The sequence below is a fragment of the Pseudomonas sp. NPDC077649 genome, assembly GCF_044542855.1.
Lineage (GTDB): Bacteria > Pseudomonadota > Gammaproteobacteria > Pseudomonadales > Pseudomonadaceae > Aquipseudomonas.
This window is the reverse complement of sequence record NZ_JBITVF010000001.1, coordinates 1292602-1350272: the sequence shown is the minus strand read 5'-3', so window position 1 is coordinate 1350272 and position 57671 is coordinate 1292602. Positions and strand designations below refer to the sequence as shown.

Below are 57671 nucleotides of genomic sequence, written 5' to 3'. Positions count from 1 at the left end.
CCACAAGTCGCGGCTAAAGCGAAATGCCGCCCAGCCGCTCCCACAGGTCATGTTCCTCAACGGTGCGCACAGCCTAGGCGGCCCCGCGACACCCTACTGGATAATCTTATGCACGCCCTCGCCCGGCTCACCCCCGAAGTCCGCCAGTACCTGCTGGTCACCGGCAACTACTGGGCCTTCACCCTCACCGACGGCGCGCTGCGCATGCTGGTGGTGCTGCATTTCCACAGCCTGGGCTACACGCCGCTGCAGATCGCCGCGCTGTTTCTGTTCTACGAGATCTTCGGCGTGGTCACCAACCTGCTGGGCGGCTGGCTGGGTGCGCGCATCGGCCTGAACCGCACCATGAACCTGGGCCTGGCGCTGCAGGTGCTGGCCCTGCTGATGCTCAGCGTGCCGGCGGCCATGCTCACGGTACCCTGGGTGATGGGCGCGCAGGCGCTGTCGGGCATCGCCAAGGATCTCAACAAGATGAGCGCCAAGAGCTCGATCAAGCTCTTGGTGCCCGGCGACCGGCAGGCCACCCTGTACGCCTGGGTCGCGCGCCTGACCGGCTCGAAGAACGCGCTCAAGGGCGTCGGCTTCTTTCTCGGCGGCGCCCTGCTCAGCCTGCTCGGCTTCGCCGGCGCGGTGCTGGCCATGGCCCTGGCGCTCGGCGCCATCTGGCTGGCCAGCCTGGCGCTGCTGAAGAAGGACCTGGGCAAGGCCAAGGCCAAACCCAAGTTCCGCGACCTGCTGTCCAAGAGCCGGGCGATCAATATCCTCTCGGCCGCCCGCCTGTTTCTGTTCGGCGCGCGCGACGTGTGGTTCGTGGTGGCCCTGCCGGTGTACCTGGCCACTGTGTTCGGCTGGGACTTCTGGTGGGTCGGCGGCTTCCTCGCCGTCTGGATCATCGGCTATGGCATCGTCCAGAGCCTGGCCCCGGCGATCACCGGCAAGCGCAGCGGCCAGGTGCCGGACGGCCGCGCCGCTTTCGTCTGGGCCGCGCTGCTGGCCGGCCTGCCGGCGGCCATCGCCCTCGGCCTGGGCAGCGCGCTACCGGCGCAGGCGGTGCTGATCGGCGGCCTGCTGGCGTTCGGCGTGCTGTTCGCGGTCAACTCCTCGCTGCACAGCTACCTGATCGTCAGCTACGCCCAGGAAGACGGCGTGTCGCTGGACGTCGGCTTCTACTACATGTCCAACGCCCTCGGCCGATTGCTCGGCACCCTGCTCTCCGGCTGGGTGTTCCAGAGCTGGGGCCTGGCGGCCTGCCTGTGGGTGTCGAGCGCCTTCGTGCTGGCCGCAGCGCTGATCTCGCTGGGGCTGCCGCGACACCGACCGGTCTGATCAGCTGCAGCCCTCGGCGGCCCCCGGGTAGACCGGCGCGAAGCCGCCGCCGGGGGTGCGGAAGTTGGTGGTCTGGCCCTGGTACAGGCGCGCCGCCAGCCACTGCACCTGGCCCTGGTAGACGTAGGCGCGCAGGTCGTACTTGAGCGCCGGCGCCGCCTCCGACAGTGCGCGCTGCCCCGGCAGCACCAGGGCCTGGGCCACGTAGTCGCCGGCCAGGATCTCCTGCCAGACCCGCTGGGTCAGCTTGTCTCCGCGGTAGGCAGCGCGGCTGCCATAGCCCGCGCAGGGCTTGAAGAACAGCTGCTTGCGCTGGCGCCACAGGCGCTCGGCGTTGCCCGGGCCCACCGCCTCGGTGGCCGGGATCGCCGCCTGCAGCAGGGCGCAGGTGGCCGGTGGCACGCCGAGCCGTTGCAGCTCGCGGGCGTCGCCGAGCAGTGCCAGGTTGTGCTTGTCGGCGTACAGCGCATGGGCGCGCGGATGCGGGGTGAGCAGCACCGCGCCGTCCAGGTAGGCCTGGCGCAAGGTGCCAAGCTCCGGCGCCTGCAGGGCGAAGTCGGTCAGCCGGTTGTAGACCAGGTCGATGGCCAGCTCGCCGTGCCACAGCCGGCCGTCGCGCAGCTGCAGGTCGCCCGGGTCACTGATCACCGCCTGCAGACCATGGCGTTGAAACAGTTGCTGGAACAGCAGGAACTCCGGATAGAGGTACTGCTGCTCGGGCGCCTGGTCGACTATCGCGATGCTGCGCAGCGGGCGCGACTGCCCGGCCAGGGTCCATTCCTCGCGGAACATGGCGATGATCGCCTGCTCCAGCGCCTCTGCCTGGCGCGCCGGCGGCAGCAGGCGTTCCAGGGCCGGGCAGCAGGCGCGCTGCGCACGCGCCAGCAACGCGTTGAGCATGGCGCCGCCGGCGTTGCTGTTGATCTCGATCAGACCGAAGCCGGTCTCGGTGACATGGAAGTCGTAGCCGAAGAACACGCCCCGCGCGCCGGGATCGTGCCGGGCGATGGCCGGCGCCCGCGCCAGCACCCGCTCGCGGTAGGCCGGCAGCGCCACCACCGCCTCGATGGCGGCGATCACCGCGGCCATGCGCTGCAGCTGAGCCGGGGCGACGAACACCGGCTGGGCGGCGAACAGGTAGGGGCAGCGCTCGCGCAGCAGGCGGTACAGCTCCGGCCGGCCCAGATTGCTTTCCAGCGCGGTGCGCAGCGCCTCGTCATCGAGACTGATGCAGAAGCAGCGGCTGTTCAGCGTCTCGACGCTCAGCCCGGCCAGCGAAGCCAGCTGCGCCAGCGGCGCCTCGGATAGACTCTCGTGCATTGCTCGGCTCCCGCCCGCTCAGCCGAGCAGCGTCTGGATCTCGTCGCTGCTCGGCACCTTGCCCTCGACCAGGATCTCGTCGTCCACCGCCAGCGCCGGGGTACGCATGACCCCGGCGTCGATGATGGCGTTCAGCTCGGTGACCTTCTCCACCTCGAACGCGAGGCCCAGCCGGCGCGCGGCCGCCTCGGCGTTGGCGGTCAGTTGCTGGCACTTGGCGCAGCCGGAACCATAGATCGTCAGTTTCATCGCCTGCCTCACATCAGTTGGCCGTAGAGATAGCCGCTGAGGGTGGCCATCACCACCACCAGCGCGCAGTACACCAGGGTCTTCTCGGTCCCCAGCACGGTGCGGATCACCAGCATGTTGGGCAGCGACAGCGCCGGCCCCGCGAGCAGGATGGCCAGCGCCGGGCCCTTGCCCATCCCCGCCCCGAGCAGGCCTTCGACTATCGGCACCTCGGTCAGGGTGGAGAAGTACATGAAGGCGCCCAGCAGCGCCGCCAGCAGGGTCGAGGCCAGGCTGTTGTCGCCCACCGCCGCCACCACCCAGCTTGCGGGGATCAGGCCTTCATGGCCGGGGCGGCCGAGCAGCAGGCCGGCGATCAGTACGCCGCCGAGCAGCAGCGGCATGATCTGCTTGGTGAAGTCCCAGCTCTGCCCGACCCACTCGCGGCCCGCGTCATTCTCGCGGCTGGCCTGCAGCATCAGCCCGGCGATGCCGATGACCATGGCCAGTTCCGGCCACGCGGGCGCGGCCACCGCCACCAGCGCGATCAGCGCCGCAATCAGCAATAGCGGGCGTGGCGACCAATGCCAGCGCACCACCAGCAGCCAGCCGAGCAGCGCCGCCAGCAGCGCGGTGACCGGCCATTTCCAGGCATGGATCAGCATCCATGCGCCACTGTCGGCAGGCGCCCAGTTGGCGAACACCAGGATGCCCACCATCAGGCCGAACAGGGCCACCACGTCGCCCAGCGGATGGCCGTCATCCTCCTCGCCGAAGCCCCGCGCGTCCCTGGTCGCCCGCGCCGCCTCCTCGCGGCGGTAGAGCAGGTGCATCGCCGCGCCGATCACCAGGGCGAAGCCGATCGCCCCCAACGCCCGGGCGATGCCCATCTCGGCGCCCAGCACCTTGGCGGTGACCACTATGGCCATGACGTTGATCGCCGGCCCCGCATAGAGAAAGGCGATGGCCGCGCCCAGGCCGGCGCCGCGGCGGTAGATGCCGCCGAACAGCGGCAGCACGGTGCAGGAACAGACCGCCAGCAGGGTGCCGGCCACCGAGGCGACGGTGAAGGCTAGCGGCTTGGGTGCCTGCGGCCCGAGATGCTTCATCACCGCGCCCTGGCTGATATAGACCGCCATGGCACCAGCGATGACGAAGGCCGGCAGCAGGCACAGGATCACGTGCTCGCGGGCGTACCAGCGCACCAGGCTCAGCCCCTCGAGCACCGCATTGTCGAAACGCGGCTGGCCCACCGGCAGGAAGAAGATCAGCAGAAACAGCCCGCACATGCCCAGCAGCAGGCGTGCCTCGCCGGGCTGCGCGCGCCAGAAGGCCAGCAGGTGCTGGCCCAGGCCGGATGGTGCGGGAGGGTTGGGCGTCATGGCGCAGCCTCGCGGACGGAGTGTTTTCAGCTTAGTCCGCTACGAGCCAGGTCCGGATGACCGGGATCAACGCTCCGCTTCGGGCGCCAGGCAGGCGAGGATCTCCTCTACCGTGCTGCGCGCGGTACGGGCGACGCCGATCAGCGTCGCCGAGGCCGCGCCGGTCCATTCGCCATAGCCCACCAGCCACAGCGCCGGCTCCTGCCGCGCACGGGTACCGACGACATCCACCTTGCCCTCCTGGTTGAGCACGCCGAGCGGGGCGAGGTGGCCGAGCGCCGGGCGAAAACCGGTGCACCAGATCACCGCATCCACCGCCGACTCGCTGCCGTCGGCCCAGACCACGCCGTGCTCGGTGAACCGCACGAAGGGCCGCACCGCGTGCAGCACGCCGCGCTCGCGCGCCTCGCGCACCGGCGGCACCATCACCACGTCGCCCAGGCCGCCTACCGGCTGCTCGACCACCCGCCCCTGCTGCTGCGCCTTCCAGCGCTCGGTGGCACGCTCGAACAGCACCCGGCCGTCGACCTCGTCGGGCAAGAACAGCGGCTCGTTAGGCGTCACCCAGGTAGTCTCGGCCACCTTCGACAGCTCGGCGAGGATCTGCGCCCCGGAGTTGCCGCCGCCCACCACCAGCACCCGCTGGCCGGCGAAGGCCTGTGGCTCGACATAATCCGCCGAATGCAGCTGGCGCCCGGCGAACAGCTCGGCGCCGGGGTATTCGGGCACATAGGGGGCACGCCAGGTGCCGGTGGCACTGACCACCGCCCGCGCCCGCCACTGCCGGCCATCGGCGGCGCGTGCCAGCAACCGGTCGCCGTCGCGCGCGAGCGCCTCGACCCACACCGGGCGTTGCACCGGCAGCCGGTAGCGCCGCTCGTACTCGGCCAGGTAGTTCAGCACGTGGTCGCGGCCGGGGTAGGTATCGGCCACCGGCGGCATCATCCAGCCGGCGATGGAGCTCCAGGTGGCCGGCGAGAACAGCCGCAGCGAGTCCCAGCCGTGGCGCCAGGCGCCGCCAGGCCCCTGCTCGGCGTCGAGGATCAGGAACGACAGCGGCGTGCGCCGCAGGAAATAGGCGACCGACAGGGCGGCCTGGCCGCCACCGACGATCAGCACATCGACTGTGGGGATGGAGGACATGCCTGGCTTCCCGAACTGAAGGAGCCGACAGCATAGGCGACTCGCGGCGGCCGGGGCATGATCTGCGGCAACTGCGGATATGTCTGGCGTCAGGGCGCCCTGACGCCGCGCGCCGCCTCGGCCAGATGGAACCAGGTCGGCGCGTCCAGTTGCAGCTCGGCGCCGGCCAGGGCCTCCTCGATGCGCGCCTCGCGCAGGCTGCCCAAGATCGGCAGCGGCCGCCCCGGCAGGCGGCGCAGCCAGGCCAGGGCGACTTGCATCGGCGTCGCCTGCAGCGCCGCGGCAACCGCCTCCAGCGCCTGCTGCAGCGCCGGGGCGAAGCGGCCGCCGGCCAGCGGCGACCAGGCCAGCACCTGCAACCCATCGGTCTGCAACGCCAGCAGGCGGCCATCCCAGGCCGCCTGCTGGGCGGCCAGCGACAGCTCGATCTGGTTGCAGCGCAGCGGCAACTCGCGCCCCAGTACCTGCCAGTGCAGCGGCTCGGCGTTGGACAGGCCGATCCAGCCGACCTTGCCGGCCGCGACCAGCGCCTGCAGCGCCCGGGCCACCTCCTCGACCTGCAGCAGCGGATCGGGGCGATGCAGCAAAAAGCCGTGCAGCTGCTCGACGCCCAGGCGCTGCAGCGAGGCCTCCACCGCGTGGGTCAGGTAGCGGGCGCTGGTGTCGTAGTGCTTGACCCGCCAGCGCGAAACGTCCTGCGCCGCCGGCACGATGTCGGCCTTGCCGATCAATTGCAGGTGCGCGCGCAACTGCGGACGCAGGCGCAGCGCCGCACCGAAGCGCGCCTCGCATTCGCCCAGGCCGTAGATATCGGCGTGGTCGAAGCCGTTGAGGCCGCGCTCAACGCAGCGCTCGATAAAGCCGAGCAGCGCCTGCGGCGTGTCCAGCTCGGCGCATTCGAGCAGGCGCATCATGCCCAGCAGCAGCGGTTGCCGGAGCGGAAATGCGGTCATACGAGGGATTCCAGGTAATCGGTGGTGCGCACGACCTGGGCGGCCCCGCGACACCCTACGCAATGGTGACGAATCGTAGGGTGCGCTGCGCGCACCACTAGGCCGATCAGAGATTTCAGCCCAACAACTGCAACGCCTCGGCGCTGCACTGCTGGATACGCGCCCAATCGCCCTGCTCGACCCATTCGCGCTGGAACATCCAGGTGCCGCCGACGCACATCACGTTGGGCTGGGCCATATAGCGCTGCAGGTTGTCCGGCGTGATACCGCCGGTGGGGCAGAAACGCACGCCACCGAACGGCCCGGCCAGCGCCTTGAGCGCGGCGACGCCGCCGCAGACCTCGGCCGGGAACAGCTTGAAGCGGCGATAGCCGAGGGCGTAGCCGACCATCAGCTCGGAGGCGCTGCTCACCCCCGGCAGCAACGGCACCGGGCTGTCCAGGGCGGCCAGCAGCAGCTCGCGGGTGCTGCCCGGGGTGACGATGAACTGCGCCCCCGCATCGACGGCGGCGGCCAGCATCTGCTCGTCGAGCACGGTGCCGGCGCCGACGCACAGCTCGGGGCGCTCGGCGCGCAGGCGACGGATCGCCTCCAGGCCGTGCTCGGACCGCAGGGTCACCTCCAGCACGCGCAGGCCGCCGGCGGCCAGGGCGTCGGCCAGCGGCAGGATGTCCGCCTCGCGGGCGATGGTGATCACCGGCATGATCCGCGCCTGGGCGCAGATGCGGTCGATCTCGGCGATGTGGTCGGCCATGCGCGCACGCTGGCGTTCGTTGGGGCTGCTCATGTCAGGGGCACCAATAGATTTCGAGAGGGGAATGCAGGAAGGCGCGGATCGGCAGGCGGGCCACTTCGCCCGGCGCCAGCGCCTCGGCCAGGGTGGCCAGCTTGGCCTGGCCCTGGATCGCCAGCAGCGGCAGGCGCGCGCCGGCCAGCAGCGGCAAAGTCAGGGTCAGGCGCTGCGCCGGCTGGCTCGGCGCCTGCATCGGCAGCACCCGGCGCGGGCAGTCGGGGCGCAGCGCCAGGTCGAGATTGGGGCTGTCCGGGAACAGCGAGGCGGTGTGGCCGTCATCGCCCATGCCGAGCACCAGCACGTCGATCGACGGCAGTTCGGCGAAGGCCGCGTCGGCCAGTTCGGCGGCCTGCTCCAGGCTGCCGGCGACCCGGTACAGGCCGAGGAACTGCGCCTCGGCGGCGGCCCCGCGCAGCAGGTGACGGCGCACCAGCGCCTCGTTGCTGCTGGCGTGGTTGACCGGCACCCAGCGCTCGTCGGCCAGGCTCACCAGCACCTGGCGCCAGTCCAGCGGCTGCTGCGCCAGGGCTTCGAAGAAGGCCACCGGGCTGCGTCCGCCGGACACCACCAGGGTGGCGCTGCCGCGGCTGTCGATAGCCTGGCGCAGCGCGTCGGCCACGCGCAGGGCCAGTGCGTCGGCCAGGCTCTCGGCGCTGGCGTGGCTGCGGGCGGTGATGCCCGTGGGCAGTTCGAGATTAGAGATCGCCATACCAGCTCCTCCCGTCGCGAGTGATCAGCGCAACCGAGGCCATCGGGCCCCAGCTGCCGGCGGTATAGGGTTTCGGCGCCTCGCCGAGTTGCTTCCAGCCGGCGATCAGCTGGTCGCACCACTGCCAGGCGTATTCGATTTCGTCCTTGCGCACGAACAGGTTTTGGCTGCCGCGCATCACCTCCAACAGCAGACGTTCGTAGGCATCGGGGATACGCGCGCTGCGGTAGGTGTCGGAGAAGCTCAGCTGCAGCGGGCCGCTGCGCAGCTGCATGCCCTTGTCCAGCCCCTGGTCCTTGGTCAGCACCTGCAGGGCGATGCCCTCGTCCGGCTGCAGGCGGATGATCAGCTTGTTGCCGATCAGCTGGCGCTGCTCCGGGGCGAAGATGTAGTGCGGCGGCGCCTTGAAGTGGATGACGATCTGCGACAGCTTCTGCGGCATGCGCTTGCCGGTGCGCAGGTAGAAGGGCACGCCGGCCCAGCGCCAGTTGCGGATGTCGGCGCGCAGGGCGACGAAGGTCTCGGTATCGCTGCGGGTATTGGAGTTCTCCTCCTCCAGGTAGCCCGGCACCGGCCGACCGTCGCTGCTGCCGGCCACGTACTGGCCGCGCACCACGCGCTGGCCGAGGTGCTCGGCGCTGATCGGCTCCAGGGCCTTGAGCACCTTGACCTTCTCGTCGCGGATGCTGTCGGCGGAGAGGTCGCTGGGCGGGTCCATGGCGATCAGGCAGAGCAGCTGCAGCAGGTGGTTCTGGATCATGTCGCGCAGCTGCCCGGCCTGGTCGAAGTAGCCCCAGCGCCCCTCGATGCCGACCTTCTCGGCCACGGTGATTTCCACGTGGGAGATGTGGTTCTGGTTCCACTGGGTCTCGAACAGGCTGTTGGCGAAGCGCAGGGCGATCAGGTTCTGCACCGTCTCCTTGCCCAGGTAGTGGTCGATGCGATAGACGCGGTTCTCCGGGAACACCTGCGCCACCGCGTCGTTGACCGCGCGCGAGGAGGCCAGGTCGTGGCCGATGGGTTTCTCCAGCACCACCCGGCTGTGTTCGGCCAGGCCCACCGCCGCCAGGTTGGCGCAGATGCCGCCGTATACCGAGGCCGGGGTGGCGAAGTAGGCGATCAGCTGGTCCTGGCTGCCGGCCAGCTCGGCCAGCGCCAGGTAGTCCTCGGCCTGGAGGAAATCCATGGTCAGGTAGTGCAGGCGCGCCTGGAAGCGCGCCAGCACGCCCTCCTCCAGCTCCTTGGCCGGCACGTGCAGGCGCAGGGCCTGTTCGATGGCGGCCAGGTGGCGCTGCGGCTCGCCGGCTTCGCGGGCCAGGGCGAGGATGCGGCTGTCGTCATGGAGCAATCCGGCGCGATCGAGCTGGTACAGCGCAGGGAACAGCTTGCGCAGAGCCAGGTCGCCGAGGGCGCCGAACAGGGCAAAGGTGCAGGATTCGAGTTTTATCGCGGCCATGATGTTTGTTCTTCTATCAAGATGCACTAGAAATACCGGGTAGCAGCGGTTAAAGCAAGAACAAATGTTGTAATAACAACAACATTTTTCCATTATGCGGATAAGCAGTGGTGGCCACCGGGCCTCATCAGTAGGATAGGCCAGCCATTTTTCCGCCCGTCGCCAGCGCCTGCCGCGACGGCGCCAAGCCTGTTAGGAGCCCCTATGGACCGCGTGCGCAACCTGCTGGAACAGATCCAGAGCCGCCTCGACGACCTGAACAAGGCCGAACGCAAGGTGGCCGAGGTGATCCTGCACGACCCGCAGCAGGCCACCCGCCTGAGCATCGCCGCCCTGGCCCAGGCCGCCCAGGTCAGCGAGCCGACGGTCAATCGCTTCTGCCGCTCGTTCGGCGTCAACGGCTACCCCGAGCTGAAGATGCAGCTGGCGCAGAGCCTGGCCAGCGGCGCCGCCTACGTCAGCCAGGCGGTATCGGCCGACGATGGCCCCGAGGCCTATACCCGCAAGATCTTCGGTAGCGCCATCACCTCGCTGGACAGCGCCTGCCAGTCGCTCGACCCGCAGTTGATCAGCCGCGCCGTCGACCTGCTGATCCAGGCACGGCAGATCCACTTCTTCGGCCTCGGCGCCTCGGCCTCGGTGGCGCTGGACGCGCAGCACAAGTTCTTCCGCTTCAATCTGGCGGTGTCGGCGCACTCCGACGTGCTGATGCAACGCATGATCGCCTCGGTGGCGCACACCGGCGACCTGTTCGTGATCATCTCCTACACCGGGCGCACCCGCGAGCTGGTGGAGGTGGCGCGCCTGGCGCGGGAGAACGGCGCGTCGGTGCTCGGCCTGACCGCCGCCGGCTCGCCGCTGGCGCAGATCAGCACCCTGAGCCTGGACATCCCGCTGCCGGAGGACACCGACATCTACATGCCGATGACCTCGCGCATCATTCAGCTCACCGTACTCGACGTGCTCGCCACCGGCGTTACCCTGCGCCGCGGCGTGGACTTCCAGCCGCACCTGCGCAAGATCAAGGAGAGCCTCACGGCCAGCCGTTATCCGGCGGGCGAGGAACCGCTCTAGCGATCCAGCGGCGGCGGGGCGGTGCGCATGACGCCCCTCCCGCCACCGGCCGACAGGCTCTTAACCGCTCATCAGCAACGACTGCCCACCCATCTCCGTCGGCACCGGCAGGTCCATCAGCTCCAGCAGGGTCGGCGCGATGTCGCACAACCGGCCATCGCTGAGGGCGAACTGCCCGGCCCGCCCGCTGACCAGGATCAGCGGCACCGGATTGAGGGTGTGCGCGGTGTGCGCCTGGCCCGACTCGGCGTCGCTCATCTGCTCGACGTTGCCGTGGTCGGCGCTGATCAGGCACTCCCCGCCGACCGCCAGGGTCGCCTCGACCACCTCGGCCAGACAGGCGTCCAGCGCCTCCACGGCGCGCACCGCTGCTTCGAAGGAGCCGGTGTGGCCAACCATGTCGCCATTGGCGTAGTTGCAGACGATCAGGTCGAAGCGCTGACCCCGGATCGCCTCGACCAGACGCGCGGTCAACTCGGGCGCGCTCATCTGCGGCTGCAGGTCATAGGAGGCGACGTCCGGCGAGGGAATCAGGATGCGCTCCTCACCAGCGAACGGTTGCTCGCGCCCGCCATTGAAGAAGAAGGTGACGTGCGCGTACTTCTCCGTCTCGGCGATGCGCAGCTGGGTCTTGCCCAGCCCGGCCAGGTATTCGCCCAGGCTGTTACGCAGGCTTTGCGGCGGGAAGGCGCAGGGCCCGTCCAGCTGCTGCGAGTAACGGGTCAGGGTCAGCAGCCGGCGCTTGTCGACCAGGCGCGAGCGGGCGAAACCGACGAAGGCCGGATCGACCAGCGCCTGACACAACTGACGCGCGCGGTCGGGACGGAAGTTCATGAAGATCAGCGCATCCTCCGCCGCCAGCGCGACCGGCTCGCCGATGCCGGTAGCCTTGATGAACTCGTCCGACTCGCCGCGGCCATAGGCCTGCTGCAGGCCGGCCTCGGCCGTGGCCGCCCGGAACTCGGCGCCCCCCTCGACGATCAGCCGGTGGGCCGCCTCGATCCGCTCCCAGCGGTTGTCGCGATCCATCGCATAGTAGCGGCCGATCAGCGAGGCGATGCGCCCCTTGCCCAGCGCATCCAGCTCGGCCTGCAGCTGCGCGATGAAGGGCCCGGCGCTCTGCGGCGGGGTGTCGCGGCCATCGAGGAAGGCATGCACGTAGAAGCGCTCGATGCCGCGCTCGGCCAGCACCCGGCAAGCGGCGATGATCTGCTCGGCGTGGCTGTGCACCCCGCCCGGCGACAGCAGGCCGAGCAGGTGCACCGCACCACCGCGGCGCCGCGCGCCGTCGAGCAGCTCGACCAGCGCCGGATTGGCGGCGAACTCGCCATCGGCGATGGCCCGGTTGATCCGCGTGAGGCTCTGGTACACCACCCGCCCGGCGCCGAGGTTCATATGGCCGACCTCGGAATTGCCCATCTGCCCCTCGGGCAGACCGACCGCCAGGCCCGAGGTGGCGATGCGGCCGTGCGGATAGTGAGCGAACAGTGCGTCCAGGGTCGGCGTACGCGCCGCGGCCAGGGCATTGCCCTCGACCTCCCGGCGCAGGCCGATGCCGTCGAGAATGATCAGGGTTCGGGTGGTCATCGGCGCCTCTCAGAAGATGTAATCGGTGGTCAGGAAGCTCGATTCGCGGTTGCGGATGATCTCGCTGACCAGCGCCTTGTTGCCGTCCTGGAACTTGGTCGCCACCAGGGTACGGATGGAGAACACGCGCAGCGCGTCGTGCACCGACAGGGTGCCTTCGGCCGAGTTCTTGCGACCGTTGAACGGGAAGCTGTCCGGGCCGCGCTGGCACTGGGCATTGATATTGATCCGGCCGACCTGGTTGGCGAAGGCATCGACCAGCCGGCCGACCTGGGCCGAGTCGCTGCCGAAGATGCTCAGCTGCTGGCCGTAGTCGGAGTCGAGCACGTAGTCGATCACCGTCTGCAGGTCGCGGTAGGGCACCACCGGCACCAGCGGGCCGAACTGCTCCTCCTGATAGATGCGCATGGCCGGACTCACCGGGTAGAGCACGGCCGGGTAGAAGAACGACTGGCGCGACTCGCCGCCGTCGGCATTGACCACCCGCGCACCCTTGGCCACGGCATCGGCCAGCAGGGTCTGCAGATAATCGCATTTGCCCGGCTCGGGCAGCGGCGTCAGGGCGACCCCGGGTTCCCAGGGCATGCCCGGCTTGAGCGCGGCCAGCCCGGCGCTGAACTTGTCGAGAAAGCTGTCGACCACATCCTCATGCACGAAGAGGATCTTCAACGCCGTGCAGCGCTGCCCATTGAACGACAGCGCCCCGGTCAGCGCCTCGCTCACGGCGTTATCCAGGTCGACCTCGGGCAGCACGATGCCCGGATTCTTCGCGTCCAGGCCCAGCGCCGCGCGCAGGCGGTGCGGGCGCGGGTGCAGCTTCTTCAGGTCGCTGGCGCCCTTGTGCGTACCGATGAAGGCGAACACGTCGACCTTGCCGCTGGCCATCAGCGCGCTGACGGTCTCGCGGCCGCTGCCGTAGATGACGTTGATCACCCCGGCCGGGAAGCTGTCGCGGAACGCCTCGAGCAGCGGGCGGATCAGCAGCACGCCGAACTTGGCCGGCTTGAACACCACGGTGTTGCCCATGATCAGTGCCGGGATCAGGGTGGTGAAGGTCTCGTTCAGCGGGTAGTTGTAGGGCCCCATGCACAGGGTCACGCCCAGCGGCACCCGGCGGATCTGGCCGAGCGTGTCCTGCTCCAGCTCGAAGCGGCTGGAGCGACGGTCCAGCGCCTTGAGCGCCTCGATGGTGTCGACGATGTAGTCGCAGGTGCGGTCGAACTCCTTCTGCGAGTCCTTGAGGTTCTTGCCGATTTCCCACATCAGCAGCTTGACCACCGCCTCGCGCTGCTCGCGCATGCGCGCCAGGAACGCCTCGACGTGCTGGATGCGCTCGGCCACGCGCAGGTTGGGCCAGGCACCCTGACCGTTGGCGTAGGCACGCACCGCGGCGTCCAGGGCGGCCAGCGCCGCCTCGGCGTCGAGCCGCGGCGTGCTGCCGAGGATCACCTGCTCGTCGCCCTGTGCGGTGGCCAGGAACACCGGGCTGCGCACCGGTGCCAGCGACCCCTCCCAGGTGCGCAGCTGGCCATCGACCAGGTAGTCGCGCTGCTCGATGGGCGCGCCGGGGCGGTATTGCTCGGGAATCTCGGCCAGGGCCGGAAACAGGCGATCGAGACGGTTGGCAGCGCTCATGGCGTCAGCTCCTCTGGGGGGAAGATCGAAGCGCCGCAATAGGCGGCACGGCCTTGCAGCGCCTGCTCGATGCGCAGCAGCTGGTTGTATTTGCCGACCCGGTCGGTACGACACAGCGAACCGGTCTTGATCTGCCCGGCGCAGGTGGCCACCGCCAGGTCGGCGATGGTGGTGTCCTCGGTCTCGCCGGAGCGGTGCGAGATCACCGCGGTGTACCCGGCATCCTGGGCCATGCGGATGGCATCGAGGGTCTCGCTGAGACTGCCGATCTGGTTGAACTTGATCAGGATCGAGTTGCCGATGCCGCGATCGATGCCCTCCTTGAGAATCCGGCTGTTGGTGACGAACAGGTCGTCGCCGACCAGTTGCACGCGTTTGCCCAGCTTCTCGGTCAGGTAGGCCCAGCCATCCCAATCGCTCTCGTCCATGCCGTCCTCGATCGAGGCGATCGGGTAGCGCTGGCACAGCCCGGCCAGGTAGTCGGCGAAGCCGGCGGAGTCGAAGCTCTTGCCCTCGCCGGCCAGCACGTAGCGACCGTCGCGGTAGAACTCCGAGGCGGCGCAGTCCAGCGCCAGACTGATGTCCTTGCCCAGTTCATAGCCGGCGCGGCGCACCGCCTCGGCGATCACCACCAGCGCCTCCTCGTTGGACGCCAGCGAGGGCGCGAAGCCGCCTTCGTCACCCACCGCGGTGCTCAGGCCGCGCTCGCCGAGCACCTGCTTGAGCGCATGGAAGACCTCCGCGCCCATGCGCAGCGCCTCGGCGAAGGAGCCGGCGCCAATCGGCTGGATCATGAACTCCTGGATGTCGACGTTGTTGTCGGCATGTTCGCCGCCATTGATGATGTTCATCATCGGTACCGGCAGGCTGAACCGCTCCGGCTGGCCGTACAGCGCCGCCAGGTGCTCGTACAGCGGCATGTCCTGCGCCGCGGCGGCGGCCTTGGCACTGGCCAGCGACACCGCGAGGATGGCATTGGCGCCCAGCACGCTTTTGCTCTCGCTGCCGTCCAGGGCGATCATCGCCGCGTCCAGCTCGCGCTGGTTCAGCGCATCCAGGCCGAGCACGCGCTCGCGGATCGCCCCCTTGACGTTGGCCACCGCGCGCTGCACGCCCTTGCCCAGGTAGCGCTCGCCACCGTCGCGCAGCTCCAGCGCCTCGCGGCTGCCGGTGGAAGCGCCGGACGGCACGCTGGCGACGCCGACCGCGCCACCGGCCAAGGTCACCACGGCTTCGACGGTCGGGTTGCCGCGCGAGTCGAGGATCTCGCGGGCGGTCACTTGCTGGATACGGGTATCAGTCATTGCCTTCGCTCTCGGTGGAAACAGCTGCAGTGGTTGGATCGACGGGCGCAGCGGCGAGCAGTTCGCGCTGCTCGGCATAGGCTTCGCGAAAATCGAAGTCGCGCGGCCACTCGGATTCGCCGGCCGGTACGCGGCCAGCGGACTGGATCGGGGTATTCATGGGGCCTCCTAACAAACGTTGTCGCCGACGCGGATCACCCGCAGGCAATTGGTGCCGCCCTGGGCATTGGCATGGTCGCCGCGCGAGATCAGCACGTGATCGCCGGCGGCCACCACGCCGCGGCGCAGCAGCTCGTCGACCGCGCGGGCGTTGACCTCGGCCAAGGGAAAACCGTCGCTGTCGAATGGGATGGTCTGCACCCCGCGGAACAAGGCGACCCGGTTCTGGGTGCGCGGGTTGCGCGAGAAGGCGTAGATCGGCAGGTGCGAGCGGATCCGCGACATCAGCCGCGGCGTGTCGCCGCTCTCGGTCATGCAGATGATCGCCTTGACCCCGTGCAGGTGGTTGGCCGCGTACATCGCCGCCATGGCGATCGACTCGTCGATCTTGTGGAACACCTCGTCCATGCGATGGCGCGAGCGATGCGCCAGCGGGTGCTTCTCCGCCCCGACCACGACCCGGCACATGGCCTCGACCGTCTCGATCGGGTAGGCGCCGGCCGCGGTCTCGGCCGAGAGCATCACCGCATCGGTGCCATCGAGCACGGCGTTAGCCACGTCGAACACCTCGGCACGGGTCGGCAGCGGCTGGCTGATCATCGACTCCATCATCTGCGTCGCGGTGATCACCACCCGGTTGAGGCTGCGGGCGCGCTCGATGATCAGCTTCTGCACCGCCACCAGCTCGGCATCGCCGATCTCCACGCCAAGGTCGCCGCGCGCCACCATCACCCCGTCGGAGGCCTCGATGATCGCCTCCAGCACCTGCAGGTCGTTGACCGTCTCGGCCCGCTCGATCTTGGCGATCAGTCCGGCCTCGCCGCCCGCCTCGCGCAACAGGCGGCGGGCGCAGTGGATGTCGGCGGCATCGCGCGGGAAGGACACCGCCAGGTAGTCGACCTGCATCTCGGCGGCGGTGAGGATGTCCTCGCGGTCCTTGTCGGTCAGCGCCGCCGCCGACAGACCGCCGCCCTTGCGGTTGATGCCCTTGTTGTTCGACAGCGCCCCGCCGACCAGCACCTCGCAGAGCAGCCGAGTCGCCTCGACACGCTTGACCTCGAGCTCGATGCGCCCGTCGTCGAGCAGCAGGATGTCGCCGGGGCGGCTGTCGCCGATCAGCTCCTCGTAGTCGATACCCACCGCCTGCTCGTCACCGGCCTGCTTGTCCAGCGCGGCATCGAGGGCGAAGGCCTGGCCCTTGCGCAACTGCACCCGGCCCTGGGCGAAACGCGCAATGCGGATCTTCGGCCCCTGCAGATCGCCCAGCACGGCGACGAAACGCCCGTGCTTGCGCGCCATCTCGCGCACCAGGCGGGCCCGGGCGATGTGTTCGGCGGCGCTGCCGTGGGAGAAGTTCAGGCGCACCACGTCGACACCGGCCAGCACCAGCCCCTCGATCGCCTCGGGGCTCTCGGTGGCCGGGCCCAGGGTGGCCACTATTTTTGTTCTTCGTTGCACAGTTCAAACCCTCGTAAAGACCTGTTTTCCGCACAGGACAGGGACCGCCATCGGCCTACCCACGCCCCGCCCGCGCGACAGCCGGCACAACCGCCCGACAGTCCCTGCATGGCGAACACCTCTCGACCTCGCACGCCGGATCGAAACCCGGAAATTGCCGTGCGCAAAGAAGAAAAGTTGTTTTAGTAAAAATATCAGCTATTGATACTCCTAAAAATTCGAGCGATCAAGGGATTATGTAGTAATAAAACAACATTTGTTCGGACATGCTCCAAGGTCGCCCCCGGCGGGTCACCGCGCCAGCAATGACCGCACACGAGCTCGAGGCGCTTGCGGGCCGGCACCGGCACAGCGTGAAATGGCGGCGACCCCGTCATGGCCGAGACTGCGCGGGTGCGGGAAGCCCACGAGCGGCGGACCGCAGGCTCCATCGGCCAGGAGCGCTATCGATCCGATCTTTCAAGGAAGAGGGGGAGCGGCGCGAGCGCCTGTTGCGGTTCCGTCGCGAGACGCCTTTCTGCGAACCTGTGTCGCGCCACGCATAATCTGCCGCTATCGGTGGGACCGGCCGGGTGGCGCTGCGCTGGGCGGCACTCTGCCTGCGCAAGATCAAGGAGAGCCTGACCGCCAGCCGTTGTCCGGCGGATGAGGAGCCGATTCAGGGCACGCTGGTGGGTTGGTGCGCGCAGCGCACCCTAGGGTTTCGGCGCTCCGCCGGTAAACGGATGTCTGGTGCGCATTTGGTCGGCGCAGCCTAGGGTGCGCCGTGCGCACCGCCGATACCCGGTCCCACGGTGGTTAACGGGCCAACCCCGCGCGCAGGCTCAACTCGCCCTCCTCCCCTGGCCGCAGGCATAAACTATCGGGCCCGCAGCTGGCGGCCTCGACGCAGAGAAAACCCAGGCTCTCGTTCCAGCCGACCTCGGTCAGCGGCCGGCTGCCGGGGTGCCAGACCACGCTGTTGGCGCCGCCGCGGGTGTCGATGGCCAGGCGCCGCTGCCAGGGCAGGTCCTGCAGTTGCAGCACGCCGGTGTGGCGGAAGATGCGGTGGCAACCGTCCTCGATGCGCAGCTCGCCTTCCTGGCGGCAGTCGGCCCGGGCCAGCAGGTCATGGCCGGCGGCGCCGTCGAGGCCTAGCAGCGCCACCCGCGATACGTCGCTGATCCGCCAGTAGGCATGCAGCGCGTGGCTGAGCCGGCACGGCTCGCTGTCCTGATGACGGGTCACCAGGCGCAGCGCCAGGGTCTCGCCCAGCTCGGCCTCGAGGCGCAGCGTCCAGTCGCACAGCTCGAGCTGCCAGGCCAGCTGCACGCTCTGCTCGCCCCAGTCGCAGGCCAGCAGCTGCCAGTCCTCGCTCAACCGCGCCCAGCCATGGGACGGCCAGCCGCTCTCGCTGGGATGGCGACCAAACCAGGGCCAGCAGATCGGCACCCCGCCGCGAATCGCCGCGCCCTGCGGCCAGTGCCCGGCGCACCACAGCCAGGGCCGCTGGCCGCGCGGCTGAAAGTGCAGCAACTGCGCGCCCTGGCGGCTGAACGCCGCCTGGAACAGGCGGTGTTCGAGCAGCAGCAGCTCGCGCCCCTGGCGCACCGTCCAGCGCTGGCGCGCCAGACCGGGCTCGGCAAAGAGCCCGGCCAGCGGGTGCAGCTCGGCGCCGCCGCTGGCGGCGCCGAAGGGGCGCGAAGCGCTTACCACCAGTGCTCCACCTGCACGCCGAAGTTGTAGCCGTGGCGCGCATTGTCGAAGGCGCCGCTGTCGGACAGCGCCGAGCCGGCCGCCAACTGGCTGGCCGCCTGCTGCGCCGCGCGGTTCCAGCTGGCGTAGGTGTAGTACAGGCGAAACTCCGGGCGCGCCCAGAAACCGGGGCCGGCCGGCGACCAGGTGGGGGCGATGGTGAACTTGGTCAGCTTGCGCGTGCCATCTGTGGCATCGACCTGATCGTGGCCCAGCTCACCGACCAGCTTGAACTGCTCGGTGAAGGCGTAGCTGGTGCGCCCGCCCACCGACAGCCAGTCCTGGTCGTCGCCGTCGGGCCGGGTGTCCTTCTGGTAGACGAACTGCACCTGGCCGCCGAGACGCGGCGTGGACTGCCAGTCGAAGAACTCCACCAGGCGCCAGCTCTTGTTGTCGCGATCCAGGGTGACGTCGCCGGTATAGCCCAGGCCGGTGCCGGGGCCGCGGCCGTACTGCAGGGCGAAGGTGTTGGTGCCGCCGAGGAAATCGCTCTGCTTGTGCTGCGCGGTGACCGCCCAGCCGCTGTTGGCGCCGGTGCTGTCGGGCTTGTCGATATAGCTGACGCCGAACTCCAGTTCGCCGCCCGGGTTGACCTTGAAGCCGCCGACGTTGAAGTCGTGGCGGTTGATGTAGGGCTCCTGAAAATAGCTGTCCTTGCGCGAGAAGGCGTAGCTGTACTTCAGCCCGCCGTACTCGAAGTCCTCGATGCCGGCGCCGGTGGCGCTCTGGTTCCAGTAGTAGAAGTCGCTGATATGGATGTCGTTACGCTTGTAGAAGCGGCGTCCGGCCCACAGCGAACCGCCGTTCAGCGCCGGCACCTTGCTCCATTCGGCGTACATCTGGTTCATCCGCGCGAAGCCATGCTCGCCGGTGAACTCCGGGGTGTGGCCGTACTGGTTGTACAGCTGGGCCATGCCCTCGACGCTCAGCACCGAGCCGTCGTCGAGGGTCAGCAGGTCCTGGCGCAGGTCCAGCTCGATGTACTGCTCGCACTCGTTGCCGAGGCGGTACTTGGACTGCGCGCCGGGCAGCTGGAAGCAGGACTGGGTGCCGCCGTTCTCCGAGCCGCCGGCGCCGCTGCGCATATAGCCGCTGAACTCCAGGGCCTGCACCTGTGGCGCGGCCAATGCCAAGGCCAGTAGAAAGGGTGTCGCGGGGCCGCCCAGGCCGAGCGAGTGGAAGGCAGCTTGCTGTGTGGTCTTCATCGTTGCTCCTGATTGTTTTTATTTTTTACGGATGCTGCGGAATAGCCGCCGCAGCGTCGGCTTTTTCCATTGCCTGGGTGCGCACCCTACGGGATAAGGCGCGCCGATACCGCGGCGTGGCTCAACCTCTCTTCAACTGCGCCACCTTGCCCTCAGCGGCCTGACGCTTTCCCGGACGCAGGCGCTCGCCGCTGCCGGCGTCGAACAGCAGCACGCGGGCCGGATCGAACTGCAGATCGAGGCTGGCGCCGGCCTGCGGCGCGGCGTCCGGCGCCAGGCGGCAACACACCTTGGTCTGGTTGAGGCTGACGAATACCAGGGTGTCCGGGCCGGTCGGCTCGACCACCTCGACCTCGGCGCGCAGGCTCGGCAGCGTCGAGCCGGCGCCGGCCAGCTGGATCTGCTCGGGGCGCACGCCGAGGATCAGCTCGCGCCCTTCCAGCTCCGCCGCCGCGCCCAGGGCCAGCTCGCAGCGCGCCTGCCCGGATTCAAGCACGGCGAAACACTGGCCGTCGCGCAGCTGCAGGCGCAGCGGGATGAAGTTCATCGGCGGCGAACCGATGAAACTGGCGACGAACTGGTTAGCCGGGTCGTTGTAGATCTCCTGCGGGGTGCCGAACTGCTGGATGATGCCGTCCTTCATCACCGCCACCTTGTCGCCCAGGGTCATGGCTTCGATCTGGTCGTGGGTGACGTACACCGTGGTGGTCTTCAGGCGCTGGTGCATCAGCTTGATCTCGGTGCGCATCTCCACGCGCAGCTTGGCGTCGAGGTTCGACAGCGGTTCGTCGAACAGGTAGATCTTCGGCCGCCGCGCCAGCGCCCGGCCCATGGCCACGCGCTGCTGCTGGCCGCCGGACAGCTGGCCGGGCTTGCGCCCCAGCAGGTGCTCGATCTGCAGCAGCTTGGCCACGCGCGCCACCTCGGCCTCGATCTCGGCCGGCGGCAGCTTGCGGATCTTCAGGCCGAAAGCGATGTTGTCCTTCACCGTCATGGTCGGGTACAGCGCGTAGGACTGGAACACCATGGCGATGTCGCGATCCTTCGGGCTCATGCCGCTGATGTCGGCGCCGTCCACCAGGATCGCCCCGCCGCTGATGTCCTCCAGGCCGGCGATGCAGTTCATCAGGGTGGATTTGCCGCAGCCGGAGGGGCCGACCAGGATCAGGAACTCGCCGGAGTCGATGGCCAGTTCGATGTTCTTCAGGGTGTCCGCCAGGCCGCTGCCGTAGGACTTGTTGACGTTGCGCAGTTCGAGGGTAGCCATGGTTATTACCTCAACCTTTGACGGCGCCGGCCGTCAGGCCGCGCAGGAAGTACTTACCGGCCAGGATGTAGACCAGCAGGGTGGGCAGCCCGGCGATCATCGCCGCGGCCATGTCGACGTTGTATTCCTTGGCCCCGGTGCTGGTGTTGACCAGGTTGTTCAGCGCCACGGTGATCGGCTGGGTGTCGCCGCTGGCGAACACCACACCGAACAGGAAGTCGTTCCAGATCTGGGTGAACTGCCAGATCAGGCAGACCATGATGGTCGGCACCGACATCGGCAGCAGGATGCGCGCGAAGATGGTGAAGAACCCCGCGCCGTCGAGGCGCGCGGCGCGCACCAGCGCCTCGGGAATGCTCACGTAGAAGTTGCGGAAGAACAGCGTGGTGAAGGCCAGGCCGTAGACCACGTGCACCAGCACCAGGCCTTCGGTGGTGTTGGCCAGGCCGAGCTGGCCGAGGGTGAAGGACGCCGGCAGCAGGATCACCTGGAACGGCAGGAAGCAGCCGAACAGCAGCAGGCCGAAGAACAGCTGCGAGCCGCGAAAGCGCCACATGGCCAGCACGTAGCCGTTCAGCGCGCCGAGCAGGGTGGAGATCAGCACCGCCGGGATGGTGATCTTCACCGAGTTCCAGAAGTAGCCGCCGACGCCGTCCCAGGCCTTGACCCAGCCGATCAGGGTGAACACGTCCGGAATCGACAGCAGGTTGCCGCTGCGGATGTCGTCCGGGGTCTTGAAGCTGGTCAGCAGCATCACCAGCAGCGGCACCAGGTACACCGCGCAAGCCAGGATCAGGGTGGCATGGATGGCCAGGCGGCTGAGGCTGAAGGCCTTCACCCGGGGCACGGGGCGCGGCGCCAGGCGCGCATCGAGGACAGAATCAGTCATGGCGTTTGCCTCGCAGTTCGGAATACAGGTAGGGCACCAGGATCGCCAGCACCGCGCCGAGCATCAGCATCGCGCTGGCCGCGCCGAGGCCCATCTGGCCGCGGGTGAAGGTGTGGGCGTACATGAACATCGCCGGCAGGTCGGAGGCGTAGCCGGGGCCGCCGGCGGTCATCGAGGCGACCAGGTCGAAGCTCTTGATGGCGATATGGGCGAGGATCATCAGCGCGCTGAAGAACACCGGGCCCAGGCTCGGCAGCACGATACGCAGGTAGATGCTCGGCAGGCTGGCGCCGTCGACCTGGGCGGCGCGGATGATCGACTGATCCACCCCTCTCAAACCAGCCAAAAAAAGCGCCATGACGAAGCCGGAGGACTGCCACACCGCGGCCATCACCAGGCAGTAGACGACGCGCTCCGGGTCCACCAGCCAGTCGAAGCGAAAGCCCTCCCAGCCCCAGTCGCGCAGCAGCTTGTCCAGGCCCAGGCCGGGGTTGAGCAGCCACTTCCAGGCGGTGCCGGTGACGATCATCGACAGCGCCATGGGATAGAGGAAGATGGTGCGGATAAAGCCTTCGCGGCGGATGCGCTGGTCCAGCAGCACCGCCAGCAGCACGCCGATGACCAGGCTGATGGCGATGAACAGGCCGCCATAGACCAGCAGGTTCTGGCTCGCCACCCACCAGCGGTCGTTGTCCCACAGCCGCGCGTACTGCTGCAGCCCGACGAAGTTGTAGCTGGGCATGAAGCGCGAGTTGGTGAACGACAGCAGGAAGGTCCAGCCGATGTAGCCGTAGAAGCCCACCAGCACGATGACCATGCTCGGCGCCAGCACCAGCTTGGGCAGCCAGCGTTGCAGGGCGTCCAGCGGTGAGGCTTTGGCGAAGACTGCGTTTGAACTCATGGATCACTCCGTTGTTGCGGGTTGCACGGCCGGCCCCATTGCCCCTGAAGGAGGGAAACGCGGCGCGGCCGATCCCGTGGCGCAGGCCTACGGGCATGCGCCTGGGATCACAGGCTTGAAACCGGCGGGTTACACCCGCCCTGGGGGAAGGGCCGCCTAGGCGGCCCGAGTGCTCACTGCACCGCCTGAATCGCCGCCGCCAGTTGCTGGGCAGCCTTCTGCGGGTCGGCCTTGGGGTCGTTGAAGAAGTTGGTCACCACGTCGAACACCGCGCCCTGCACGTAGCTGGAGGCGGCCATGCCGTGGGCCAGGCTCGGCTGCAGACCACCGCCGGCGGCGGCCTCCTTGAAGTCGGCCATGGATTTCTGCGCGCAGGCGTCGAAGCTGCTCATGTCCTGATCCATGCGCACCGGGATCGAGCCCTTGTTCTGGTTGAAGAACTCCTGGAACTCGGTGCCCATCACCGTGCGCGCCAGGTCTTCCTGGGCCTTGCGGTTGTCGGCGTCGCTCAGCTTGAACATCGCCAGCGAGTCGATGTTGAAGGCGAAGCTGCCCTGGGTGCCGGGGAAGGCCAGGCACTGGTAGTCCTTGCCGGCGACCTTGCCGGCGGCGGTCCACTCGCTCTTGGCCCAGTCGCCCATGATCTGCATGCCGGCCTTGCCGTCGATCACCAGGCCGGTGGCGCTGTTCCAGTCGCGCCCGGCGGCGTCGGCGTCGATATAGCCGCGCAGCTTCTGCAGGGCGGCGAACACCTCGACCATCTTGGCCCCGGTCAGGGTGGCGCGGTCCTGCTCGACGAAGGCCTTGCGAAAGCCCTCGGCGCCGAGAATGCTGAACGCCAGGTCCTCGAACACGGTGCCGTCCTGCCAGGGCTGGCCGCCATGGGCGATGGCAATGAAGCCGGCGGCCTTGAGCTTGTCGGCGGCGGCGAAGAATTCGTCGAGGGTGGTCGGCGGCGTGGCGCCGGCCTTGGCGAACACTTGCGGGTTGATCCACAGCCAGTTGACCCGGTGCACGTTGACCGGCACCGCCACGTAGTCGCCCTGGTACTTCATCACCTCCACCACCTGCGGCGGCAGCAGGCCGTCCCAGTTCTGCTCGGCGGCGACGCCGTTGAGATCGGCGAGCAGGCCCAGCTCGCCCCACTCCTGGATATCCGGGCCCTTGATCTGCGCGGCGGCGGGCGGATTGCCGGACACGGCGCGGGTCTTCAGCACGGTCATGGCCGCTTCGCCACCGCCACCGGCGACGGCGAAGTCCTTCCAGCTGTGGCCCTGGGCTTCGACCAGTTTCTGCAGGGTATCGGCGGCGCGCTTTTCGCCACCGGAGGTCCACCAGTGCAGCACTTCGACTTCGCCGGCGGAGGCGGACAGGGGCAACAGGGCAGCGAGGGAGATAGCACAGGTCAGGCGAGAGATCGCTTTCATGGGATAAGGCACCTTGTTGTTGTTATTCGCGGGCAAGTCGTGGTGCTTGCGCTGGAATCGAGTCTAACCACGGCCTTGGCCGCGGCGGGTAACGAAGGGATGAAGAAAGGTCACCGAATGGTTACATAAGCGGGCCAGCCCACGGGCTGGTAGGCTTGCCGGCTTTGCACCACTGCCGGGGACCACTTCCATGCATGCACTGATCGCCCTCAGCCGCTTTATCGGCAACAGTTTCGCCCTCTGGGTGCTGCTGTTCGCCGTGCTGGCGTTCTTCCAGCCGAGCTGGTTCCTGCCGGTGACGGCGTGGATAGTACCGCTGCTCGGGCTGATCATGTTCGGCATGGGCCTGACCCTCAAGGGCGCGGACTTCAGGGAAGTGGCGCGGCGCCCGCTGGCGGTGCTGCTCGGCGTGCTGGCGCAGTTCAGCATCATGCCGGCGGTGGCCTGGGTGCTGTGCCAGACCTTCGGCCTGCCGGCGGAAATCGCCGTCGGGGTGATCCTGGTCGGCTGCTGCCCCGGCGGCACCGCCTCCAACGTCATCACCTGGTTCGCCCGCGGCGACCTGGCGCTGTCGGTGTCGATCACCGCGGTGACCACCCTGCTCGCCCCGCTCGTCACCCCGGCGCTGATCTGGCTGCTGGCCTCGGAATGGCTGCCGGTGTCGTTCGGCGCCATGTTCGTCTCGATCCTCAAGATGGTGCTGCTGCCCATCGTCCTCGGCCTGATCGCCCAGCGCCTGCTCGGCGAGCGGGTGAAGACCGCGGTGGAGGTGCTGCCGCTGATCTCGGTGGTGTGCATCGTCGCCATCGTCGCCGCGGTGGTGGCCGCCAGCCAGGGCAAGATCGCCGAATCCGGCCTGCTGATCATGGCGGTGGTGATGCTGCACAACGGCATCGGCCTGGGGCTCGGCTACCTGGCCGGGCGCCTGTTCGGCATGCCGCTGGCGCAGCGCAAGACCCTGTCGATCGAGGTCGGCATGCAGAACTCCGGCCTCGGCGCGGCGCTGGCCAGCGCCCACTTCAGCCCGCTGGCGGCGGTGCCCAGCGCGCTGTTCAGCGTCTGGCACAACCTGTCCGGCCCGCTGCTGGCCACGGTTTATCGTCGGATGAGTCAGGATTCCGATAAAAGCGCCAGCTGAATCAAAAACTTCCGTTGATCCGGGGCAGCTTGCCCCGGCCTCGAAGATGTGCAGAATACTGCACGACGCGAGGACGACCTCCGCATTGCCGCAACGGCGATGAATCATCCCGGGGACGGCCCCTTCAGTCCCCACTGGAGGTCATCATGTCCTGGATCATTCTGCTGCTCGCCGGCCTGTTCGAAGTCGGCTGGGCCGTCGGCCTGAAATACACCGACGGCTTCACCCGTCCCCTGCCCAGCCTGCTCACCGTCGCCGCCATCGTCATCAGCCTCGGCCTGCTCGGCCTGGCCATGAAGGAATTGCCGCTGGGCACCGCCTACGCCATCTGGACCGGCGTCGGCGCAGTGGGCACGGTGATCGCCGGCATCGTCCTGTTCGGCGAATCGATGGCGCTGCTGCGCCTGGCCAGCGTGGCGCTGATTCTCTGCGGGCTGGTCGGGCTCAAGCTGAGCCATTGAGGACGCCCGCTCCGTGAGAGGCGCTTTGGCGGCGAATCGCGGCTGCGACTGCATGGATGCAGGAGGCAGCGCCGCGCCCGTTCTCGAAAACGCTCCCGGCGTTTTTCCTACCTCCCCCATCCATGGGGTCGCCTACGGGCTGCGGCATTCACCACATCCCTGTGGATTGCGAATCAGGATGCCCGAGCCGAAAGCCCCTCCCACACGAGCGTTCGCTACCGCCAATCGCCACGCAACTCGGCCACCTGTGCCTGCAACACCTCGCGCCGCGCCAGCTCCGGCGCCAGCGGCGCGCCGGCCACCAGGCACACCCGCGACCACAGGCGCTTGAACGGGCCCTTGCGCGGGTCGCGGCTGAAGAAGCTGCCCCACAGCCCGCGCAACGCCATGGGAATCACCGGCACCGGGTTCTCCTCGAGGATGCGCTCGATGCCGGCCTTGAACTCGTTGAGCTCGCCGTCGCCGGTCAGCTTGCCCTCGGGGAAGATGCACACCAGCTCGCCATTGCGCAGGTACTCGGCGATCTTCTTGAACGCCGCGTCGTAGATCAGCAGGTCCTCGTTGCGCCCGGCGATCGGCACGGTGCCGGCGGTGCGGAAGATGAAGTTGAGCAGCGGCAGGTCGTAGATCTTGTAGTACATGACGAAGCGCACCGGCCGCCGCACCGCGCCGCCGATCAGCAGCGCGTCGACGAAGGACACGTGGTTGCACACCAGCACCGCCGGGCCCTCGTCGGGGATGGCGTCGAGCCCCTTGTGCTCGACCCGGTACATCGAATGGCCCAGCAGCCAGATGAGAAAGCGCATGCTGAACTCGGGGACGATCTTGAAGATGTAGCTGTTGACCGCCACGTTCATCAGCGACACCACCAGAAACAGCTGCGGAATCGACAGCCCGGCGACGCTGAGAAAGAGGATCGCGACTATGGCCGAGGCCACCATGAACAGCGCGTTGAGGATGTTGTTGGCGGCGATCACCCGTGCCCGCTCGTGCTCGGCGGTGCGCGACTGGATCAGCGCATACAGCGGCACGATATAGAAGCCGCCGAACAGGCCGATGCCGAGAATGCAGCCGAGAATCCACCAGGCCTGGCCATGGCCCAGCAGCGCCAGCCAGTCGTGCGGCGCGGCGCCCTGGGGAAAACCGCCGGAGAACCACCACAGCAGCATGCCGAACAGGGTCAGGCCGATGGAGCCGAACGGCACCAGGCCGATCTCCACCTTGTGCCCACTCATGCGCTCGCAGAGCATCGAACCCAGGCCGATGCCGAGCGAGAACACGGTGAGGATCAGCGTCACCACGCTCTCGTCGCCGTGCAGCCACTGCTTGGCGTAGGCCGGAATCTGCGTCAGGTAGATGGCGCCGAGAAACCAGAACCAGGAGTTGCCCACCAGCGAGCGCGACACCGCCGGACGCTGGCCGAGGCCGAGCTTCATGATCAGCCAGGACTGGCGCAGGATGTTCCAGTCCAGCGGCAGCGTCGGCATCGCCGCCGCCGCGCGCGGGATGCCGAGGCTGGCCAGGTAGCCGAGCAGCGCCACGCCGACCACCGAACCGGCGACTATGGCCGCGTAGCTGCTGCTGGCCATCATCACCCCGGCGCCGATGGTGCCGGCGAGAATGGCCAGGAAGGTGCCCATCTCCACCAGGGCGTTGCCGCCCACCAGCTCCTCCTCCTTCAGGTGCTGCGGCAGGATCGAATACTTCACCGGGCCGAACAGCGCCGACTGGGTGCCCATGGCGAACAGCACGGCGAGCATCAAGGGCAGGCTGTCGAGCAGCACCCCGGCGGCGCCGGCGAGCATGATGAACACCTCGGCCAGCTTGATCTTGCGGATCAGGGCGTCCTTGGCGAACTTCTCGCCGAACTGGCCGCCAAGGGCGGAGAACAGGAAGAACGGCAGGATGAACAGCAGCGCGCAGAGGTTGACCAGCAGATCGCGGTCGGCGCCGGTGTTGAGCTTGAACAGGATGGCGAGAATCAGCGACTGCTTGAAGATGTTGTCGTTGAAGGCGCCAAGCAGCTGGGTCAGGAAGAACGGCAAGAAGCGCTTCTTGCCGAGCAGGGCGAATTGCGATTGTTGGGTCATCGTCCATGGTCCTCGCGGGGCCGGATTGCCCGCACAGGCATTTGACTGCAATTGCCCCGGCGAAAGCCACAGGACAAATGCGATGGCGATAACCACCCCGCACCATGAGGTGGAGGCCGTAGGGTGGATGTCGCTTTTTACATCCACCAGAGCGGTGGATCGGTGAAGCGTGATCCACCCTACGCAGCGCCCAAAAAAAACGGCAGCCCAATCGGGCTACCGTTCTCGAACTCGGAGAAAACGTCAGTGCCAGGCACTGACTACAACCTCACCTGCACTCCCTGGGGAATGCCTGGCCAGTCTGACAAAAGCCCCGAGCAGCGTCCGTTTAGCTTTGTTACCTGCCTGCAAAGAAATGTAAACGGCGGATGACTGGGCGGTCCGCGCCGCGGCACAATCACGCCATGAACGCCTACCACCCCGCCTGCTGCAGCCCCCTCGACGACCACGACCCACTGCCCCGCCCGCTGCCCGGCACGCGGCTGATCAGCACCCGCTTCGACCCGGCGCGACTGGCCGCGGACGACTTCGTCCGCTGCGATATCGCCCCGGTGCGCGGCGTGGCCAAGCGCCAGAGCGAATACCTGGCCGGCCGCCTGTGCGCCCGCGAGGCGCTGCGACGGCTGACCGGCGTGGCCTGCGTGCCGGCCGTCGGCGCCGACCGTGCGCCGCAGTGGCCGGGCGGCGTAACCGGCTCCATCACCCACGGCGACGGCTGGGCCGCGGCGCTGGTCGGCCATGCCCGGCAGTGGCGCGCCATCGGCCTGGACGTGGAGCAGCAGCTGCCCGTCGAGCGCGCCCTGCGCCTGCAGGGCGAGATCCTCACCCCGGCAGAGCTGGAGCACCTCGACGGCCTGGACGACGCGGCCCGCGCCCAGCGCATCGGCCTGAGCTTCTCGCTCAAGGAAAGCCTGTTCAAGGCGCTCTACCCGCTGACCCTGACCCGCTTCTATTTCCAGGATGCCGAAGTGCTCAGCGCCGATCAGGACGGCGCGCGCCTGCGCCTGCTGCTCGACCTCAGCCCCGACTGGCGCGCCGGCGTCGAGCTGGACGGCCAGTTCGTGCTGTTCGAGGGCAAGGTCTTGAGCCTGGTGGCCGTACCTGCCTTATAAGCGGTGCGCGGCTCGTAGGCTGTCGCGGGGCCGCCTAGGCCGTGCGCACCAGGCCCAGCGCCGGCCGCCGCCCTACTCGCCCTGACGCCGCGGCCACACCAGGCTGAAACGCGCGCCGCCGAGGCTGGCGCTGCAACCGATCTGCGCGCGGCCGCCGTGCCAGTAGATGATCCGTCGCACGATGGACAGCCCCAGGCCATGCCCGCCGGAGGCGCGGGTACGGCTGTCGTCCAGGCGCAGGAAGGGGCTGAACAGCCGCTCCCAGGCCTCCTCGGGCACGCCCGGGCCGTCGTCCTCGACGTCGATGCGGCAGCGCTTGTGGCCCACTTGGCAGCTGATCAGCACGCGCGACTCGGCGTAGCGCATGGCGTTGCTCACCAGGTTCTGCAGCGCCCGGTGCAGGTAGCGCGGCTCGGCTTCGACCCAGCAGGTGCCGTCTTCCTGCACGCTGAGGGTCGCCCCGCGCTCGACCCGCACGCTGGCGCGCAGCGGCGCCAGCTCCTCGATCACCTGGTCGATCAGCGCCTGCAGCTCGACCTGCTGGAAGTTCAGCGCCGGCGAGCCCTGCTCCAGGCGCGCGTAGGTGAGCATCTCGTCGACCAGCTTGTCGAGGTCCTGGATATCGCTGTCCATGCCGTCCATGTACTTGCGCCGCGCCGCCTCGCTGCCCGCATCGGCGATCATCTCCAGGCCGAAGCGCAGCCGCGCCACCGGCGTGCGCAGCTCGTGGGACACCGCGCGCACCAGCTCGCGCTGGATGCTCAGCGAGCTTTGCAGGTGCTCGGCCATGGCGTTGAAACTGCTCGCCAGGCGCCCCACCGAGTCGGCGCCGCGGGCCGGCACGCGGGCATCCAGGCGGCCGCTGGCGATGCGCGTGGCGGCGCCTTCCAGGCCGCGCAGGCGCTGCTCCAGCGAGCGCACCAGGAGGTAGACGATCAGGCCGATCAGGCTCAGGCCGAGGGCGCCGATCAGCACCAGCAGCTGCGGCGGGTAGGGGTTCATCTGGTACAGCGGGCCGATCTCCAGCACCCAGGGCGTATCGACTATGCCGGAGAACACATGGATGGAGTCGCCGCCCTTGCCGAGGGCCATCACCGTGTCGCCCTCGTCGATGCGGCGACGCTGGTCGAGGTCGAGACCGGCGTCCTGCAGGCGCACCAGACGCAGGTCGAAGCCGAACTGCTTGGCCGCCTTCAGCTCGGCCAGGCGCCTGGGCTGCTCGTCCACCGGGTGGCGGATCAGCTCGTCGATCAGCAGGTAGTTAGTGGCGCGCGCCAGCTGCTCGCTGATCTGCTGGATCTCGCCGGTCAGCAGCAGCGGCTCGTGCTCGCTGAGCAGGCCGTGGACCTTGGCCGAGTGCGGCCCGGTCTGCTGCACCAGGATCTGCCCGCGCTGCAGGCGGTTGCGCGCGCTGCTGTCGAGCTGCGCCTGATCCAGGCTCTGCAGGCTGAGCGGGATGCCGAGCAGGCGCGACCAGACCGCCAGGGCGCGCTTGCGCTCCACTTCGTTCATCGGCGCCAGGTTATCCGCCATCAGGCGGAAGGTGCCGCGCGCCAGGCCCTCGCGGTACTGGTCGGCGCGCACCTCGTTGACCAGGTGCAGGGTGCCGACGCCGAGCAGCGCCACCAGCACCAGGGCGGCCAGCATGCCGCCGTAGATGCGCAGGAAGATGGAGTTCATGCCATGGCCTGCGCCGCCTCGGCGACGAACAGGTAGCCCTTGCTGCGTACCGTCTTGATCAGCCGCGGGTGCATCGGGTCGTCGCCGATCTTCGGCCGGATGCGCGAGATGCGCACGTCGATGGAGCGGTCCTGGCCGTCGTACTCGATGCCGCGCAGGGCGGTGAAGATTTCCTCGCGCGAGAGGATGCGCCCGGCGTTGACCGCCAGCAGCCAGAGCAGGTCGAACTCGGCGCTGGTCAGCTCGATGCCCTGCTCGCCCAGCCAGGCCTCGCGCATGGCGTTGTCGATGGCCAGCGGGCCGAACTGCAGGCGCCGCGGCTGGCCCTCGTCGTCGCGCTCGGCCTCGACGCCCTCGCGACGCCGCAGCAGGGCGCGGATGCGCGCCAGCAGCACGCGCGGGCGCACCGGCTTGCACACGTAATCGTCGGCACCCATCTCCAGGCCCAGCACCTGGTCCATGTCGTCGGTGCGCGCGGTGAGCATCAGGATCGGCCCCGGGTAGCCGGCGCGCACCTTGCGGCAGATACTCAGGCCATCCTCGCCGGGCAGCATCAGGTCGAGGATCACCAGGTCCGGCTGCTCGGCCAAAATCCGCGCCGCCGCCAGGGCGCCGTCGGCCTCGATGGCTACGCGCAGGCCGTTGCCTTCGAGGTATTCACGGGTCAACTGCGCCAGGCGCTGGTCGTCCTCGACAATCAGGATCTGCCACGCTTCTTGTTCCACGCCCTCATCCTCTCTCGACTGCCGCGACCGGAAAATGCCGGCATTGTAGCCAACCGAGGTGCTCAAGGGGCATATGAACCGACATGTGAAACACTAGATATTGTGTTTGGCTAATCTCTGTGATCGAGCCAAATCGGCAGAAAATTTGCGACCAGCGGCATGGCGCACTGGATAGGCCAGAGCGTGCAGCTCCCCCATAAATCTTTTCACAGCATGATCCACAGACCTACCCACAGACTTATCCACAGCGGCAGCAAAAACCTTCCCTCCTCGCCTTGCCAGAACCCGGATCAACCACTACATTGCGTGCCCAGTTAGGCTTTTAACACCATATGTAGGGTCTAGCTTGTCTTCATCACGGACATGCCTTTCCTCTAAAGGCATCTCACAAGGAGACTTTTCCGGCACGCAAAGTGCAGCTCTTCTCCGTCACCGACAGCACTGAACGCTGACATAGCCCAAGTGCGCAGCTGCGGATTTTTTAGCGTCATCTGTGTGAGTGCTTTCGTTACAGCAGAACACTAGGGATTGTGGTCAGGTATCAATGACCACCCCCGCATACAAGGAAGCCCAGGAGCTGGTCAGCCACATGCGCCTTCGCACCAAAATGGTACTTCCCCTCCATGGGCGGCCTTTCCGCACATGGGGTTCGACAATGGAATGAGCACGGACTTTTTTGCCGTGCCTAAATAAACTAGAAACGTGGAGAATCTCATGCATACCGACACTTCTCGCGAGAACTCGCCGGCCAGCGTGCCGCAGAGCGCCGATTCCACCCCGGATCTGGCCGCCACCGCGCCCGGCCAGCTGCGCGTGATCAAGCGTAACGGCACCGTCGTTCCCTACACCGACGACAAGATCACCGTGGCCATCACCAAGGCGTTCCTCGCAGTGGAAGGCGGCACCGCCGCCGCCTCGTCGCGTATCCATGACACCGTCGCGCGCCTGACCGAGCAGGTCACCGCCACCTTCAAGCGCCGCATGCCGTCCGGCGGCACCATCCATATCGAAGAGATCCAGGACCAGGTCGAACTGGCTCTGATGCGCGCCGGCGAGCAGAAGGTCGCCCGCGACTACGTGATCTACCGCGAAGCCCAGGCCGCCAAGCGCAAGAACGCCAGCGCCGGCGAAATCGCCCAGCCGCACCCGAGCATCCGCATCACCGCCGCCGACGGCAGCCTGCAGCCGCTGGACATGGGCCGCCTGCAGACCATCATCAGCGAAGCCTGCGAAGGCCTGGCCGAAGTCGACGGCGCGCTGATCGAGCGCGAAACCCTGAAGAACCTCTACGACGGCGTCAATGAGAAGGACGTCAACACCGCCCTGGTGATGACCGCCCGTACCCTGGTCGAGCGCGAACCGAACTACAGCTACGTCACCGCCCGCCTGCTGATGGACAACATCCGCGCCGAAGGCCTGAGCTTCCTCGGCGTGGCCGCCAGCGCCACCCACCACGAAATGGCCGAGCTGTACGCCAAGGCGCTGCCCGCCTACGTGGAAAAGGGCGTGGAGTTCGAGCTGATCGACGCCAAGCTCAAGGGCTACGACCTGGCCAAGCTGGGCGCCGCGATCAACCACGAGCGCGACCAGCAGTTCACCTACCTGGGCCTGCAGACCCTGTACGACCGCTACTTCATCCACAAGGACGGCGTGCGTTTCGAACTGCCGCAGATCTTCTTTATGCGCGTGGCCATGGGCCTGGCCATCGAAGAGCCGAAGAACCGCGAAGACCGCGCCATCGAGTTCTACAACCTGCTGTCCTCGTTCGACTACATGGCGTCCACCCCGACCCTGTTCAACGCCGGCACCCTGCGTCCGCAACTGTCGTCCTGCTACCTGACCACCGTGCCGGACGACCTGTCGGGCATCTACAGCGCCATCCACGACAACGCCATGCTGAGCAAATTCGCCGGCGGCCTGGGCAACGACTGGACCCCGGTGCGCGCGCTGGGCTCCTACATCAAGGGCACCAACGGCAAATCCCAGGGCGTCGTGCCCTTCCTCAAGGTGGTCAACGACACCGCCGTGGCGGTCAACCAGGGTGGCAAGCGCAAGGGCGCGGTGTGCGCCTACCTGGAAACCTGGCACATGGACATCGAGGAATTCCTCGAGCTGCGCAAGAACACCGGCGACGACCGCCGCCGCACCCACGACATGAACACCGCCAACTGGATTCCCGACCTGTTCATGAAGCGCGTGTTCGACGACGGCCCCTGGACCCTGTTCAGCCCGAGCGAAGTGCCGGACCTGCACGACCTGACCGGCAAGGCCTTCGAGGAGCGCTACGAGTACTACGAAGCCCTCTGCGAGTACGGCAAGATCAAGCTGTTCAAGACCATCGCCGCCAAGGACCTGTGGCGCAAGATGCTCTCGATGCTGTTCGAGACCGGCCACCCCTGGCTGACCTTCAAGGACCCGTGCAACCTGCGCAGCCCGCAGCAGCACGTGGGCGTGGTGCACAGCTCCAACCTGTGCACCGAGATCACCCTGAACACCAACAAGGACGAGATCGCCGTGTGCAACCTGGGTTCGGTGAACCTGGTCAACCACATCGTCGACGGCAAGTTGGACACCGCCAAGCTGGAGAAGACCGTCAAGACCGCTGTACGCATGCTCGATAACGTCATCGACATCAACTACTACAGCGTGCCGCAGGCGCAGAACTCCAACTTCAAGCACCGCCCGGTCGGCCTGGGCATCATGGGTTTCCAGGATGCGCTGTACCTGCAGCACATCCCCTACGGCTCCGATGCCGCCGTCGACTTCGCCGACAAGTCCATGGAAGCGGTCAGCTACTACGCCATCCAGGCTTCCTGCGACCTGGCCGACGAGCGCGGCGCCTACTCCACCTTCGAGGGTTCGCTGTGGAGCAAGGGCATCCTGCCGCTGGACTCGCAGCAGATCCTGATCGAGGCCCGCGGCCAGAAGTACATCGACGTCGACCTGACCGAGTCGCTGGACTGGGCGCCGGTGCGCGAGCGCGTGCAGAAAGGCATCCGCAACTCCAACATCATGGCCATCGCGCCGACCGCGACCATCGCCAACATCACCGGCGTGTCGCAGTCGATCGAGCCGACCTACCAGAACCTCTACGTGAAGTCGAACCTCTCCGGCGAGTTCACCGTGATCAACCCCTACCTGGTGCGCGACCTGAAGAACCGCGGCCTGTGGGACCCGGTCATGGTCAACGACCTGAAGTACTACGACGGCTCCGTGCAGCAGATCGAGCGCATCCCGCAGGACCTGAAAGACCTCTACGCCACCGCCTTCGAGGTGGAGACCAAGTGGATCGTCGACGCCGCCAGCCGCCGCCAGAAGTGGATCGACCAGGCCCAGTCGCTGAACCTGTACATCGCCGGCGCCAGCGGCAAGAAGCTGGACGTGACCTACCGCATGGCCTGGTACCGTGGCCTGAAAACCACCTACTACCTCCGTGCCCTGGCCGCCACCAGCACCGAGAAGTCCACCATCAACACCGGCAAGCTCAACGCGGTGTCCAGTGGTGGCGACAGCGGCCTTAGCGCCGCACCGGCCAAGGCCCCGGAGCAAGCCGCCCCGGCGCCGGCCCCAGTACCCAAGGCGTGCGCCATCGACGAGCCAGACTGCGAAGCTTGTCAGTGATGGCAGGCGCGCGGATCTGAGCGGCGCGCGCGTTGTTGCCTGGCAGGTCGGCCCCCATCACGTACAGTCGTACGCTCAGGGGCTCCGACCTACCAGGCGCCTAGCGCTCACTCGCTCAGCTACGCGCTCGAAAGTCTGATAAAGCTCTAAAGCTACACAACGTTCTATCCCCTCTCCCGCTTGCGGGAGCGGGGTTAGGGAGAGGAAAAAGCTGTTCTATTGCGCCCTGTAGGAGCGGCTTCAGCCGCGCATCTCGCGGAACGACCCGCTGCTACAGCAACCAGAACAGCCCCTCCCCAAGCATTCCCGCCCCTTCTCCCCACCGGGTCGAGGGGCACCGGCCAGAGCAGCAGGCCACCCGCCGCCGCCCTGACCAGCGGTACCCGTTTTGCCCTTGCGCGCTGTACGCAACGGAACATAATCAAAACATCTGTATATCCATACAGGCCGGCCTTTCACCGGCCCTCACGCAGGAGCCAAGCCATGCTGAGCTGGGATGAATTCGACAAGGAAGACGGCGCCGAAGCAGCCGCCGCAAGCAAGCACAACCCGCAGGTCGCGGACATGAGCCTCGACAAGCTCGACCAGGCCGGCGACGCCGCCGCCCACGAAGCCCGCGCCGTCGCCGCCGACGACAGCGCCGCGGTCGCCCGCGCCAAGGCCGCGCTCGACCAGCTCGACATCCAGGAAGGCCTGGACGAACTGGAAGGCTCCGCCGCCCGCGTGCAGGTCGACCAGAAGCGCATGATCAACGCCCGCGCCGACCTCAACCAGCTGGTGCCCTTCAAATACGACTGGGCCTGGCAGAAATACCTCGACGGCTGCGCCAACCACTGGATGCCGCAAGAGGTCAACATGAACGCCGACATCGCCCTGTGGAAGAGCGCCGACGGCCTCACCGAGGACGAGCGCCGCATCGTCATGCGCAACCTCGGCTTCTTCTCCACCGCCGACTCCCTGGTGGCCAACAACCTGGCCCTGGCCGTGTACCGCCTGATCACCAACCCCGAATGCCGCCAGTACATCCTGCGCCAGGCCTTCGAAGAGGCGATCCACACCCACGCCTACCAGTACTGCATCGAATCGCTGGGCATGGACGAAGGCGAGATCTTCAACATGTACCACGAGATCCCGAGCGTGGCGAAGAAGGCCAGCTGGGGCCTGAAGTACACCCGCGCCATCTCCGACCCGCAGTTCAACACCGGCACCGTGGAGACCGACAAGGAACTGCTGCGCAACCTGATCGCCTACTACTGCGTGCTGGAAGGCATCTTCTTCTACTGCGGCTTCACCCAGATCCTCTCCATGGGCCGCCGCAACAAGATGACCGGCGTCGCCGAGCAGTTCCAGTACATCCTGCGCGACGAATCCATGCACCTGAACTTCGGCATCGACGTGATCAACCAGATCAAGATCGAGAACCCGCACCTGTGGGACGCGCAGATGAAGGACGAAGCGACCCAGATGATCCTGCAGGGCACCCAGCTGGAGATCGAATACGCCCGCGACACCATGCCGCGCGGCGTACTGGGCATGAACGCCGCGATGATGGAGGACTACCTCAAGTTCATCGCCAACCGCCGCCTGACCCAGATCGGCCTGAAGGAAGAATACCCGGGCACCACCAACCCCTTCCCCTGGATGAGCGAGATCATGGACCTGAAGAAGGAGAAGAACTTCTTCGAGACCCGCGTGATCGAGTATCAGACTGGTGGAGCGTTGAGCTGGGATTGATTTCTGGGTCCGTAGGTTTTCAACAAACATTGAAATTTTTTCACTAAATGTTGAAACGGCGCACCGAGACGGTGCGCCGCCGCTGCCCTGGGGAGGGCAGCGGCACAGCCACCTCAGGGTGGCGCGGCAGCACGGGCAAGACCATAGAGCCCAAGGAATTCGGGCATAACAGTAACTAGAAACTGATGGGGATGGCGCACGGGCGCGCCCGCTATCGAGAGATAGCCAAGAAAGGAAGGGAGAGATACAAGACCCCCGCGCGCAACCGGTGCAACGGTTGTCGGGGGGTCTTAACCGCGCTGGTGGTGGAAGCCTGCCAGCGCGGGCCGCGACTGAGGTTTGACGTCAATCGCTCTGGCATTTGGGGAAATGCGCCGAGTGATTATGGTCAAGGAACGGGCGGTGTCAACGGCTTCTCGGATGAGAGGTATACGCGATGAGCGAAACCCCCACTCCACCGCCCGGCTTCAAGGCTGTGTTCTGCATGTCCTTCAAGCACTGGCGGAGCGGTAAAGAGGTGCGTCGCAAAGATGGGCGCCCCTTCTGTTTCTTTGTGAAGCAGTAACCCGCTCAGGGGCGGCGCAAGCCGCTCCTGACTCATAGTCACCTGAAAGGACGAATGCATGACTAAGCCAAACTTCGAGAGCGACCAATTACCTAAAGGTATCCAGCGAATCTGGAGCTTGCCCGATTCCACGCTGGGCGCCCATTGGGACTCCATCGTGCTCGACGAAACGCACAAACGCCAACTGTTGTCCCAGGCCGTCGTGAATTTCACGGTCCGGTCCAAAGTGGCTCGAAGTGTTTTGCCCCTGCACGGCGTGATCCTGCTAGTCGGGCCTCCGGGCACAGGCAAGACCACGTTGGCGCGTAGTCTAGCTCACCGGGTGGCTGAGTCTTTTAACTCCAACAAGTTCCGATTGCTGGAGGTCGAGCCACACTCCCTGACCAGCTCGGCTATGGGCAAGACTCAGCGTGCAGTATCCGACTTGTTCGCCCAATCCATTGCCGAGTCGGCGGCCGCTGGTCCAACCATCATCCTGCTCGACGAAGTCGAAACCTTGGCAGCCGACCGCGCCAAGCTCAGCTTAGAAGCGAATCCGGTCGATGTTCACCGGGCGACCGATGCGGTTCTGGTGCAGTTGGACTTGCTGGCAGAGCAATACCCAAATCTGCAGTTCGTAGCAACCAGTAACTTTCCCCAAGCCGTGGACAGCGCCTTCATGTCCAGGTGCGACCTCATCATGGAAATTCCATTGCCTGGCTCCGAGGCTTGTCGGCAGATTCTGAAAGACTGCCTGAATGGGTTGGCAAAGACCTTCCCAGACGTAGGCAAGCTCATCGAGTCTCCCGAGTTCAACGCCTGCGCTGCCGAGTGCGAAGGCCTTGACGGTCGCGCCATCCGTAAAGTGGTCGCCAACGCGCTGGCGGCAAGTCCTCAGATCGCTATCAATCCGAATGCTGTGTCAATTGGAGACCTACTGCAAGCCATCAAGTACGCCAAGGCACACCGCACTCAAGGAGAGAAGCGCAAATGAGCACCGTCGCCAGCCGTACGTTTCGGAGCTCCCCACATCGCGATGCTAACGCCTCATGGAGCGCCATCGTGGAACTGCTTATCCAGGGCAGGGACGGAGAGGCTCGCCAAGAGTTGCGAGCGGTCAGCGGGATCGCTGCCAGCTTGATAACTGACCAGGCGCCTCGGACCGCCCCCATCATTGTGACCTGCGACGGGCCGCGCACACGCATTTACTGCCTTTATGACGAGGACGCCATTGAAGGTGGCGACGCGAATGAGGACACCCTGGGTTTCGACCCTCTGAAAGGCAGCTGGGCCATATCACTCCCCTGCCAGAAGGACGATTTGGAATGGGTGCAAACAGCGTTGAAGAAGCACAGCAGCCGAATCACTGCCCGAGATCTTTCCCTCGGCATTTCGACTGGCAGCGATACGGACGCCCGGGCGGAGTCGCTCACCTTGGATGTGGGAGGTTTCCTGAAATCATGAGCGCTGTTGCTACCTACTCGTACACCCATTCCGTTACTTATGTGGCTGACAATATCCTCAAGAGCCTGAAAGACATCATCCGGCTCAGCGGGCTTGATCCGTCAAATTTCGTCGAGGGCTGGTCCAGCAACCTGTTAGCTGTGAAAACTTGGCTGGATTCCGGAGACCTGGAGCGGGTTGTTCTCGAAATCTACAACCCGACGACTGACACGCTGATTACCCGTTGGGACATCGACATTGTCTACAGCTGGTCTTCCTCGGGCGATGGCAGTTTCTGGACCGACACGGAGCAGCTGCAGTACGCGATCCGCAAAGCCGGGCTTATGCCGTCCCAAGCCAAGTACCAACTGATGCTCCATACCAAGCAGGGGCGTCCGGATGTTCCCGGCTGGAGCAAGGGGAGTTACCGGTCAACTGATGGCATGGTCAAGCAGAGTCTCGGAACAACGGTCGAACACAACGGTTTGGGAGGCCAAGCCGGCTACTGGAGGCAACGCTAATGTTGACCACTGATGAAGCTTTTCGAAAATTCAAATCTCGACTGGAACTGAACGATCGCGAGCAAAAGAACGCCTCCCAACGTCAGAACGAGGTGCGTGACTATCTGGGAACGAAATTCGGTATTGCGCGCAGCTTCCTGACGGGGTCCTACGCGCGCCACACGAAGACTAAACCGCTTAAGGACATTGATATCTTCTTTGTGCTGAAGGAGTCCGAGGAGCACTACCATGGCAAGGCCGCATCGGTAGTGCTGGACGATTTCCATGCTGCCCTAGCTGAGAAGTATGGCAAGGATTCGGTACGCAAGCAGGCTCGTTCGGTCAACGTAGACTTTGGGGTAGTTATCGACGCCGAGGACAACACCGACTACCGGATTGTCAGCATCGACGCCGTGCCTGCCTTTGATACCGGTAGTGAATATGAAATTCCCGATTCCGCTTCTGGCAAGTGGATCAAGACAGACCCCGAGATACATGCCAGTAAAGCCGTCGCCGCACACCAAGCTTATGGCAGCGAGTGGAAAGGCTTGGTCCGGATGGTCAAGTACTGGAACAACAATCCCAAGCATGGCAGCGACAAGCCAGTGAAACCCTCGTTTCTGATTGAGGTCATGGCGCTGGAGTGCTTATACGGGGGATGGGGCGGTTCGTTTGACCGTGAGATCCAGGCATTTTTCTCGACGCTTGCCGACCGAACCCTTGATGCATGGCCTGACCCGGCCGGACTTGGACCGGCCATCAGCAACGACATGGATGACGCGCGCAAGCGGCGTGCACAAGAGCTTCTGCGCGCAGCGAGCAACGAGGCCTCCATTGCCATCGACCATGCGCGCCGTGGTCGCAACGGTGAGGCCTTGCGCGCCTGGCGCACCCTGTTCGGCCCCAAATTTCCGCTGTCGTAAACGCGCCAGAATCCAGGGAGAACCACATGGCCACGAAGAAAGAGCAAGCTGCCGATACCGCCTGGATGAAGGAGGCGTTTGTCGATGTCCAGGCCGAACTGGCCTTAAAAATCAAGCGAGCCACACAATCCATTGAGCATGCTGGCACTAAGGGTGCAGTTTACGAAGACCATTGGATAGAGGTATTCCGGGCATATTTACCAGACCGCTACGAAGTGGCTACGGGCTTTGTCATCGATAGCCTCGGTAATCGCAGCGAACAGATTGATGTCGTGGTTTTCGATCGGCATTTCACGCCCACGTTGCTTGACCAACAGAAGCACCGCTACATTCCCGCCGAAGCGGTCTATGCAGTGTTTGAATCTAAGCCCCACTTCGACAAGAGCTATCTTGAGTACGCTGGCAACAAGGCGGCCTCCGTACGCAAACTACATCGGACCTCGGTGGCCATAGCGCACGCCGGCGGCACCTACCAACCCAAGGCACTGTTCCCAATTCTGGCGGGGATAGTTGCGCCTAAATCCAGTTGGGTTGACGGTTTGGGCGAATCGTTCCAGAAACACCTGCCAACCAGCGAACTGGAAAGGCTCGATTGCGGATGCGCCTTGGATGACGGTGCATTTGACTTATTCGGGGGGGACCTGAAGACCGTGCCATCGGAAGGGGCCCTAATTTACTTTCTCTTTCGGCTGCTATCCAAACTGCAATCTCTTGGGACGGTACCGGCCATTGATTGGGCCGCCTATGCCACGGTAATAAATAGATAGAAATTTCAGCAATTCAGCGGCTGGCTTCTGCTATCTAGCAATTGATGCACTTTCTTGTTCGTGAGCGCGCCGCGCAAAGGCACAGATATTTTGCTTTGGGCTCCACCAGGTCGCAGGCGTTCTCCGGTTGGACAGCGGTACTCGTTGTGGGCCGCGTCGTAAATGAAGTCATCGCGACTGAAACGACCCGCTGCGGCGGCAGCTGAGGCCCTGATCTTGGGTACGAAGGCACTGATGCCCGCCGTGGCAGGCTAGGATTTCCTCGCTCTTGAAGTAGCCTCGATCAGCGACAGTGACTCCACGCCCATCGCGTCCCGCGCTTGCTTGGCCATGGCACCCAGCTTTGAAACGGTCGAATTTCGGGCGGTAGCCCCTAATCGAGGCATCATTCGCACGGAGGCTCACGTGCAGGCTTTTCGTCGGGAGTTCAATTCCTTCCTGATGCAGCTAATTCGCGCAGGCGTGCGTCATTTGCACATACATCCTGCAACCCTCCAGTGCGCAAGTGTTGAGATTGGTCGCACTCTCCTACCGAAGACCTTCGAATCAGTATTTGTCTGGGAGTGGCAAGCACCAGAGTGGCGAAACGCTCTCAGGCTCAAATAATCTCGAACGCTTTTACATGGTTTACAGTTAGCAAAGCCGTAGGTTCGAAGCCCGCCATTGTAAAGAGCAGATCAAGGCAACCGAAACGTCGCGGGTTGAGCCTGAGAAAGCCCCCTGCGACACGGCTCTTCCGCAAGGAGAGACAAAGCGCCTACCCTTCCGGTCTTCAGTGGCTGCAGATAGCAGCAACGCGCGAGGGTAGCGCAGAGCCCAAGCCGGCCCGGGTATTTAATCGAACCACTCACCGGGTGGGCTGCTACGCGTTCCAACATCTACCTCAATTACCCGGCCGAAGCTCTGAATCACACGTCACGGGATTTGTTGCCAGAAGATGGTTTGTAAACGACGTTTTGGTTTCACACCGCCACGTAGCCCAAAGCTTGGATCCTGCAGGATCACCTGCTCCAATATCAAGCTCAATAGAAAGCCAATTCCGCGCAGCCATTACGTAGCGGTTTGATCCTGGAAAAAGCATCATTTCTGCACTCAGATTTATATCTAATGCCTGCTTGCTCTTTGCCACAGAATTTAGTACGTGAAAGAAAAGGCGTTCCGTTACAGACACTAAAGAAGGATGCACCACAGCAGTAGAGGTCAGTTGCTGAATCTGTGCCCAATTCTCACTCGGCCCTACATCCTTTCGGTAGACAACGCCCCACGCCGCGACATGCACGTCACCTGAAACTATTGTCACCCGCAGTGCCTTATCTTTGGCTGTTTTGAGTAACGTATCAATAAGTCGCTTGCGCTCACCTTCATGATCATCGTGAGTCCAATGGTCCTTGAGATCATCAGCGCTACTATCTAAGACATGATCTGATCCAAAGCTATCCATGAATGCCTCGGCCAGCGACAGTTTGGGGTGAACCACAGGAACGGACGACATGAACAAAAGGTGCTGACAACCCTTGCCTGGATGCTTACGATCATTCTGATCGATGCGTGACAGCCAGACTTGCAGTGAGCTCCATGTTTCAGGGCCAAGCACCTGCTCCTGAGAACGCTCCGTTCGTAAATCCGCTACAACCAATCGCACCGGCCCCACCGCATGCGTAAAGGTAAAGCCAGGTTGCTTGTCCAGCATCGGCAATGCAAGATTGTCTGTCTTGAGCACCTCGGACCACATGATGGGCTCAAACAAAGGGTCATCAATTCGAACACTTATATCGGTTCGGCGTTTCATCTCCGGAAGAAGCTCTGCAGCATGCTGCATCTGGAACACCCAAAAAGCGCGACGAGCGTGATGAAACAATCTTTGAAACAGTGGACTACGCTGCATCTCTACACTATAAGACCCCCACCCGTCGAAAATATCGTGGTCGTCCCACATCATCACAGTCGGTATCCGCGCTAGAGCATGAGCGGCATCCAATGATTTCTCTTTCCCGCCCCAAGGGTTACGCTCTTTTGGTAGCCAGCGAACGCTGTAAAGCTTGATGTAATATGCCTCGATCTTCTGGTCAAGCGCGGCGCTCACACTATACTTCAACTGCTTATCACGAGGCAGACCAATCCATTCCTTCAAAGACTTGATATCCTCCCAAATCGAATCAAAGTAAATTTGATCCCCACCCATCAACAGCAAATGAAAGCGTTGGTTGCCTTTCCCGTGAGTTCGTGGCTCATGCCACAACTGCTCTTTGTCTAACTGATAACCTTTAGGCCGAACATTCTTATCATGATTACAGAGCAGGTCTTCCCAGACGGAGTTCTCAGACTTTATAAGCTTGCGGACACTACTTGGATCGGAGAAGCCATTACATGACACATAAGCCATACGCGGAGCATAGTCTTTACCTGGCACCGTGAAGTGCCATGATTCGCCAACACCTTCGATGCTGTATTCAACTCGTCGCTCTTCCTGTCCCTGTATACAGGAAAGGTCATAACGAAAATAGAGGCTGTTCCCATGTTTCAATAAAACCACAGGAGCTGGCGCTTGCCTCCCCTCTACTACAACTTTAGGAACTCCGACTTTTTCATCTACACCGACCAGAGCGCTAACTCTCCATTCTCCCTTCTCGGCGCCACCACGAAATGACAGAACAGGCCCTAGCAATAACTTTGTCATGATAACCCCCTATTTTTCTATTCGGCTTACAGATTAAGCCTGTTCCTTAGCAATTGCAGTGACGATCCTCGCGCGTGCCTTTGCTCGGCCAGCCATATACTGACTCTCTCCTGCCTGTTCCGACCATTCCCAAAAGCGCTGCACTGCCAGTCTTGTCTGGATAGGATCGCGACAGTTTGCAAGAAAAACAAACTGCATTTTTTGAACATTATCAGCCACATATACGCCAAATGGACTGCTGATTACGGTGGCGTCTGGAAATCCAAGGAGATTCGTGGCCTGAGTTTCGCTTACAGAGCGGTGACACGCCACAAAGTGCAACGGACCGCCGACAGAGCCAAGCAAGGATACTTCCAGGTGATCTTGCAGATGGGGCCGGCCTACCGGCTCCCGAGCAGCTGCGACACTAAAAGCGGCCGGAACGGCGTGAATTTTTGCGAGGACAGGTATGTCGCCAATCTGGATTACTAGCGACTCATTCGTTGCAGTGGAGCCAGGCCGCCCTGCCAGTGCGGCCCGAAGCTCCCCGACCATAGCCGCACTGCGCCCCGCAAAGTCCAGGCGGCTCCATTCGAGCGCGGCACCCAAGTCGAAACGCCCAGCCTTAGCCCCCTCCCCCCCGCGGCGGGTCTGAGTCAGAACAGCATCAAACAGGGCTTTATGAACCTCTTGATTCAGCTCGGAAAGAGTGGTGACTGTCCCACCACGGAAGGCAGAAGCACTATCCTTGAATGCAGAAAAACGGCTATTTCTTGCTTCTTGCGCCGGATCGGTGCTGGGCTCGCACAATGGAAGCTCGATGAGTCGAACCTTGCCAGGTGACGTTTTTAGCCCTTCTGCATATTCAGCATGGCAAATGCCAATGTCTTCACCTGTCTTAGCCCAGCCGGCGTTTCCATTGTAGAGAACGATCAAGATATCGCACTCACGAACCTGCTTCAGACATGCATCCCAACTGTCTGCAGAATGGTCTAACGCTTCTGCGTCTTCGTTGATCCAAACCTTGAACGTCTGGAATCTGAAAAGACGCTGAGCCTCAATGTCCTTTTTGAGGGAACGTCTTATCTCTGTGAGAGAGGTGCTTTCTCCGATTGAAAAAAGATCTTTGCAGCGACTCGACAGCATAACCTTAATTTTCTGACTCGTAGCCATGGCTACCTCAAAGATTTTCTGGAATTTATATTTATCTGAAAGAGGTCAACTGAGTTCAGATGCGTAGTCCTATGGTACAACCACCAGCGCCTGCTGAGTTCAATCGGATATATTCCACCTGCGGAGGCTGAGGCAAACCTCCACCAGCAACAAGTAGGTCAGGCCATTGCGGCCTGACTCCAATAGCCCCTCCTCCCAGCGACACTCAAGTTGCCTGTGGTAGCCCTGTAGAGCCTCCTGACTACCCCCCCCCGCAACCGGTGTGAAAATACCGGTCACGAGTTAGCGAAATAAGCGGTCACGTTCACCGAAATCCGCATCTTCGGAAGTAGCCCTGGGTAGTTACCTGGTTTGCTTTCGTACGTGCCCAAACAGAGCCTGGATCGGGTGGGGAATAACCCGCCCATCTTGGCGCTTTACCTGGCTGCGGCACGAATAAGGAAATCCTGAAGAAGACTCCCGAATTTGGTGAAATACGCCGATCCCATTGCCCGAGTTTCCCGATAAAGCAGATGACCTTTGCCGACGCCCAGTACGCCGGCAAGCAGAAGCAGAAGCGCTTGGCCTTGCTCTGGATAGCGTCCGCGTTGGGTACACCATCTCTCACCGGCCGACGCGGGCGAAGCAGGCGCATATCGTCGTCAGCCATTGCCTATTGTCCTCCGGTGTCAGGACTTGGAAATCCATTTTGAACCAGCGCATGCCCTGGTATTCGCTCACCCCTGCCTCCTTTGCTCTCGACGCTGCAATCATTCTGATCCACATCGCCGCTCGGCTGGATCATCGAGCCACACGATGCACGCAGCTGATAGCACTGCGCCACTGAAACGACTCTACCTTGTCACTGTACCGCCCGGGTAGAGCTTGGGGCTCTTCAAGGGAGCGGCAACCACGATAGGGCGCTCCTTGTCGCCGTCTTTGTGGTTCATGTGATGTCCTACCGCAGTGCTACCCTGAAAAGGCTGCCCAAGAGCTTCCTTCCCCGACAGGCCGCTCCTGGCCGCTTGCTGGTGATGCTCAAGGGCGCAGGCGTCGAAGAAGCCGGCCTGCAGAGGCGACGATGCCTTGGCGGCGAAATCGCACCACACTTGACCACCGCTTTGCATCGCCGCTAACTCGTTCGTTGCAAAGGTAATGACCGCTTCCGCTGACCGTCCGAGCGGCTGAAAACTCCCCATCGATGCCGATAGCGGCAGGCAACAGCCGGCCAGAAGCAGTCATACCCCAAGAGCTGTTTCGGCCCCAAGATGGCGGATCTATAGATGCGTACCTACCGCTGCGCGAAAGCCAACCTCCGTGAGGACTTGGCTTGCGCCCAGCTTACATTTAAATCAAGGCCCGGAAAGATATCTGCATTATTGAATGCGCTGTTTCCAGCTCCCTGCTTGCGCAGTGACGCCATCTTCAGTCGGCACGAGCGTCCAGATCTTGGCCTCAATTCCGTCGTTTTGCAGCTTGCGCATGAAGTAACGAGCCTGCAGAGCATCATGGGTAGCGATAACGACCTGGAAACCATGATCAACGATGTAGTCACGCAGCAAATCGAAAACCGCAGAGGCATGTACCAGGTCGTGATGCTGAGTCGGGTCATCCAATAACAGTGCTTTCCAAGGAGACCACTGATGACTCATCGCCATTGAGAGCAGGAAGGTCAGTTGAAGATCCGTCAACTGTGCCTCACTCGCGATATCAGGTACCGGTACCGCTTTATTGCCAAGCGGTACAGAAACGCCGGCACGATCCTTGTTATACGAGTTGAAGAATTTCAGGCTTGCCTCGTGGAACCTGGACTCTCGCACGACACGCTTTAGCAGTGCCTGCCAGCGGGGTACCACCTTGCCGACATGCTTCTGAACATTCTCAATTTCTTTCTTGAGTGAGCCGTCCAGCAAATCCATCGCGTCCGAGATCAAGGACAACCGCAAGAAGCTGGAGCGTGCCGCGTTGATGCTGTCATTGAGGTACGCTTCGAAGGCCTCTTCTGATCGGTCAAGACGCTGAGCATCAATCAACCGCTGAGCCAGTTGTGAATCGTTCAGCTTGGCCCAAGCAGAGATCTCCACCCCAATGCCTTCGAGTGCTGAAACATACCCCTCCAGGAGGGTCAACGTAGCGCGCAGTGTCGCTTCACGGGCCTGCGCAGCTTCCGCAAGTGGGTCGCCGGTCAAATCCTGCTCTTGCCAGCTCGCCCGGATTTGAAGAAGGAGCGTTTGAACCCTTCGGATTTCTTCCTCGATCTCCTTGACTGCGGTTAATGACTCAACCAACTGATGCTGCTGGGTGTCTAGGGCGGATTGCACAGTCTCAACCTTCCCGTTCAGATCGCTGATCTGCTGTTCCAGCTGCGCTTTTTCTGCAGTGAGTTGCTCAAGCGTACGAGCCAGCGGTTCTCCAGAGGTGAGCGCGGCCAGTGCGGCAACTGCTTGATCCAGCCGCGTAGACGCTTCGCTCTGTTGAACTCGGGCCAAGTCGAGCATCTGCTGTGCCGAGTTGAAGGCCCCCTCGGTTTGTTCAAAGGCTTCAGGGGAAGGGAGAGCGTCCAAAGCCGCTCGCTGATCAGTCAAACGCTTTTTGGCAGGAGCAATACTATCGAGTTGCTGCCTGAGCGACTCCCTTGCCAATGGGAGCGAGTCACTAGCCAAAATCGGATCGGTACGAAACTGCGCAACTCGTCTTCCCAAATCCTGGCGGCTGGACTCCAAAGCACCCAGCTCCATTCGGCTGAAGTCTAGTGCTTGCTGCGCTTTCTCAACCGCGACCTCACTGGCCGTCAACGCTTCCACAGCAGCTCGCAATCGCTGCTCAGCTGCAGTCAAACTCGGATTGATCGCTTCAAGGGCTTGAGCCACACGGGACTGAAGCTTGGTTGCACCATGCGGCTCCAGGCAAAGCGGGCATTGATCTTGGTCAGCGGGAAGATGTTGCGCTATGGATGCAACGGCCTGACGGATTGCGTCGGCGGAAGAACTGAGCATCTCATAAAATGATCGGGCAGTGGCCTCCGCAGCTTTACACGTCTCATACGAGGAACGTTCGGCATCCCGATCGATGCTCTGTTTATCGATGAGCACTCCGAGATCCGTGATTTGCTGAACAACCTCGCTGATTTGCTGCTCAGTGGCCTGCCAGTCGGCAAGCATTAGACGGCTCGCCTCCAAGCGCTGCTCAGTCTGGTTGATGCCATGAAGCTGGGCGTCAATCTGAGCATGCTGGTTGCGAACCAGTTGGTTGCGCTCATGCTGCTCGCGAAGTACACGAGAATTTTCTTCAGCCTCGCGTAGGGCAGCAATCGCTGACGTCAACGCGTCATTTCGGTGAGCGATCTCCTGTTTTGCAGTGGTTTCTCCAATCAGACGCTCAAGTTGCTGCCCGATGCTGGTAAGTTCTTGCTGTGCAGAGTGGATACTGGCCTGGTGCTCCTGCAAGGCGGCATTGCCGTCAGCCCTCGTGTTCGCGTGTCTATCGAGTGTCTGACTAGCTGCCGCGAGGTCTTCATTGAGCTTTTCGAGCTGCTCCTGCGCCGCAACAAAGCTTTCAACAAGATCGTTTACCAAGGCAAGGCTTGAAATATGCGCCCGAGTCCGTTCGACCTTCCCTTGCAAGATCTCGGTCAGTGCGGAGTGTGCAATCGTCAGCCCCTCCTGGCTTGCAGGCCCGGTCAATAAGCCAGGTGGAATCTGGCTCAGGCTTTGCGTCTGGTTTGCAGCGTCAGAGAGAGCGTCGGCAATTCGATCGAGCGGTCGTAATGCACCTACTGCACCGGCAGCAGCTATGTCACGCTCCTGAAGTAGGCGAGTCCACTCGCTCAAATCAGTCTCATGCCCAATCAACACTTCTTCCGCACGGGCTTTTTGCTCCGTCAGCGACCGTCGAACGGCAGCGAGGTTGGCGCGAGCTTTAGAACCGTCGCGACCAATCGGCAGCTTCGCCAACTGGGTTCCGGCTTCCTTTTCTTCTGCATTAACGATCCACCCGTTCTCCCTCTGATCCAAGAGGTGAGTTAGACGCAGCAAGAATGGGATGTCATTTGCAGACACATTAGGGAAGACGCTGCTCAAGTCTCCGTCCCGGCTGACCTCGCCCGCTGCAGTCACGCGTGATGTCGCAGTTAACTCAGAAAAACTCAGACTGACTGTCGCTGCCGCCTGATCATCACGAATGATGTGGGCAAGGTCGTCACGGAGACGCGCGATTTTCCCGGTTAGGCCAAACTCGATCGCCTCAAATACCGTTGTTTTGCCAGTACCATTGGGCGCGAGCAAAATAGTCGCTCCGGGACTCAGCTCGATGGTGACTTCCGACCCGAATTTGCGCAGGTTCGACAGGGTGATTGAATTCAACTTGCTCACGACTGAACCTCGCTTTCACCCAGCGAGTCGGTAAGAACACGCACCACATCCGCTCCGTTTTGGTTGGTCAGAAACTGCGTTTTCCAAGCAGCGATGTGTGGAGCAGACCAAGGGTATGCATTGGACAGCGTGTTCAGCGCCGACACCAATGGATCGCTCAGCGTCTCGACATCGCCAGCGGGATCCAAGGCCGCCAAGAATGTCCGGTTAAGAAAATCACCAGCTGCTTCAGATTCGCGCACAACAACCTTGCGGCAAAATCTGTCATCCGTCTCAATCCGTGCAGCGTCATCCTTGGCGATACCGCTGATCATCAGAAACATATAGAGGTCTGCAGTCTCAGGTTCGGGCAGCACATCCCGGACATCGGCTGCCCACTGGTTGGCTGCCTGAAGGGCCGTCAGTGGAAGCTCGATGAGCAGAACCGTCCGCCAGCCCGCCCGTTCGATGTGGGAGCGCTTGAGTCGAAGAACATGCGAGTCGTAGTCGACCTCAGGCAGCATTAGCTCCGTTACGTCCCGGGGACACACGTCATACCGACCCTCTACACGCTGAATGATTGCGCCAGCCACTTCCTGCAGTGTCAGCATGATTAGTGTCCTTCCCTATAAGCTTCGATTGCTGCTTCACGCGCGTCGCGCCAAGCATCCCAATGACGTTGGAATTGCTGCTTTAGCTGGGCGAGTGTCCCGTTACGCAAGTGCTTGAGCACCCCAAATCGTGTCACCAGCAATCTGGGCTGGCGCTCAGCCGCCATGCTGTTACTGGTCTCAAAATCATCAGCCATACCGGACTCGAGTAGGCTCGTGGGAGACCCTTCGACTCCCGCGAGAATGACTACCGACGCTGGCGAAGGCCCCAAAATGGCCATCAGGTCATCGGCAACAGGCCTGGCGCCACTGTGATCGCCTGAAGCGCCTGACCAGTTCTGCAATGCAATGCTGAGAACATCCCCAACGTCAGGGATTTCGCGCCAATTGCCATCGTCGTTACCGATTGCGACGCAAACCAGAAGCAGCATCAGAATGGCGGTTTCCAGCAGGTCTGCAGTACGAGGCCCGACGCGCAGCGCGTGTTTCCCGTCTAAGCCTTCTGTTTTGGGGTACATGAGTTGTTCTAACAGTGACTCACGCGCAGCGGCGTCGGCTGTTAGCTCAGCGGCCCAAGAGCGCCACTTCGGTTCCAATGCTGCCAGTAATGGCATGTCGGATACCGAGTTCAACCTGGCCGTGATGCGGGCTTGTAGCTGCTCCCACACAAGATTGTTCATTGCCCGGTGAAGTGCTGAAGATTCATCTCGCGCCTCCAGGATCGACGAGATTTCGCGACCCGACGCGCAGGACAGCGCCTCTGAATTGTCTATCCAAGGAAGCTCATCAAGATCACTCTCGCTGATCCCAAGCGTTCTACCCAACTCGTTCCCAGCGCCTTGGCGCCAAAGCGGCTCACCCAGAAGCAGGCAATGGCTCCCGCTCTTCAAGTGCAGGGCCAGCCGAAGGATGGCCGAGTGGAGGGCCACGGTATTTGGCGTAGGCGGGCAATAGGTAGCGTGCAACCGCAGCCTTCTGTTGTTACCGCCCGCTGTCCAGTGGTGACCGACAACTTCCGTGGCAGCATGGGCCGCTGGCAAGCTCGTCGTACCATTCAAGCTGTGGGTACCGGCGACCATCCAACTGGATCCAGCCTGCGGCCTCATGAGGTATTGCGTCCAAGTCACAGCATCTGACCGGCGTGCGTCTTTGAGATGGTTAGCCATCGCATGACAGCTGATGGCGTTAACATCCGTGGTACTTGTAGAAATGTACCCCACTAGCTTCTCAAGGGTTGCCCGCGAATCATTAAAGTGCCGTCCTAACGACTCGCACGCACGCTCTTCAAGGTTCTCTTCGCTCCCTACGGCATGGATCGTAAGTGTCCGCATGGTTTGTCGAACATGATCCCAGTCGGTAAAGCCACACCAGGTCGTCAACCATTTATAGACGTTTTGCGTTGGGGTATCGGGGCGGCTAGATAGGGCAGCCAGATCAAGACCGTCCTGCTTGCAGAGTCGACAAAACTCGTGCAGGTGATTGGCGGTGATGGAGTCACTTGGCTTGCCCTTGATGACAACTTCCAGGCCGAGCAGGATGAGTGAAAAAGCGCGGACTGGCGGCTGCTTGGACTGGGGTGTGAGACTCCAGGCAGACAAGCTCTTCATGGCCTTATCGAGCTCAGAGTCGATGGCGCTATCGGACGGGACAACTGGCGTTGCACTTGCTGCTGCCTTGTTGCCGGCCTTGGGTTTATAGGACTTTATGTAGTCGGCTTTATCGATGTGCTTATCGCTGAAGGGGGTCGTCTGCCGCTTGATCTGGAAGTGCTCATAATGCTCATCCGCATGGTAGATGACCACGTCATCCCATTCGCCGATACCACCTTGTTCGGCACCGATCAGCAACGGTGCAGGGCGCCCATCCAGGTAGTTGTCCACCATGTCCGACAAACGTTGAGCTATTACCAGCTTCTCGTAGCGGCCTTTTTGCTCAAGCCGGAACCTTCGGATCATTCTGAATCCCTTCAAACATTTCGGCACCCAAGGCACCAGTGGCAGGTGTCCACATACTAGCGAGACGGTTTGGCCGAAGAAACAGGGCTCCCGCCGTCTCCCCGTATTCAGTGGCAGCTGGCTTTAGAGTCCAGCCGGCGAGCAGTCTGTAAGAAAGCTGCTGGTTCAGGCTTGTTACGACAGGCTGCTTTTGGCCGGTTGTTGCCTACCGCGACCGATAGCAGCTGACTTAATGGTAGTGGGTCTTTGACACCCTCTTTTATCTTTGGAGCGCCGGGTAGGTCGCTGCCAGCAAAGGCTGTTCCCTCAACTGTTCATGTTCTAAAGTACTCTTGGCAGCTCGTCCCAGCGGCAGGTATACCCCGGCGAGCGCAGTTCTTGCTTCATCGACCAGCCGCCCAGCGCCGGTACACGCGCCAGGCGCACTGTACCGCGCCCCATGTCGGCGTTGATCCTGTCTACCGTCGCCATCAGCGCCGCGCTGCGTGGCCGCGGCGCCGGGGCAAACAGGTCGGCCTGTACCTGCCCGGGGCTGGCCAGGTTCATCAGCATCACCCCGGCTTTCTGGTACCGGTAGCCGGGCCGGTAGATACCCTCCAGCCCGGCCAGCGCCGCCTGCACCAGGTCGCGCGAGTCGTTGCTCGGCGTGTGCAGCGGCACGCTGGCGGTGCGCGCGTAGCGCGGCTCGTCCGGGTTGAACACCCCGGTGCGGATATACACCTGCAGCAGCTGGCACACATCGCCTTGCGCGCGCAGCTTCTCCGCTGCGCGGCAGGCGTAGCTGGCCACCGCCTCGCGCAGCGGCGCCAGCTCCGTCACCCGGCGCGAGAAGCTGCGGCTGCAGGTGATCATCTGCTTCGGCTCCGGTCCCTCGTCCAGGGCGAAGCACGGCTCGCCACGTAGCTCACGAATGGTCTTCTCCAGCACCACCGAGAACTGCTTGCGCATCGTCCAGGCGTCCTGCTGCGCCAGATCCCAGGCGGTTTTAACACCCAGCGCGCCCAGGTGCGCCTGCAGCTTGCGCCCCACGCCCCACACCTCGCCCAGCGGCGCGTCCTTGAGCAACGCCGCCTGCTGCTCGGGCCGGGTGGCCACCACCACCCCGCTCTGGCTACGCCGCTTGGCGGCCCAGTTGGCCAACTTGGCCAGGGTCTTCGTGGTGCTGATGCCCACCCCCACCGGCATGCCCGTCAGCCGTTGCACTTCCGCGCGAATGTGCCGACCGTAACCAGCCAGCGGCCAGCCCAGCCCGGCCAGGTCAAGGAAGCTCTCGTCGATCGAATACACCTCCAGCCGCGGCGCCAGCTCGCGCAGCACCCGCACCACCCGGGCGGAAACGTCACCGTACAGCGCATAGTTGCTGCTGAACGCCAGCACGCCGTGCGCCTGCACCAAGTCGCGGATCTTGAAGAACGGCTCGCCCATGCCAATGCCCAGCGCCTTGGCCTCGTTGCTGCGGCTCACCACACAGCCGTCGTTGTTGCTCAGCACCACCATCGGCAACGCGCGCAGATCGGGGCGGAACAGCCGCTCGCAACTCACGTAGAAGTTGTTGCAGTCCACCAGGGCATAGGTCGGCATCAGATCCCCGGCAGCTTGTGAATGCAGCGCGTCACCACGCCGAACACCTCCAGGTCCTCGCCGTCGCGCAGGCGAATGTCCGGGTAGGCCTTGTTCGCCGCGCGCAGCACCGGCGCGCCGTGCTCATAGGCCAGCTGCTTGCAGGTGAACTCCCCGTTCACCACCGCCACCACCACCATGCCCGCGCGCGGCGTGATCGAGCGGTCTACCACCAGGATGTCGCCGTCGAAAATCCCCAGGCCGGTCATACTGTCCCCCACCACCCGCAGAAAGAAGGTGGCCGCCGGGTGCAGTACGCACAGCTCGTCCAGCGAGAGGCTGGCCTCGATATGGTCCTCAGCGGGGGAAGGAAAGCCGGCGGCAACGCGGCTCAGGAACAACGGTAGCCGCAGACCTGGCCGCAACGGGCGGCCGATCACTGTCAGGGCCATGGATAACCTCACTAATACTGTATATGAATACAGTATTATCAAACCCCAACCTTGGCAACGACAATAGACGGGAGGCACCTCATGTGCGGCGGCGTCGAAGTGGCTGGGCGCTACACCCAAACCGGCCAGCAACTGCGAATCTACTTCCCTAACCCACGCGCCGCCCTGCCCGTGCGTCAGGCCGATGGCGCCGTGGCCTGGGTCCCCTGGGGCCGCCGCAAAGAGCAACCCGGCCACCTGCCCGCCACCGGTTGGGCCCGAACCGACTCCATCACCGCCGGCAAATGGGCGCGCTACCACCCGCAGCCAGTGCAGGTGCTGGCCGAACGCTTTATGGAGAAGAATGCAGCCGGTGCCTCGCACTGGTTTGACCTGGAGCCAGGCCAAACCATTGAGGCGCTGCTCATTGAGCACGGGGAAGAACGGCGGGTCTACGTGGTCACCACCACACCGCCGCAGGGTGGGCCAACGGTGCACGACCGCTGGCCGAGCCTGGTAACGGCCTAGAGCGGGTCACCCTCCAGCATCGCAGCGCTGACCTCGAACTCGCAGTCATCGCCCTGCGGCACCAGCTCCAGCGAGGCGGAGCCGGCCGGCAGTGCGACCACCAGGCTGCGTGTCACGCACTCGGCCTCGGGCATGGTCGCCGTGGCATGCAGCATCTGCTCCGTCCACTCCACCACTTCGTAGTCGAACACCTGGGCTTCCAGGTCTTCGCCCTCGTCGTGATGGTGGATCGAGGCAAAAGCCTCCTGGCAGGTGCCGCGGCCGCGGTTGCAGCGAATCTCCACTGCATTCACCCCGGGCGGCTCGTAACCGGCCACCGTATTCCAGCCACCCCACAACAACAGATCGTCCCCCTGCTGCTGAATGATCAGCGGCGGGCGAACAACCGCATGGGGCTGTTCCAGGGGCGCGGGGTAGGCCAACCACAGGGCCGTATAAGCGGCCACCAGGGCGGAAGCAAGGGAGACGGAAAGGTAGCGGAGGATCGTAGGCATAGTCGAATTCCTTTCGAGGGGGGCTGCTGTCCTAGCCGGTTATATATCTTGAATGCGACATCTGACTTTAGGCTAGGCTCAGCATGATTTCACGCAGGTAATTCATATCGTGATCATGGCCGTCAGGGCCCGCCACAGAACGGGCCACAGGAACCGGCCAAAAGCGGTCATCAGGGCTGGCTTGAATCGGGGCCGAAGGATTACGCTCTCAGCCCCATAATTGCTGGTCAGACAGTTACCACGATCTTGCCGATCTGCTGATTGGCTTCAAGGAAACGATGGGCATCCTGGATGTCGCTAAGTGTGAATGTCTTGGCGATGATCGGGCGCAACGCACCGGACTCCAACCCTTGCAGAATAAAAGCCTTTGCTCTCTCCAGGGCTTCAGGGTCGGCCACAATCTCTGCGTAGAGATAGCCCTTCAAAGTCAGGCTTTTGCCCAGCACGGTAAACAGTGGGAATGGTGTCGGTTCAGAGCTAAGTGCGCCGTACTCCAGCAAAATTCCGCCCCGCGCCATGCTCTGCGTGAGAGGTTCCAAGGACGGCCCGCCTACAGGATCGAATACAACGCGAGCGCCTTGACCGGCAGTTATCGTCATAACACGCTCGACGATATCCTCTTCATCGCTGACGATGACATGCGCAGCGCCTGCATCAAGTAGGGCTTGCTTCTTCGCGTGAGTTCGAGTGATCGCAATCGATGTGGCGCCGACCATACGAGCCATTTGGAAGGCGGCCAAGCCAACGCTGCTTGACGCGGCGGTAACGATGACAAAATCGCCCTGCCGTAGCTTCGCCTGTTCAATCAATGCCCCCCAGGCGGTGACGTACTGCATCCAAGACGCCGCAGCCTCTTCAAAGGACAAGTTCTCAGGGCTCTTTACCACCAGGTGGGCCGGTACATTGGCCAACTCGCCGTAGGTGCCCCAGCGAGCAATATCCAGAGGTGGGATCAGAGCGACCGAGTCACCAATCGTGATCTCGGTTACGTCGCTCCCAACTGCCGTTACGATGCCTGCGGCCTCGTAGCCTAAGCGGCTGGGGAACTCCGCTTCTTGTAGGTATGCGTGATTGCGGAACATCACTTCGGCTCGGTTCAAGCCAATGGCTTTAACACTAATTTGCACCTCGTTTGCTGCTGGTGCCGATACTTCCAGATCTTCCAGCTTCAGAACGCTGGCGTCACCGTATTCATGAATTCTGACAATGCGTGCCATCATAGATACCTCGTTTATCAATGGGCCTCGACGTACATCCGGAAGGTATCCGGGCACTCGAAAGGTGACGAAAATTTAGTCATTGGTTGGCGCTGGATAAAGGCCTACGATGGCGTATTACTAGAAACAGAGTGTTTATAATGGATCGCCTGACCCAGATGGCCACGTTCGTCAAAACAGTTGAGCTGGGTTCATTCAGCGCCGCTGCGGAGGACCTGAATCTGTCCCCTCAATTGGTAGGGAAACAGGTGAAAATGCTCGAACAACATCTGGGTGTTTCCCTGCTGCACCGGACTACGCGCAGGCAAAGCCTCACCGACTTCGGCAGGGCGTTCTACCCGCGAGCAAAACTGATCCTTGCAGACATGCAGTCTGCCGAGAACCTGGCCGCCCTCACTCGGGGCACACCAAGCGGCCGCCTTCGCATCAACGCGCCGGTCACGTTCGGAATTCGCACGCTTTCGCCACGCCTGCTGGAATACATGGTTCGGTATCCTCAGGTGTCTGTTGACCTAACGTTATCGAACGAACTGGTCGATATCGTTGATGATGGTTACGACGCGGTATTTCGCATCGGCGAGCTAGAGAGCAGTGGGTTGAAGGCATTGCCACTGGAGCCCTATCAGATGGTTTTATGCGCTGCGCCGTCCTATCTTGCACGTCGCCCTCCCATCATCAATCCGTGGGATCTACAGCAGCAGGAATGTCTGGGGTTTACCTATTCTGATGGCCGCTCACACTGGAGCTTCGACAGCCCGGAGGGGCGTATAGATGTTCCTATTACAAGCAAATTAACGATCAATCAAGGTGATCCACTGCTGGCAGCGGCTGTAGCTGGTCTAGGTGTGGTTCTACAGCCGATAGAGTTGGTTAGCGATGCACTGCGCGATGGGACACTGGTGCGTCTGTTGCCGCAGTACCCGGTGCCGAATACCGCAATGCACATCCTCTATGCCCCTGACCGAAGAATGACTCCAAAGCTGCGCAGCTTCTTGGAGTTTGCGCGTGAGGCTTTTGGGCAGCGAGGCCCTCTCTAACGCACGAAAATCAATGTCTGCATCTGGCCGATTCTGTTGAAAAAGTAGCTGCTCCCTCCATGCTGTTGGCAGAATTGCTCTGTCAGCTAGCGCGGGGGCGAACAGCATGATGGGACAGTTACCAGGAGGACAGCAGCGCCTGTTCTACTCGTTCAATCTGGAAGACCACGTTCCGCCCCAACACCTCTTACGCAGCATCGACCAGTGCTGGATCTCAGCGATCTGCGTGCCTACCTGGCGGATTTCTATAGCCCCATCGGGAGTCCCCCGATTGACCCGGAATTGATGGTGCGCATGCTGGTCGTCGGCTACTGCTATGGCATCCGTTCCGAACGGCGAAGTAATGCCCGCTGTGGCCGGAGCGGCCCTTCGACACGCTGGAGCAGGCCAGGAACTGGGTGAACCGCTTCGCGGACCGGTACAACCACGAGCATCGCCACAGCGCGCTGAAGTTTGTGACGCCGGCGCAGCGACTGAGACAGCCCAAGCTCGACTGCAATCTGCGGTAATTGTAGAAGGCCATCCAGTCCACGATGGCCTGCCTTGCTTGCTCCCGAGTTGCGAAACGCTGCCCACGCACGCAAGCGGTCTTCAATCAACCCCAGAAGCTTTCGATGGGCGAGTTGTCCCCGCAATTGCCCTTGCGACTCATCGACGAACGTATGCCCCTGCTTGCTGACGCAGCTTGGAAGTTCTGGCTGCAATATTGCCCCCCAAATCGCTGTGGAAGGTAGCTCCCTGGGCAAGTGCAATCGAGGGGGGGGATCGCTGCGTAGAGCTTGTGACCCCCATCCTGCAGCGTGACCTGATTGGGTCAAGGCCGGGTTGTCATGCAGGCAGTTTGGCTGCAAGCAGTTCGACCTTCTCGATATTGGGCGGAGAACTGAGCAAGGTCGCGGAGTTGGCCATCAAGGCCGCGGCGATCTGGCCGTTCAGATGTGCTTGGCGACCTGCCTCATCGGCAAAGGCATCGAACACACCGACCGTCGAAGG

General features: G+C 63.7%; 47 protein-coding genes and 5 pseudogenes. 17 read left to right on the top strand and 35 right to left on the bottom strand.

Annotated elements, in window-relative coordinates:
• Positions 1-108 precede the first annotated feature (108 nt).
• Positions 109-1326: an organoarsenical effux MFS transporter ArsJ gene (arsJ, locus tag ACIGFL_RS06215; protein WP_397496487.1), complete on the top strand. Its 1218-nt coding sequence runs from the start codon at positions 109-111 to the stop codon at positions 1324-1326.
• Here arsJ and ACIGFL_RS06210 read toward each other — a convergent pair whose 3' ends face one another.
• The 8 genes from ACIGFL_RS06210 to zwf form a co-directional block, all read right to left on the bottom strand.
• Positions 1327-2646: a hypothetical protein gene (locus ACIGFL_RS06210; protein ID WP_397496486.1), complete on the bottom strand. Its 1320-nt coding sequence runs from the start codon at positions 2644-2646 to the stop codon at positions 1327-1329.
• Positions 2647-2664: 18 nt separating this feature from the next.
• Positions 2665-2895 (bottom strand): thioredoxin family protein, encoded by a 231-nt coding sequence (locus ACIGFL_RS06205; protein WP_397496485.1) that lies wholly within the window; start codon positions 2893-2895, stop codon positions 2665-2667.
• Between the two features lie 8 nt (positions 2896-2903).
• Positions 2904-4256: a permease gene (locus ACIGFL_RS06200; protein WP_397496484.1), complete on the bottom strand. Its 1353-nt coding sequence runs from the start codon at positions 4254-4256 to the stop codon at positions 2904-2906.
• Between the two features lie 66 nt (positions 4257-4322).
• Positions 4323-5399, bottom strand: a complete 1077-nt coding sequence (locus tag ACIGFL_RS06195; RefSeq protein WP_397496483.1) for an ArsO family NAD(P)H-dependent flavin-containing monooxygenase — start codon at positions 5397-5399, stop codon at positions 4323-4325.
• Between the two features lie 89 nt (positions 5400-5488).
• Positions 5489-6352, bottom strand: coding sequence for an aldo/keto reductase family oxidoreductase (locus ACIGFL_RS06190; protein WP_397496482.1), 864 nt, complete (start codon positions 6350-6352; stop codon positions 5489-5491).
• A gap of 115 nt (positions 6353-6467) precedes the next feature.
• Positions 6468-7139, bottom strand: a complete 672-nt coding sequence (locus ACIGFL_RS06185; protein WP_397496481.1) for a bifunctional 4-hydroxy-2-oxoglutarate aldolase/2-dehydro-3-deoxy-phosphogluconate aldolase — start codon at positions 7137-7139, stop codon at positions 6468-6470.
• A gap of 1 nt (position 7140) precedes the next feature.
• Complete coding sequence (gene pgl, locus ACIGFL_RS06180; protein WP_397496480.1) at positions 7141-7854, bottom strand: 6-phosphogluconolactonase; 714 nt, start codon at positions 7852-7854, stop codon at positions 7141-7143.
• Entirely contained in the window at positions 7841-9310 is a 1470-nt protein-coding gene (zwf, locus tag ACIGFL_RS06175) for a glucose-6-phosphate dehydrogenase (RefSeq protein ID WP_397496479.1), read from the bottom strand. The genes pgl and zwf overlap by 14 nt, the downstream gene beginning before the upstream one ends.
• Positions 9311-9523: 213 nt before the next feature.
• Between zwf and ACIGFL_RS06170 the strand changes: the two genes are divergently transcribed.
• On the top strand, positions 9524-10384 hold the full coding sequence (locus ACIGFL_RS06170; protein ID WP_397496632.1) for a MurR/RpiR family transcriptional regulator: 861 nt from the start codon (positions 9524-9526) through the stop codon (positions 10382-10384).
• 60 nt (positions 10385-10444) lie between these two features.
• On the opposite strand, the gene gpmI is transcribed toward ACIGFL_RS06170, so the two are convergent.
• The 11 genes from gpmI to ACIGFL_RS06115 all read right to left on the bottom strand — a co-directional run bounded on the left by gpmI (position 10445) and on the right by ACIGFL_RS06115 (position 23950).
• The gene (gene gpmI / locus ACIGFL_RS06165; RefSeq protein WP_397496478.1) at positions 10445-11971 is read right to left on the bottom strand and encodes a 2,3-bisphosphoglycerate-independent phosphoglycerate mutase; all 1527 of its coding nucleotides are present in this window, start codon (positions 11969-11971) and stop codon (positions 10445-10447) included.
• A gap of 9 nt (positions 11972-11980) precedes the next feature.
• Complete coding sequence (locus ACIGFL_RS06160) at positions 11981-13606, bottom strand: NADP-dependent glyceraldehyde-3-phosphate dehydrogenase (protein ID WP_397496477.1); 1626 nt, start codon at positions 13604-13606, stop codon at positions 11981-11983.
• Positions 13603-14910: a phosphopyruvate hydratase gene (eno, locus tag ACIGFL_RS06155; RefSeq protein WP_397496476.1), complete on the bottom strand. Its 1308-nt coding sequence runs from the start codon at positions 14908-14910 to the stop codon at positions 13603-13605. Before eno ends, ACIGFL_RS06160 begins: the two co-directional genes overlap by 4 nt.
• Entirely contained in the window at positions 14903-15070 is a 168-nt protein-coding gene (locus tag ACIGFL_RS06150; protein ID WP_397496475.1) for a hypothetical protein, read from the bottom strand. The genes eno and ACIGFL_RS06150 overlap by 8 nt, the downstream gene beginning before the upstream one ends.
• A gap of 8 nt (positions 15071-15078) precedes the next feature.
• Positions 15079-16527 carry a pyruvate kinase gene (pyk, locus tag ACIGFL_RS06145; protein ID WP_397496474.1) on the bottom strand — a complete coding sequence of 483 codons (1449 nt, stop codon included), beginning with the start codon at positions 16525-16527 and terminating at the stop codon, positions 15079-15081.
• A 798-nt stretch (positions 16528-17325) separates the two neighbouring features.
• Entirely contained in the window at positions 17326-18222 is an 897-nt protein-coding gene (locus ACIGFL_RS06140; RefSeq protein ID WP_397496473.1) for a D-hexose-6-phosphate mutarotase, read from the bottom strand.
• Positions 18216-19466, bottom strand: coding sequence for a maltoporin (locus tag ACIGFL_RS06135; RefSeq protein ID WP_397496472.1), 1251 nt, complete (start codon positions 19464-19466; stop codon positions 18216-18218). The genes ACIGFL_RS06140 and ACIGFL_RS06135 overlap by 7 nt, the downstream gene beginning before the upstream one ends.
• 121 nt (positions 19467-19587) lie before the next feature.
• Positions 19588-20733, bottom strand: coding sequence for an ABC transporter ATP-binding protein (locus ACIGFL_RS06130; protein ID WP_397496471.1), 1146 nt, complete (start codon positions 20731-20733; stop codon positions 19588-19590).
• A 10-nt stretch (positions 20734-20743) separates the two neighbouring features.
• Entirely contained in the window at positions 20744-21622 is an 879-nt protein-coding gene (locus tag ACIGFL_RS06125; RefSeq protein WP_397496470.1) for a carbohydrate ABC transporter permease, read from the bottom strand.
• On the bottom strand, positions 21615-22523 hold the full coding sequence (locus ACIGFL_RS06120; protein WP_397496469.1) for a carbohydrate ABC transporter permease: 909 nt from the start codon (positions 22521-22523) through the stop codon (positions 21615-21617). The genes ACIGFL_RS06125 and ACIGFL_RS06120 overlap by 8 nt, the downstream gene beginning before the upstream one ends.
• 173 nt (positions 22524-22696) lie before the next feature.
• Positions 22697-23950, bottom strand: a complete 1254-nt coding sequence (locus ACIGFL_RS06115; protein WP_397496468.1) for an ABC transporter substrate-binding protein — start codon at positions 23948-23950, stop codon at positions 22697-22699.
• A gap of 190 nt (positions 23951-24140) precedes the next feature.
• On the opposite strand from ACIGFL_RS06115, the gene ACIGFL_RS06110 reads away from it, so the two are divergent.
• Both ACIGFL_RS06110 and sugE read left to right on the top strand, forming a co-directional pair.
• Positions 24141-25088: a bile acid:sodium symporter family protein gene (locus ACIGFL_RS06110; protein WP_397496467.1), complete on the top strand. Its 948-nt coding sequence runs from the start codon at positions 24141-24143 to the stop codon at positions 25086-25088.
• A gap of 146 nt (positions 25089-25234) precedes the next feature.
• Positions 25235-25549, top strand: coding sequence for a quaternary ammonium compound efflux SMR transporter SugE (sugE, locus tag ACIGFL_RS06105; protein ID WP_021442940.1), 315 nt, complete (start codon positions 25235-25237; stop codon positions 25547-25549).
• 215 nt (positions 25550-25764) lie between these two features.
• Here sugE and ACIGFL_RS06100 read toward each other — a convergent pair whose 3' ends face one another.
• Positions 25765-27639 (bottom strand): MFS transporter, encoded by a 1875-nt coding sequence (locus tag ACIGFL_RS06100; RefSeq protein WP_397496466.1) that lies wholly within the window; start codon positions 27637-27639, stop codon positions 25765-25767.
• A gap of 404 nt (positions 27640-28043) precedes the next feature.
• Between ACIGFL_RS06100 and ACIGFL_RS06095 the strand changes: the two genes are divergently transcribed.
• The gene (locus ACIGFL_RS06095) at positions 28044-28751 is read left to right on the top strand and encodes a 4'-phosphopantetheinyl transferase (RefSeq protein WP_397496465.1); all 708 of its coding nucleotides are present in this window, start codon (positions 28044-28046) and stop codon (positions 28749-28751) included.
• Between the two features lie 72 nt (positions 28752-28823).
• Here ACIGFL_RS06095 and ACIGFL_RS06090 read toward each other — a convergent pair whose 3' ends face one another.
• On the bottom strand, positions 28824-30431 hold the full coding sequence (locus ACIGFL_RS06090) for an ATP-binding protein (protein WP_397496464.1): 1608 nt from the start codon (positions 30429-30431) through the stop codon (positions 28824-28826).
• Positions 30428-31156 carry a response regulator gene (locus ACIGFL_RS06085; RefSeq protein WP_397496463.1) on the bottom strand — a complete coding sequence of 243 codons (729 nt, stop codon included), beginning with the start codon at positions 31154-31156 and terminating at the stop codon, positions 30428-30430. The genes ACIGFL_RS06090 and ACIGFL_RS06085 overlap by 4 nt, the downstream gene beginning before the upstream one ends.
• A gap of 714 nt (positions 31157-31870) precedes the next feature.
• Between ACIGFL_RS06085 and ACIGFL_RS06080 the strand changes: the two genes are divergently transcribed.
• The 7 genes from ACIGFL_RS06080 (at position 31871) to ACIGFL_RS06050 (ending at position 40688) form a co-directional block, all read left to right on the top strand.
• Positions 31871-34777 (top strand): ribonucleoside-diphosphate reductase subunit alpha, encoded by a 2907-nt coding sequence (locus ACIGFL_RS06080; protein WP_397496462.1) that lies wholly within the window; start codon positions 31871-31873, stop codon positions 34775-34777.
• 483 nt (positions 34778-35260) lie between these two features.
• A complete protein-coding gene (locus ACIGFL_RS06075; RefSeq protein ID WP_397496461.1) occupies positions 35261-36511 on the top strand; it encodes a ribonucleotide-diphosphate reductase subunit beta in 1251 nt (416 codons plus the stop codon).
• Positions 36512-37134: 623 nt separating this feature from the next.
• Positions 37135-38049, top strand: a complete 915-nt coding sequence (locus ACIGFL_RS06070) for an AAA family ATPase (protein ID WP_397496460.1) — start codon at positions 37135-37137, stop codon at positions 38047-38049.
• 68 nt (positions 38050-38117) lie between these two features.
• Positions 38118-38519, top strand: a complete 402-nt coding sequence (locus tag ACIGFL_RS06065; protein ID WP_397496459.1) for a hypothetical protein — start codon at positions 38118-38120, stop codon at positions 38517-38519.
• Positions 38516-39019 (top strand): HORMA domain containing protein, encoded by a 504-nt coding sequence (locus tag ACIGFL_RS06060; protein ID WP_280282332.1) that lies wholly within the window; start codon positions 38516-38518, stop codon positions 39017-39019. Before ACIGFL_RS06065 ends, ACIGFL_RS06060 begins: the two co-directional genes overlap by 4 nt.
• Entirely contained in the window at positions 39019-39921 is a 903-nt protein-coding gene (locus ACIGFL_RS06055; RefSeq protein WP_397496458.1) for a CBASS oligonucleotide cyclase, read from the top strand. Before ACIGFL_RS06060 ends, ACIGFL_RS06055 begins: the two co-directional genes overlap by 1 nt.
• A 26-nt stretch (positions 39922-39947) precedes the next feature.
• A complete protein-coding gene (locus ACIGFL_RS06050) occupies positions 39948-40688 on the top strand; it encodes a DUF6602 domain-containing protein (protein ID WP_397496457.1) in 741 nt (246 codons plus the stop codon).
• Between the two features lie 113 nt (positions 40689-40801).
• Here the strand turns inward: ACIGFL_RS06050 and ACIGFL_RS06045 are convergent.
• Positions 40802-41032, bottom strand: a pseudogene (locus ACIGFL_RS06045) (IS5/IS1182 family transposase); the annotation flags it as partial.
• Between ACIGFL_RS06045 and ACIGFL_RS06040 the strand changes: the two are divergent.
• Positions 41019-41294 carry a hypothetical protein gene (locus tag ACIGFL_RS06040; protein WP_397496456.1) on the top strand — a complete coding sequence of 92 codons (276 nt, stop codon included), beginning with the start codon at positions 41019-41021 and terminating at the stop codon, positions 41292-41294. The pseudogene ACIGFL_RS06045 and the gene ACIGFL_RS06040 overlap by 14 nt on opposite strands.
• A 277-nt stretch (positions 41295-41571) precedes the next feature.
• Here the strand turns inward: ACIGFL_RS06040 and ACIGFL_RS06035 are convergent, their stop codons facing one another.
• From ACIGFL_RS06035 to ACIGFL_RS06000, 8 genes and pseudogenes are all read right to left on the bottom strand, one after another.
• Positions 41572-43365 (bottom strand): alkaline phosphatase family protein, encoded by a 1794-nt coding sequence (locus ACIGFL_RS06035; RefSeq protein WP_397496455.1) that lies wholly within the window; start codon positions 43363-43365, stop codon positions 41572-41574.
• Positions 43366-43398: 33 nt separating this feature from the next.
• Complete coding sequence (locus ACIGFL_RS06030) at positions 43399-44517, bottom strand: DUF4062 domain-containing protein (protein ID WP_397496454.1); 1119 nt, start codon at positions 44515-44517, stop codon at positions 43399-43401.
• Positions 44518-45070: 553 nt separating this feature from the next.
• Positions 45071-45270: pseudogene (locus ACIGFL_RS06025) on the bottom strand (hypothetical protein); the annotation flags it as partial.
• A gap of 602 nt (positions 45271-45872) precedes the next feature.
• On the bottom strand, positions 45873-48866 hold the full coding sequence (locus ACIGFL_RS06020) for an AAA family ATPase (protein ID WP_397496453.1): 2994 nt from the start codon (positions 48864-48866) through the stop codon (positions 45873-45875).
• Positions 48863-49456, bottom strand: coding sequence for an ABC-three component system middle component 1 (locus tag ACIGFL_RS06015; RefSeq protein ID WP_003298911.1), 594 nt, complete (start codon positions 49454-49456; stop codon positions 48863-48865). Before ACIGFL_RS06015 ends, ACIGFL_RS06020 begins: the two co-directional genes overlap by 4 nt.
• Before the next feature lie 2 nt (positions 49457-49458).
• A complete protein-coding gene (locus tag ACIGFL_RS06010) occupies positions 49459-51411 on the bottom strand; it encodes an ABC-three component system protein (RefSeq protein WP_041013717.1) in 1953 nt (650 codons plus the stop codon).
• Between the two features lie 321 nt (positions 51412-51732).
• Positions 51733-52992 (bottom strand): translesion error-prone DNA polymerase V subunit UmuC, encoded by a 1260-nt coding sequence (umuC, locus tag ACIGFL_RS06005; RefSeq protein WP_021441677.1) that lies wholly within the window; start codon positions 52990-52992, stop codon positions 51733-51735.
• Positions 52992-53423: a LexA family transcriptional regulator gene (locus ACIGFL_RS06000; protein WP_036987084.1), complete on the bottom strand. Its 432-nt coding sequence runs from the start codon at positions 53421-53423 to the stop codon at positions 52992-52994. Before ACIGFL_RS06000 ends, umuC begins: the two co-directional genes overlap by 1 nt.
• Positions 53424-53504: 81 nt before the next feature.
• Here ACIGFL_RS06000 and ACIGFL_RS05995 point away from each other — a divergent pair, with 81 nt between their 5' ends.
• Positions 53505-53930 carry a hypothetical protein gene (locus tag ACIGFL_RS05995; protein ID WP_021441675.1) on the top strand — a complete coding sequence of 142 codons (426 nt, stop codon included), beginning with the start codon at positions 53505-53507 and terminating at the stop codon, positions 53928-53930.
• Here ACIGFL_RS05995 and ACIGFL_RS05990 read toward each other — a convergent pair.
• Together ACIGFL_RS05990 and ACIGFL_RS05985 are read right to left on the bottom strand one after the other, a co-directional pair.
• A complete protein-coding gene (locus ACIGFL_RS05990) occupies positions 53927-54424 on the bottom strand; it encodes a hypothetical protein (protein ID WP_021441674.1) in 498 nt (165 codons plus the stop codon). The genes ACIGFL_RS05995 and ACIGFL_RS05990 overlap by 4 nt on opposite strands.
• Before the next feature lie 227 nt (positions 54425-54651).
• Positions 54652-55641 carry a zinc-dependent alcohol dehydrogenase family protein gene (locus ACIGFL_RS05985; RefSeq protein ID WP_033471767.1) on the bottom strand — a complete coding sequence of 330 codons (990 nt, stop codon included), beginning with the start codon at positions 55639-55641 and terminating at the stop codon, positions 54652-54654.
• 140 nt (positions 55642-55781) lie between these two features.
• On the opposite strand from ACIGFL_RS05985, the gene ACIGFL_RS05980 reads away from it, so the two are divergent.
• The 3 genes and pseudogenes from ACIGFL_RS05980 to ACIGFL_RS05970 form a co-directional block, all read left to right on the top strand.
• Positions 55782-56678: a LysR family transcriptional regulator gene (locus tag ACIGFL_RS05980; protein ID WP_125836302.1), complete on the top strand. Its 897-nt coding sequence runs from the start codon at positions 55782-55784 to the stop codon at positions 56676-56678.
• Between the two features lie 106 nt (positions 56679-56784).
• A pseudogene (locus ACIGFL_RS05975) lies at positions 56785-57017 on the top strand (transposase); the annotation flags it as partial.
• A gap of 5 nt (positions 57018-57022) precedes the next feature.
• A pseudogene (locus ACIGFL_RS05970) lies at positions 57023-57157 on the top strand (integrase core domain-containing protein); the annotation flags it as partial.
• Here ACIGFL_RS05970 and ACIGFL_RS05965 read toward each other — a convergent pair.
• Together ACIGFL_RS05965 and ACIGFL_RS05960 are read right to left on the bottom strand one after the other, a co-directional pair.
• A pseudogene (locus ACIGFL_RS05965) lies at positions 57151-57422 on the bottom strand (transposase); the annotation flags it as partial. The pseudogenes ACIGFL_RS05970 and ACIGFL_RS05965 overlap by 7 nt on opposite strands.
• An 84-nt stretch (positions 57423-57506) precedes the next feature.
• Positions 57507-57671: putative quinol monooxygenase (locus tag ACIGFL_RS05960; RefSeq protein ID WP_397496631.1), on the bottom strand; the 165-nt coding region annotated here is incomplete at its 5' end.

Coding starts and splice junctions, on each gene's coding strand:
- ACIGFL_RS06000 (WP_036987084.1), bottom strand. CDS start 53,423: ATGGCCCTGACAGTGATCGGCCGCCCGTTGCGGCCAGGTCTGCGGCTA.
- ACIGFL_RS06035 (WP_397496455.1), bottom strand. CDS start 43,365: ATGACAAAGTTATTGCTAGGGCCTGTTCTGTCATTTCGTGGTGGCGCC.
- ACIGFL_RS06075 (WP_397496461.1), top strand. CDS start 35,261: ATGCTGAGCTGGGATGAATTCGACAAGGAAGACGGCGCCGAAGCAGCC.
- zwf (WP_397496479.1), bottom strand. CDS start 9,310: ATGGCCGCGATAAAACTCGAATCCTGCACCTTTGCCCTGTTCGGCGCC.
- ACIGFL_RS06095 (WP_397496465.1), top strand. CDS start 28,044: ATGAACGCCTACCACCCCGCCTGCTGCAGCCCCCTCGACGACCACGAC.
- ACIGFL_RS06185 (WP_397496481.1), bottom strand. CDS start 7,139: ATGAGCAGCCCCAACGAACGCCAGCGTGCGCGCATGGCCGACCACATC.
- ACIGFL_RS06210 (WP_397496486.1), bottom strand. CDS start 2,646: ATGCACGAGAGTCTATCCGAGGCGCCGCTGGCGCAGCTGGCTTCGCTG.
- ACIGFL_RS06205 (WP_397496485.1), bottom strand. CDS start 2,895: ATGAAACTGACGATCTATGGTTCCGGCTGCGCCAAGTGCCAGCAACTG.
- pgl (WP_397496480.1), bottom strand. CDS start 7,854: ATGGCGATCTCTAATCTCGAACTGCCCACGGGCATCACCGCCCGCAGC.
- eno (WP_397496476.1), bottom strand. CDS start 14,910: ATGACTGATACCCGTATCCAGCAAGTGACCGCCCGCGAGATCCTCGAC.
- ACIGFL_RS06055 (WP_397496458.1), top strand. CDS start 39,019: ATGTTGACCACTGATGAAGCTTTTCGAAAATTCAAATCTCGACTGGAA.
- ACIGFL_RS05990 (WP_021441674.1), bottom strand. CDS start 54,424: ATGCCTACGATCCTCCGCTACCTTTCCGTCTCCCTTGCTTCCGCCCTG.
- ACIGFL_RS06070 (WP_397496460.1), top strand. CDS start 37,135: ATGACTAAGCCAAACTTCGAGAGCGACCAATTACCTAAAGGTATCCAG.
- ACIGFL_RS06115 (WP_397496468.1), bottom strand. CDS start 23,950: ATGAAAGCGATCTCTCGCCTGACCTGTGCTATCTCCCTCGCTGCCCTG.
- ACIGFL_RS06040 (WP_397496456.1), top strand. CDS start 41,019: ATGGCACCCAGCTTTGAAACGGTCGAATTTCGGGCGGTAGCCCCTAAT.
- ACIGFL_RS06200 (WP_397496484.1), bottom strand. CDS start 4,256: ATGACGCCCAACCCTCCCGCACCATCCGGCCTGGGCCAGCACCTGCTG.
- ACIGFL_RS06060 (WP_280282332.1), top strand. CDS start 38,516: ATGAGCGCTGTTGCTACCTACTCGTACACCCATTCCGTTACTTATGTG.
- ACIGFL_RS06110 (WP_397496467.1), top strand. CDS start 24,141: ATGCATGCACTGATCGCCCTCAGCCGCTTTATCGGCAACAGTTTCGCC.
- ACIGFL_RS06150 (WP_397496475.1), bottom strand. CDS start 15,070: ATGAATACCCCGATCCAGTCCGCTGGCCGCGTACCGGCCGGCGAATCC.
- ACIGFL_RS06160 (WP_397496477.1), bottom strand. CDS start 13,606: ATGAGCGCTGCCAACCGTCTCGATCGCCTGTTTCCGGCCCTGGCCGAG.
- ACIGFL_RS06030 (WP_397496454.1), bottom strand. CDS start 44,517: ATGGCTACGAGTCAGAAAATTAAGGTTATGCTGTCGAGTCGCTGCAAA.
- ACIGFL_RS06015 (WP_003298911.1), bottom strand. CDS start 49,456: ATGCTGACACTGCAGGAAGTGGCTGGCGCAATCATTCAGCGTGTAGAG.
- ACIGFL_RS06100 (WP_397496466.1), bottom strand. CDS start 27,639: ATGACCCAACAATCGCAATTCGCCCTGCTCGGCAAGAAGCGCTTCTTG.
- ACIGFL_RS06130 (WP_397496471.1), bottom strand. CDS start 20,733: ATGGCTACCCTCGAACTGCGCAACGTCAACAAGTCCTACGGCAGCGGC.
- ACIGFL_RS06080 (WP_397496462.1), top strand. CDS start 31,871: ATGCATACCGACACTTCTCGCGAGAACTCGCCGGCCAGCGTGCCGCAG.
- ACIGFL_RS06050 (WP_397496457.1), top strand. CDS start 39,948: ATGGCCACGAAGAAAGAGCAAGCTGCCGATACCGCCTGGATGAAGGAG.
- ACIGFL_RS06195 (WP_397496483.1), bottom strand. CDS start 5,399: ATGTCCTCCATCCCCACAGTCGATGTGCTGATCGTCGGTGGCGGCCAG.
- ACIGFL_RS06120 (WP_397496469.1), bottom strand. CDS start 22,523: ATGAGTTCAAACGCAGTCTTCGCCAAAGCCTCACCGCTGGACGCCCTG.
- ACIGFL_RS06125 (WP_397496470.1), bottom strand. CDS start 21,622: ATGACTGATTCTGTCCTCGATGCGCGCCTGGCGCCGCGCCCCGTGCCC.
- umuC (WP_021441677.1), bottom strand. CDS start 52,992: ATGCCGACCTATGCCCTGGTGGACTGCAACAACTTCTACGTGAGTTGC.
- ACIGFL_RS06135 (WP_397496472.1), bottom strand. CDS start 19,466: ATGAAGACCACACAGCAAGCTGCCTTCCACTCGCTCGGCCTGGGCGGC.
- ACIGFL_RS06190 (WP_397496482.1), bottom strand. CDS start 6,352: ATGACCGCATTTCCGCTCCGGCAACCGCTGCTGCTGGGCATGATGCGC.
- ACIGFL_RS05980 (WP_125836302.1), top strand. CDS start 55,782: ATGGATCGCCTGACCCAGATGGCCACGTTCGTCAAAACAGTTGAGCTG.
- gpmI (WP_397496478.1), bottom strand. CDS start 11,971: ATGACCACCCGAACCCTGATCATTCTCGACGGCATCGGCCTGCGCCGG.
- sugE (WP_021442940.1), top strand. CDS start 25,235: ATGTCCTGGATCATTCTGCTGCTCGCCGGCCTGTTCGAAGTCGGCTGG.
- ACIGFL_RS05995 (WP_021441675.1), top strand. CDS start 53,505: ATGTGCGGCGGCGTCGAAGTGGCTGGGCGCTACACCCAAACCGGCCAG.
- ACIGFL_RS05985 (WP_033471767.1), bottom strand. CDS start 55,641: ATGGCACGCATTGTCAGAATTCATGAATACGGTGACGCCAGCGTTCTG.
- ACIGFL_RS06090 (WP_397496464.1), bottom strand. CDS start 30,431: ATGAACTCCATCTTCCTGCGCATCTACGGCGGCATGCTGGCCGCCCTG.
- ACIGFL_RS06010 (WP_041013717.1), bottom strand. CDS start 51,411: ATGATCCGAAGGTTCCGGCTTGAGCAAAAAGGCCGCTACGAGAAGCTG.
- arsJ (WP_397496487.1), top strand. CDS start 109: ATGCACGCCCTCGCCCGGCTCACCCCCGAAGTCCGCCAGTACCTGCTG.